Source organism: Limnohabitans sp. (assembly GCF_034680285.1).
Lineage (GTDB): Bacteria > Pseudomonadota > Gammaproteobacteria > Burkholderiales > Burkholderiaceae_C > Limnohabitans_A.
Window position 1 is genome coordinate 1 of the sequence record NZ_JAXITC010000018.1, and the last position, 57,671, is coordinate 57,671.

Genomic DNA, 57,671 nt, shown 5'->3' on the forward strand with positions numbered 1-57,671 from the left:
CAAAGAGATGGTGATGCCTGGTGACAACGTGTCGATCACTGTGAAGTTGATCAACCCCATCGCGATGGAAGAAGGCTTGCGCTTCGCCATTCGCGAAGGTGGCCGCACGGTTGGCGCTGGCGTTGTTGCCAAGATCATCGCCTGAAAATCATCTGTAGGGGTATAGCTCAATTGGCAGAGCGTCGGTCTCCAAAACCGAAGGTTGTAGGTTCGATTCCTACTGCCCCTGCCACCTGAAAAGGTGGATTTCCAAGCCCGCTAGTCCCTAGCGGGCTTCCTTGTCTGATAAGGGTCTTCGATCATCGAGGGCTCAACAAAGGTTTCAAGCCGTATGGCAACGTCTGAAGTTCAAACAGTGAATGCTGCGGGTGACAAGATGCGAGTGGCGCTGGCTGCTGCATTGGTCATTGGTGCGCTCGTGGCCTTTTACATGTTGGCTGGCCGAGGTGGTTGGGTTCAGTGGGCGGGCTTGTTGGTCGGCTTGCTGGCTGCGGTGGCTGTGTTCTTCACTTCTGAGTCGGGTCGTCAATTGATCGCTTTCGGTCGGGATGCCGTGCGGGAAGTCAAGAAGGTGGTCTGGCCTGAGCGGAAAGAAGCCATGCAAATCACGGCTTACGTTTTTGCTTTTGTGGTGGTGATGGCGCTGTTCTTGTGGCTCACCGACAAAACTCTGGAATGGGTTTTCTACGATCTGATTCTTGGGTGGAAAAAATAATGAACGATGCTGTAGTCAACGCCCCCATGGCGGGCTCTTCGACCAATCCAGATCTGAAGTGGTATGTGGTGCATGCTTATTCCGGTATGGAAAAAGCGGTGGAGCGCAACATCATCGAACGCATTGCGCGTTCTGGCATGGAAACCAAATTTGGTCGCATTCTGGTGCCGACCGAAGAGGTGGTTGAGGTCAAAAATGGCCAAAAGCGCACCACCGAGCGCAAGTTTTTCCCCGGCTATGTGCTGGTAGAAATGGTCATGGATGACGAAACTTGGCATTTGGTCAAGCACACCAACAAGGTCACGGGCTTTGTGGGTGGCGCCAAAAACCGACCAGCCCCGATTTCCGAGGCCGATGTCCAGAAAATCGTGAGCCAGATGCAAGAAGGCACGGATAAGCCACGCCACAAGGTTGAATTTGAAGTGGGTGAGTACATCCGCGTCAAAGAAGGCCCGTTCACCGACTTCAATGGTACGGTGGAAGAAGTCAACTACGAGCGCAACAAAATGCGTGTTTCGGTGACCATTTTCGGTCGCGCAACACCTGTCGAGTTGGAGTTCGGACAAGTCGAAAAAACCTGATCGGTTTTTCTCAGTTCTCTGTTTGGCGCTACCCGACTCGGCGTCCAACAATATTTCAGAGTCGTTAACCCCGGGGAGTCCAAAGCCGATTGGTTTTGAGCGTTAAAACCCGCAAGGAGAAAAGCATGGCGAAAAAAATCGTCGGCTTCATCAAGCTGCAAGTGCCAGCTGGTAAAGCCAATCCATCACCACCTATTGGTCCAGCACTGGGTCAACGTGGTTTGAACATCATGGAATTCTGCAAGGCGTTCAACGCCCAGACCCAAGGTGTTGAGCCGGGCCTGCCATTGCCAGTGGTCATCACTGCGTTTGCAGACAAGTCCTTCACCTTCATCATCAAAACGCCGCCAGCGGCCACTTTGATCAAGAAGTCCCTGAAGTTGGACAAGGCTTCGACCAAGCCAGGTCTGGAAAAAGTGGGCAAGATCACTCGCGCGCAGCTGGAAGAAATTGCCAAAACCAAGATGAAAGACCTGACTGCGGCCGATATGGACGCTGCTGTTCGCACCATCGCTGGTACTGCCCGTTCCATGGGCGTGAATGTGGAGGGCGTGTAAATGTCCAAGCTCACTAAAAAACAAAAAGCCCTTGTTGGCAAAGTTGACAGCCTGAAGCTGTACGCTTTGACCGATGCTTTGACCATGGTCAAAGAGTGCGCAACTGCCAAGTTCGACGAGTCCATTGACGTGGCCGTTCAATTGGGCATTGATGCCAAGAAATCTGACCAAGTGGTTCGTGGTGCTGTGGTGCTGCCTAACGGCACCGGTAAGACAGCGCGCGTGGCCGTGTTCGCTCAAGGCGCTAAAGCTGAAGAAGCTCTGGCAGCAGGCGCTGATGTGGTCGGTATGGACGATTTGGCTGCGCGCGTGAAAGCGGGCGACATGCCTTTTGACGTGGTGATTGCTGCTCCTGACGCCATGCGCGTTGTGGGTACATTGGGTCAAATCCTGGGTCCACGTGGCCTGATGCCTAACCCCAAAGTCGGCACTGTGACCCCAGACGTCGCAACAGCTGTGCGCAACGCCAAGGCTGGTCAAGTCCAGTTCCGCGTTGACAAGGCCGGTATCGTTCACGGCACCATCGGCCGTCGCTCATTCGACACCGACAAGTTGCAAGGCAACTTGGCTGCATTAATCGAAGCTTTGGTGAAAGCCAAGCCAGCCACCAGCAAGGGTGTTTACCTGCGCAAAGTGGCCGTTTCCTCGACCATGGGTGTGGGCGTTCGCGTCGACACACAATCCATCGCAGCTTGATGGCGATAAAAATTTGAGTCGGCTGAAAGCTGGCTCAATGTGGTGGGCTGCAGTCCTTGCTAAAGGTCTGCAGGCCATCCAAGACCGTTGGTGCACACATGGCTGTGCTTAATCAACAGACCGACAAGTTCGCTTGAAGGTTTGGGCCAACGCAGATGGCGATCCCGCTGCAGATGGATGAAGATCCTGAACAGTCGGTCGCTGCAAATAGGCGTGTTCTAGGGGCAACCCGAAAACACATATAAAGGAGTAGACCTTGAGTCTGAATCGCAGTGAGAAAGAAGCGGTCATTTCCGAAGTGACCGACCTCGCCGGTAAAGCTCAAACGCTTGTGATGGCGGAATACCGTGGTATCACGGTCGCTGACATGACCAACCTGCGCGTCAAAGCTCGTAGCCTCGGCGTATCGCTGACGGTGTTGAAAAACACCTTGGCTCGCCGTGCTGTGACAGGTACGCAGTTTGAAGTTGTCGCCGACCAGATGACCGGTCCGCTGATCTATGGCTTCTCTGAAGATGCAGTAGCCGCCGCTAAGGTGGTGGCTGACTTCGCGAAAACCAACGACAAGTTGGTCATTCGTGCAGGTGCATTTGCAGGCAAAGCTTTGGACGTGAACGGCGTTAAGCAATTGGCAAACATCCCTTCGAAAGAAGTTTTGTTGGCCCAGTTGTGTGGCTTGTTGATGTCGCCTATGTCGCGTACAGCCGTTGTGCTGGGTGCGTTGGCGGCCAAAAAAGGCGAAGGCGAAGCTGTTGCCGCTTAAGGCCAGCATTCGTGTTTTAACCAATTGTTAGGAAATAAAAATGGCATTCGATAAAGACGCATTTTTGACCGCGCTGGACAGCATGACGGTCATGGAACTCAACGAACTGGTGAAAGCCATCGAAGAGAAGTTTGGTGTGAGCGCTGCCGCTATGGCTGCTCCTGCTGCTGCAGGTGGCGGTGCTGCTGCTGCCGCTGAAGAGAAGACTGACTTCAACGTCATGTTGCTCGAAGCCGGCGCCAACAAAGTGTCCGTGATTAAAGCTGTGCGCGAAATCACAGGTCTGGGCTTGAAAGAAGCCAAAGACTTGGTGGACGGCGCTCCTAAGGCAGTCAAAGAAGGCCTGCCAAAAGCTGACGCTGAAGCCGCTAAGAAGAAGCTGGAAGAAGCCGGCGCCAAGGCCGAACTCAAGTAATTCGGTTTTGTTCCAAGGCTGGAGTGTCCGAAAGGGCCTCCAGCCTTTGGTGCTTGAAGAGCACACCGAAAAGCAGACTCCGTTCAGTCTTCTTTCCAGTGTTTTAACGAAACACCGGAAAGTAGATTGACCTCAGTCTTCTTTCCAGTGTTTTCTGACCCGACTGCAGAAGACCCTTGGTTCGGGTTGCGTGCAATGCGCAATCGTCCGCCAAAGCTGGTAGAGGCCAGCCGCCAAGCCCGTTGTGCGAGTCTAAAACTCGCGCAACACACAGTTCTGAAAGATCAAGCCCGGAGATCTCATGGCCTATTCATACACCGAACGCAAGCGAATTCGCAAAAGTTTCGGCAGCCGCGAAAGCGTGCTCGAAGTTCCTTACCTGCTGCAAATGCAAAAAGACGCTTACACGTCCTTCCTGCAAGCAGGTGTTGTTTCATCCAAACGCACACACGAAGGTCTGCAAGCCGCATTTGAGTCGGCATTCCCGATCGTGTCCCACAATGGTTTTGTGGAGATGAAATTCGTCGAGTACAACTTGGCCAAACCTGCGTTCGATGTGCGCGAATGCCAGACGCGTGGTCTGACCTTCTCGTCGGCTGTGCGCGCGCGCGTGCAGCTCATCATTTACGACCGTGACTCTTCGACTTCACAGAACAAAGTGGTCAAGGAAGTCAAAGAGCAAGAGGTCTACATGGGCGAAGTGCCCCTGATGACCGACAAAGGCTCGTTCATCATCAACGGTACTGAGCGTGTGATCGTGTCTCAGTTGCACCGTTCACCTGGCGTGTTCTTTGAACACGACAAGGGCAAGACCCACAGCTCGGGCAAATTGCTGTTTTCCGCCCGCATCATCCCTTACCGTGGTTCGTGGCTTGATTTCGAATTCGACCCGAAAGACATCCTGTACTTCCGCGTTGACCGTCGTCGCAAGATGCCCGTGTCGATTCTGCTCAAGGCCATTGGCTTGAACCCTGAGTCGATCCTGGCAAACTTCTTCGTCAACGACAACTTCCGTCTGATGGACAGCGGTGCACAAATGGAATTTGTGGCCGAGCGCCTGCGCGGCGAAGTGGCGCGTTTTGACATCACCGACAAGTCCGGCAAAGTGGTTGTGGCCAAAGACAAGCGCATCACCGTGCGTCACACCCGTGAACTCGAGCAATCGGGCACCACACACATCAGCGTGCCAGAAGACTACCTGTTGGGTCGCGTGGTCGCACGCAGCATTGTCGAAGCCGACACCGGTGAGATCATCGCCAAGGCCAACGAAGAGTTGACCGAAGCTTTGCTCAAAAAGTTGCGCACTTCAGGCATTCAAGACTTGCCTTGCATCTATACCAACGAACTCGACCAAGGCGCGTACATTTCGCAAACCCTGCGCATCGACGAAACCGTTGACGAATTCGCTGCACGCGTAGCCATCTACCGCATGATGCGTCCTGGCGAACCGCCAACAGAAGACGCGGTGCAAGCCCTGTTCCAGCGCTTGTTCTACAACCCTGATACGTACGACTTGTCGCGTGTGGGTCGCATGAAGTTCAACGCCCGTGTCGGTCGTCCAGACTCCACAGGCCCCATGGTCTTGACCAACGAAGACATCTTGGCTGTGGTTAAGATTTTGGTGGACTTGCGAAACGGCAATGGCGAAGTCGATGACATCGACCACTTGGGCAACCGCCGCGTGCGTTGCGTGGGCGAATTGGCTGAAAACCAGTACCGCACCGGTTTGGCACGGATCGAAAAAGCCGTGAAAGAGCGTTTGGGCCAAGCTGAGCAAGAGCCGCTCATGCCGCACGACCTGATCAACTCCAAGCCAATCTCTGCTGCGCTCAAAGAATTCTTCGGTGCATCGCAGTTGTCCCAGTTCATGGACCAGACCAACCCGTTGGCTGAGATCACCCACAAGCGCCGTGTTTCGGCCCTTGGCCCAGGTGGTTTGACACGCGAACGTGCAGGCTTTGAAGTGCGAGACGTGCACGTGACCCATTACGGTCGCGTTTGCCCTATCGAGACACCTGAAGGACCAAACATCGGTCTGATCAACTCGCTGGCTTTGTACGCCCGCTTGAACGAGTATGGTTTCATTGAAACCCCATACCGTCGCGTGGTGGACGGCAAAGTGACGATGGACATCGATTACTTGTCCGCCATTGAAGAAGGCAAGTACGTCATTGCCCAGGCCAACGCCACATTGGACAAAGACGGCAAGCTGACCGGTGACTTGGTCTCTGCCCGTGAAAAAGGCGAATCCATCCTGTGCGGTGCCGAGCGCATCCAGTACATGGACGTGTCGCCAGCCCAGATCGTGTCTGTGGCCGCATCTCTGGTTCCATTCTTGGAGCACGATGACGCCAACCGCGCTTTGATGGGTGCCAACATGTCGCGTCAGGCTGTGCCTGTGCTGCGCCCTGAAAAGCCCATGGTTGGTACCGGCATCGAGCGCGTTGCAGCGGTCGACTCGGGCACTGTGGTCACGGCCACTCGCGGCGGTATCGTTGACTATGTCGACGCAACCCGCATCGTGATCCGCGTGAACGACGCTGAAGCTCTGGCCGGTGAAGTGGGTGTGGACATCTACAACCTGATCAAGTACCAGCGTTCCAACCAGAACACCAACATCCATCAGCGCCCCATCGTCAAGCGTGGCGACAAGCTGGCCAAAGGTGACGTGATTGCCGACGGTGCATCGACCGACTTGGGCGAAATCGCCATTGGTCAGAACATGCTGATCGCCTTCATGCCATGGAACGGCTACAACTTCGAAGATTCGATCTTGATCTCTGAGCGTGTCGTGTCAGAAGACCGCTACACCTCGATCCACATCGAAGAACTCGTGGTCATGGCCCGTGACACCAAGCTGGGCGCAGAAGAAATTTCGCGCGACATCCCCAACTTGTCCGAGCAGCAACTGGGCCGTCTGGACGATTCCGGCATCATTTACGTGGGTGCAGAAGTGCAGCCCGGCGACGTGTTGGTTGGCAAGGTCACACCGAAAGGCGAGACCACCCTCACACCTGAAGAAAAACTGTTGCGCGCCATCTTCGGCGAAAAAGCCAGCGATGTGAAAGACACTTCGTTGCGCGTGGATCAGGGCTCGCAAGGCACTGTGATCGACGTGCAGGTCTTCACCCGTGAAGGCATCGTGCGTGACAAGCGTGCCCAACAGATCATTGACGACGAACTCAAGCGTTTCCGCTTGGATCTGAATGACCAGTTGCGCATCGTGGAAGCCGACGCATTTGACCGTATCGAGAAGTTGCTGGTGGGCCGCGTGGCCAACGGCGGCCCTCAAAAGCTGGCCAAAGGCACCAAGCTCGACAAAGCCTACATGGAATCGGTGGAGAAGTTCCACTGGTTCGACATCCGTCCAGCGGAAGACGATGTGGCCATGCAACTCGAGTCCATCAAAAACTCGCTGGAGCAGACCCGCCACAGCTTTGACTTGTCGTTTGAAGAAAAGCGCAAGAAATTGACCCAAGGCGATGAGTTGCCAGCGGGCGTGCTCAAGATGGTCAAGGTCTACTTGGCCGTCAAGCGTCGCTTGCAGCCTGGTGACAAGATGGCCGGTCGCCACGGTAACAAGGGTGTGGTTTCCAAAATCGTTCCCGTCGAAGACATGCCTTACATGGCCGACGGTACACCTGCAGACATCGTGTTGAACCCCTTGGGCGTTCCTTCACGTATGAACGTGGGTCAGGTGCTCGAAGTCCACCTGGGCTGGGCCGGCAAAGGTATCGGTCAGCGCATTGGCAACATGCTGCAAGCCGAAACTCAGCGCATGGAAAAGATTGCCGAATTGCGCAAACTGTTCGAGCAGTTGTACAACAGCATGGGCCGCAAGGAAGATCTGTCGCAACTGAGCGACGACGAGGTGTTGGCCATGGCCGGCAACCTCAAAGAAGGTTTCCCATTCGCAACGCCTGTGTTTGACGGTGCTGCCGAAGAAGAAATCCGCGCGATGCTGCACCTGGCTTACCCAGAAGACCTGGCCAAGGCCAAGGGTCTGACCGCCACACGCACACAAGCCAACCTGTTTGACGGCCGCACAGGCGATGCCTTTGACCGTCCAACCACCATTGGCTACATGCACTTCTTGAAATTGCACCACTTGGTGGACGACAAGATGCACGCCCGCTCGACCGGTCCTTACAGCTTGGTCACGCAGCAGCCGCTGGGTGGTAAGGCGCAGTTCGGTGGTCAGCGTTTCGGTGAGATGGAAGTGTGGGCGCTGGAAGCGTATGGCGCCTCTTACGTCCTGCAAGAGATGCTCACCGTGAAGTCCGACGACGTGCAAGGCCGTACCAAGGTTTACGAAAGCATCGTCAAAGGCGAACACTCCATCGAAGCGGGCATGCCCGAATCGTTCAACGTGCTGGTCAAGGAAATCCGTTCGCTGGGCCTTGACATCGAGCTCGAGCGTTCTTAATTCACAGGCAAAGGATTTAAACCATGAAATCACTACTCGACCTGTTCAAGCAGTTCACGCCCGATGACCACTTCGATGCAATCCGCATCGGCCTGGCATCGCCCGAGAAGATCCGTTCGTGGTCTTTCGGCGAAGTGAAAAAGCCGGAAACCATCAACTACCGCACCTTCAAGCCTGAGCGCGATGGTCTGTTTTGCGCCAAGATTTTTGGCCCCATCAAAGACTACGAATGCTTGTGCGGCAAGTACAAGCGTCTCAAGCACCGCGGCGTGATCTGCGAGAAGTGCGGCGTTGAAGTCACACAAACCAAAGTGCGTCGCGAGCGCATGGGTCACATTGACCTGGCCGCACCTTGCGCCCACATCTGGTTCCTGAAGTCGTTGCCATCGCGTTTGGGCCTGGTGCTCGACATGACGCTGCGCGACATTGAGCGTGTGTTGTACTTTGAAGCCTACGTTGTGACTGATCCCGGCATGACGCCGCTCAAGAAATTCGGCATCATGTCCGAAGACGACTACGACGCCAAAGTCAAAGAGTACGGTGATGAATTCACGGCCAAGATGGGCGCTGAAGGCATTCGCGAATTGCTCGAAGGCATTGACATCGAAAGCGAAATCGAGCGCCTGCGTGGTGACTTGACGGGCTCCGAACTCAAAGTTAAGAAGAACTCCAAGCGCCTCAAAGTTCTGGAAGCCTTCAAGAAGTCGGGCATCAAGCCCGGCTGGATGGTGCTCGAAGTGCTGCCCGTGTTGCCACCGGACTTGCGTCCATTGGTGCCATTGGACGGCGGCCGCTTTGCGACCTCCGACCTGAACGACTTGTACCGCCGTGTCATCAACCGCAACAGCCGTCTGCGCCGTTTGCTGGAATTGAAGGCGCCTGAGATCATTGCGCGCAACGAAAAGCGCATGCTGCAAGAAGCCGTGGACAGCTTGCTGGACAACGGTCGCCGCGGCAAGGCCATGACTGGCGCCAACAAGCGCGCCCTGAAGTCGCTGGCCGACATGATCAAAGGCAAGAGCGGTCGTTTCCGTCAAAACTTGCTGGGTAAGCGCGTCGACTACTCCGGTCGTTCCGTCATTACCGTGGGTCCAACACTCAAACTGCACCAGTGCGGTTTGCCCAAGTTGATGGCCATCGAGTTGTTCAAGCCTTTCATCTTTGCGCGTCTCGAAGCCATGGGCATCGCGACCACCATCAAGGCCGCCAAGAAAGAAGTTGAAGCCGGCACCCCTGTGGTGTGGGACATCTTGGAAGAGGTCATCAAAGAGCACCCCGTGATGCTGAACCGTGCGCCTACGCTGCACCGTTTGGGTATTCAGGCGTTCGAGCCTTTGCTGATCGAAGGCAAAGCCATTCAGTTGCACCCCCTCGTTTGCGCGGCCTTCAACGCCGACTTCGACGGTGACCAGATGGCCGTTCACGTGCCTTTGTCGGTCGAAGCGCAAATGGAAGCCCGCACCTTGATGCTGGCTTCGAACAACATCTTGTTCCCCGCTTCTGGCGAGCCATCGATTGTGCCGTCGCAAGACGTGGTGCTGGGTTTGTATTACGCGACCCGTGACCGCATCAACGCCAAGGGCGAAGGCTTGATCTTCTCCGACATCGGTGAAGTGCAGCGCGCCCTGGACGCCAATGCTGTTGAGCTGACTGCCAAGATCAACGTGCGCATGACCGAGTGGACCAAAGACAAAGCGACGGGTGAATTCACCTCGTCCGTGTCCATGGTGGAAACCACCGTGGGCCGCGCTTTGTTGTCGGAAATCTTGCCCAAGGGCCTGCCTTTCTCCAACCTGAACAAGGCGCTGAAGAAGAAAGAGATTTCCAAGCTGATCAACACGTCTTTCCGTAAGTGCGGTTTGAAAGAGACCGTGGTGTTCGCCGACAAGCTGTTGCAAAACGGCTTCCGCTTGGCCACACGCGCCGGTATCTCGATCGGTATCGACGACATGTTGGTGCCGCCTGAGAAGCCCGCCATCATTGAAGCCGCTGAAAAAGAAGTCAAAGACATCGAGCAGCAATACGTCTCCGGGTTGGTGACTGCTGGCGAGCGCTACAACAAAGTGGTGGACATCTGGGGTAAAGCCGGTGACGTCGTCTCCAAGGTGATGATGGACCAACTCCGCAAAGAGAAGACCATTGACCGCCATGGCAACGAAGTCGATCAGGAATCGTTCAACTCGATTTACATGATGGCCGACTCTGGTGCCCGTGGTTCCGCAGCGCAGATTCGCCAGTTGGCGGGTATGCGTGGTCTGATGGCCAAGCCTGACGGCTCCATCATCGAAACCCCCATCACGGCCAACTTCCGTGAAGGTCTGAACGTGTTGCAGTACTTCATCTCAACACACGGTGCACGTAAAGGTCTGGCCGACACGGCTTTGAAGACCGCTAACTCGGGTTACCTGACCCGTCGTTTGGTCGACGTGACACAAGACTTGGTCGTGACCGAACTCGATTGCGGCACCTCTGACGGTTCGCTGATGCGCGCCATCGTTGAGGGCGGTGAAGTCATCGAATCATTGCGTGACCGTATCTTGGGCCGCACGGTGGCTGAAGATGTGTTGCACCCAGAAAACCGCGCTGTTTTGGCCGAAGCGGGTGTCATGCTCGACGAAGACCTCATCGAGGAACTGGAAATCGCTGGTGTGGACGAAGTCAAAGTGCGCACAGCACTGACTTGCGAAACACGCTTTGGCTTGTGCGCCAAGTGCTATGGCCGCGATTTGGGCCGTGGTGGTCTGGTCAACAACGGTGAAGCTGTTGGTGTGATCGCTGCTCAGTCTATCGGTGAACCCGGTACTCAGCTGACCATGCGTACCTTCCACATTGGTGGTGCGGCTTCGCGTGCGGCTGTGGCCTCCAGCGTGGAAGCCAAGTCCAACGGCACCATCGGCTTCAATGCCACGATGCGCTACGTGACCAACACCAAAGGTGAGTTGGTGGTGATTTCCCGTTCCGGCGAGATCGTCATCACCGAACACGGCCGTGAGCGCGAGCGTCACAAAGTCCCTTACGGTGCCATCTTGTCGATCAAAGCCGACCAGACCATCAAGGCCGGTACTATTCTTGCCAATTGGGATCCATTGACTCGCCCGATCATCACGGAATTCGCCGGTCAGGTGAAGTTCGAGAACGTCGAAGAAGGCTTGACAGTGGCCAAGCAGCTCGACGAAGTGACCGGTTTGTCCACTTTGGTGGTCATTGACCCCAAGCGCCGTGGTGCGGCCAAGGTCATCCGTCCACAGGTGAAGTTGATCGACGCAGCAGGCAAAGAAGTCAAGATCCCCGGCACCGACCATTCGGTGACGATTGGCTTCCAGATTGGCTCGCTGATCCAGGTGCGAGACGGCATGGATGTGGGCCCGGGCGAAGTGCTGGCCCGTATCCCGGTCGAAGGTCAAAAGACCCGAGACATTACCGGCGGTTTGCCCCGTGTGGCCGAACTGTTCGAAGCCCGTACGCCCAAAGACAAAGGGATGCTGGCCGAGATCACCGGTACCGTGTCGTTTGGTAAAGAAACCAAAGGCAAGGTCCGTTTGCAGATCACCGATCCAGAAGGCAAGGTCTGGGATGAACTGATCCCCAAAGAGAAGAACATCTTGGTGCACGAAGGCCAAGTGGTCAACAAGGGCGAAAGCATTGTGGACGGCCCAGCCGACCCACAAGACATCTTGCGTTTGTTGGGCATTGAAGAGCTGGCCCGCTACATCGTGGACGAAGTGCAGGACGTTTACCGCTTGCAAGGCGTGAAGATCAACGACAAGCACATCGAAGTGATTGTTCGTCAGATGTTGCGCCGTGTGGTGGTCGAGAACATTGGTGAGTCCACCTACATCTCGGGTGAGCAAGTCGAACGTTCCGAAATGCTCAACACCAACGATGCACTGCAAGCCGAAGGCAAGATCCCCGCGACATTCAGCAACTTGTTGCTGGGTATCACTAAGGCTTCTTTGTCGACCGACTCGTTCATCTCGGCCGCTTCCTTCCAGGAAACGACCCGTGTGTTGACCGAAGCGGCCATCATGGGCAAGCGCGACGAGCTGCGTGGTCTGAAGGAAAACGTCATCGTGGGTCGTTTGATTCCTGCCGGTACAGGTTTGGCTTATCACAAAGCCCGTGCTGTCAAGGACGCCATGGACGATGCTGAGCGCAAAGCCATTGCCGATGCAGAAGCAGCGGACCTGGCTGGCGAGTCGACGGAAGACACCGTCACCGATGCCGGTGAAGCCGTCTGAGTGATGCGTTCACCCGTCACAAGGTGAACGATGTGAACAGCCCCTGCACCGTTTCGCGGTCAGGGGCTGTTTTTATGGTGAAGGTTCAACAAGGGTGCAAGCATGGAAGCTTTGATCTTTGGCGTGCTGATGGCGATGGCCTTGTTTTGGGCAGTCGGGGCACACAACCGTCTGGTGCGATTGCGCGCCGAAGTGGTTCGCCAGTGGGGCAGTGTCGATGCCGTTTGGTTGCGGTTGCTGGTTCGGCTCCAAGGCGGCATTGCGGCGCGTCAATCGCTGCTCACTTCCTTGGCCGATGCAGAGAGCGAACTCCAAACCCTGCAATCGGCATGTGATGAATTGGTGGAAGCATTGCTTCAGGCCAGGTTGCAGCCTTTGGCGGTAGAGGGGCAAAAGCAAGTGTTGGCACTTCACCAGAAGTTGGTGCTTGAAATTCGCGCATTGCTCCAAAAAGACAATGAGGCGATCAAGCCCGATTTGGAGATCGCTCTGAACCGGATGCGGCAAACATTGCCAGCGGCCTTGATTCCTTACCATGTGGCGGTTGTGGCGTACAACGAAGCCTTGGCCATGCAGCCAGCAGCGTGGCTCGGCAGACGCTTGGGCCTGCAGCCAGCGACCAAAATGGATTTATCGGTGGGCGTGAGCTGACGTCTTTCTGAAGTCAACGATGAAACAAAACGACACCATTCACGCACAAACCATGCAGGGCCAATCGGCCCCACTGTGGCGTTTGCTTCAATCGACGGCCGCTGCCGTGCAGGCTACCCGGCAAGGGCGCTCGCTCACGGCGCAACTGGAGAGCGTTCCCGCGGAACTGAGACCCGGCGTACAAGCCCTGAGTTTTCAGGTGCTCAGACATTTGGGGCGCGCTACGGCTTTGAGGCAATGCTTGGCCAGCAAAACACCGCCGCCCGCCGTCGATGCCTTGCTCTGCAGTGCCTTGGCTTTGTGTTGGAGTGATGCCGAAGCGGTTTACCCCATCCACACTTTGGTCAACCAAGCGGTAGAGGCGGTACGCCAACAGCGGAGCACGCAAGCGCAAAGCGGGTTCGTTAACGCCTGTTTGCGTCGTTTCATGCGTGAGCGCGAAGCGTTGGTAAAACAGACAGATGCAGATGTTCAAGCCCAATGGAACCATCCAGCATGGTGGGTGGAGCGCCTACAGGCAGACCACCCCTTGCATTGGCAGACGCTGCTGGCCCTGGCCCAAACCCCTGCACCGATGACGCTTCGGGTGAACACCCGGCACCAAAGTGTGGCTGAATACAAAAAGAAGCTTGATGATCTGGGTGTGTCCTCTCAAGCCGTGGGCGAACAAGGTTTGCAACTTGGGAAAGCCTTGCCAGTTCACCAGTTGCCGGGATTTTCTGAAGGCCATGTGTCGGTCCAAGACGCCGCTGCACAATTGGCCGCACCTTTGTTGATGCAGGGCCTGGACAACAAAGCCAAATGGCGGATTTTGGATGCCTGTGCCGCACCCGGAGGCAAAACAGGCCATTTGTTGGAGCTTTGCCCCAAGGCCGAAGTCGTGGCCCTGGATGTCGATGCTTCGCGTTGCGAACGCATTCACCAAAACCTGAGGCGATTGGGTGTCCAAGGTCAAGTGATGGCCGCAGATGCGGGGCAGCCTGCGCAATGGTGGAATGGGCAGCTCTTTGATGCCATCTTGCTGGACGCGCCGTGCACGGCATCCGGCATTGTGCGCAGACACCCAGATGTGCGCTGGTTACGCAGGCCCACCGACAGCGGCCAGTTGGCCAAAACCCAAGCCATGCTGCTCAAGGCACTGTGGCCATTGCTCAAGCCTGGTGGTCGCATGCTGTATTGCACTTGCTCTGTTTTCAAAGCCGAGGGCGATGAAACGGTGCAAGCGTTTCTTCAACGCAACACAGAAGCCCAATTACGGCCTTCTCCCGGGCATTTGATACCCGGTCAGCCCCCTGCAGGCTTGCCAGTCGATCACAATCCGTTGGGTGAACACGATGGGTTTTATTACGCACTGCTGGAAAAGCGCCAAGGTTGAACCTCGGCGGTGGGGAGGCTGGGTCCTGGGGGCCTGGCTTTTGCTTGCGTCTGCGGCTTGGGCGCAGAACTCTGTGGCTGAGCTCACAGAGCTTCGTCCCGAGAGGAGGGACGCGGCACTCTATTTGACAGCCCAGCTCAAGCTGGAGCTGGCGCCCGCAGTTGAGGACGCCTTGATCAAAGGCCTGGCTGTCCATTTTGTGGCCGAGGCCGAGGTCATGCGTGACCGCTGGTACTGGTCTGACCGCAAAGTGGGCACGGCCAGCCGTTACTACCGATTGGCCTTCCAGCCGCTGACGCGCCGTTGGCGTTTGAATGTTTCCAATGAGCCGATTTCCAGTGCGGGCCTGGCAGGCAGCATTTCGCAAAGTTTCGAAAATCTACCCGACGCTTTGGCGGTGATCCGACGTCAATCGGGTTGGAGAATCGCCGAAATGACCGATGTGACACCGGATACACGCCAATACATCAACTACAGGTTTTGGCTGGACATGTCTCAATTGCCACGCCCGTTTCAGATTGCTGCAGGCAATCAGACCGAATGGTCTTTGAATGTGGCCAGACAAATCCGCTTGACGGCTGACATGGTGCGCTGAAATGCGGGGCTTCACCAAGCGTTCGGAAAAACAGGCACAGGCGGCCTCTCGGACCAGCCGTTGGCTGTTGGGTTTGGGTTCATTGGCCGTGGTGGTGATTGGCTTGGGTTTGTTGGTCTTGATGACCCAAGCCACGGGCAATCGCGAAAGCTACAACCAAAATTACGAATGGTTGGCTTTGGTCAACGCCGTTGTGGCCAGCGGTTTGCTGGTCACCATCCTGTGGGGAGCGATTCGACTTTTGCTGCGTCTCAAACGCGGTCAATTCGGTGCGCGCTTGCTGGTCAAACTGGCCGGTATTTTTGCTTTGGTGGGCGTGATACCTGGCTTGCTGATTTATGTGGTGTCTTACCAATTTGTATCACGCTCCATCGAAAGTTGGTTCGATGTCAAGGTGGAGGCCGCTTTGGTGGCTGGCCTCAACTTAGGTCGTGCGACCTTGGACACGCTGAGCTCCGACTTGTCCAAGCAAGCGCGTGTGGCCGCCACTCAGTTGAGTGACGTGGCCGATGTGAGTGCCGGCATTGCCCTTGAAAAAATGAGAGAGCAACTCGGTGTCACGGATGCCGTGTTGTGGACCGCCAGTGGCCGCATGGTGGCCAGCGCTGGGCAGTCCAGATTTCAAATCCGCCCCGAGCGCCCACCCACTCAGCAAATCAGAGACGCGAGACAAAAAGGACGCGTGGAGTGGGTCGAGGGGTTTGACGACAGCGCACCAGGTGCAGACAAAGGACGCATCAAGGTATTGGTTTTACTCCCCCAAGCAGGACTCTCTTTTGAAGAAGACCGACGCTTCTTGCAGTTGACGCAAGAACTCCCACCCACCTTGGTCAACAACGCCTTGGAGGTTCAGTCTGCCTATCGTGAGTACCAAGAGAGGGCATTGGCCCGTGATGGCTTGCGACGCATGTACATCGGCACTTTGACGCTCAGTCTTTTCCTGGCCGTTTTGGGTGCCATTTTGTTGGCCGTGTTGCTGGGCAACCAACTGGCGCGTCCTTTGTTGTTGTTGGCTCTGGGCATGCGGCAGGTGGCCTCTGGTGACTTGACGCCCAAGCTCGCCTTGCAAGGCAAAGATGAACTGGGTGGGTTGACCCGATCATTCGCTGACATGACGCAGCAATTGCTCGATGCCCGCACCCATGTGCAGCGCAGTTTGCTCCAACTGGACACTGCGCGTGGCAACTTGCAGACCATCTTGGACAACTTGACGGCTGGCGTCATGGTGCTCGATGCACAGGGCGTGATCCAATCGGCCAACCCTGGGGCGACACGCATTTTGCGTGTGCCTGTGGCCGCGCACCAAGGGCTACCTCTTATCAGCTTGCCGAGCTTGACGTCTTTTGCAAATGGTGTGGCCGAGCAGTTCGCCGTGCTTCGACTGGACAAGGACGCCCATGAACTCGACCATTGGCAAAAGTCGTTTGAAATCCATGCCACAGGACAAGGCTTAACAGAGACGGGAGTCACTTTGTTGGCCCGGGGTGCATTGCTGCCAGACGGCATGCGCCTTTTGGTGTTTGACGACATTTCTGAAATTGTTTCAGCTGAACGTGCCCAAGCTTGGGGTGAAGTGGCCAGGCGATTGGCCCATGAAATCAAAAACCCGTTGACCCCCATTCAGTTGTCGGCAGAGCGCCTGCAACGAAAACTCATCGGCAAACTTGATGCGCAAGACGATGCGGTGCTCCACAAATCGGTCAAAACCATCGTGGACCAAGTGGATGCCATGAAGCGCTTGGTCAATGAGTTTCGTGACTATGCCCGCCTGCCTTCCGCAGAGTTGCAGCCCGTACAGCTCAATGACTTGATTGCCGATTTGATGGTCTTGTATGCCAATGAGCCGACCGATCAAGAGCACCGTGCAGTGGTTGTCACTGAATTGGATCCTGCTTGCCCACCCATCATGGGGGATGCACAGCAACTCAGGCAAGTTATTCACAACCTCTTGCAAAATGCCCAAGACGCCTGCGAGATCAAGGGACTGGTGCCACAAAACGCACGCGTGGGATTGCGAACAGAGTGGAATGAAGCCCGTCGACGAGTCCGTTTGACCGTGACCGATACCGGCCCTGGTTTTGAACCCAATATCCTCAAGCGAGCCTTCGAGCCCTATGTCACCACCAAGGCCAAAGGCACGGGTTTGGGCTTGGCGGTGGTCAAGAAAATTGCCGATGAACATGCGGCCAAAATCGAACTGGGCAACGCCTTGCAAGATGGCGAAATCCAAGGAGCGCAAGTCTCGTTATCATTCGCCTTGGATTCCACGATGGGCCGCGCAAATCAGCCTATTCATTGAACAGAGACAAGACAGACACTATGGCAAATATTTTGGTGGTTGATGACGAGCTGGGCATTCGTGACCTGCTCTCGGAAATCCTGTTTGACGAAGGCCATCAAGTGGAGTTGGCTGAGAATGCTGCGATGGCGCGTGAGGCTCGTCAGCGCATGCGTCCCGACCTCGTGCTGTTGGACATCTGGATGCCCGACACCGACGGTGTGAGCCTCTTGAAAGAGTGGGCTACCACAGGCTTGCTCAACATGCCCGTCATCATGATGAGTGGGCACGCCACCATCGACACCGCGGTTGATGCTGTCAAGATTGGTGCGCAAGCCTTCCTCGAAAAACCCATCACCTTGCAAAAATTGCTGACGGCTGTTGAGCAAGGCTTGGCGCGTGATCAGGTCAAGCAGGCCATCCACGCAGCCTCTGTTTCTCAAGCCGTAGCGGTGGCCTCAAACGCTGTCAGTGGAGAGGCCATAGGCACTGCACTTGAGGTCGCGCAAACCTTTGACCTTGACCGCCCCTTGCGCGAAGCGCGTGATGCATTTGAGAAGGCTTACTTCGAATTCCACTTGGCACATGAATCGGGGTCCATGACCAAAGTAGCGGAAAAGACTGGCCTTGAACGGACCCATCTTTACCGAAAGCTCAAACAATTGGGCGTCGATTTGTCCCGCAGCAAGCGCTTGGGTTGAATTGTGTTGGGGCTTCAAAAAGCGTGGGCAACTCTGCTATAATTTTCATCTTGGCCCGGTAGCTCAGTTGGTAGAGCAGCGGATTGAAAATCCGCGTGTCGATGGTTCGATTCCGTCCCAGGCCACCAAACAAAGCCGTCAGTGTGAAAGCACTGACGGCTTTTCTGTTTGTTCTGTTGAAACAAACACAGCCGCAAAAAAGCCGCTCAAGAGCGGCTTTTTCATGGCAACTGAAAAGATCAGTTGCGCGTGTCGCGGTAGCCGCTGCCGTAGCCGGTGCTGGGCTCTTTGGGCTTGGAGATGTTCACCACGATGGAGCGACCGCTGACGGACATGCCGTTCAGGCCGGTGATGGCGGCTTGTGCTTCTTCGGCGCTGGACATTTCGACAAAGGCGAAACCTTTGGAGCGGCCCGTGTCGCGGTCCATCATGACTTTGGCCGACAAAACGCCGCCAAATTCAGAAAAGTTTTGACGCAAGCTGGCGTCGTCGATGGTGTAAGGCAAGTTGCCCACGTAAATTTTGCTGCTCATGGTTGAGCCTTTCAGAGAGGTGGCGTGCAGGTTTTAAGGAAAACCCTGCATGCAGGAAAAGGTGGTTTCTAAAGAAGATTCCACCGGGAAAAGTGCTTAGCCTGACAGCTAGCGCACATTTGTCGGGGTGATTGAATGGGGTTATTTGAGAGCGCCTTATTCAGTAGGCGCTCAGAGCTGGGGAAAACGCATGTCCTGCAGCTCAACAGGCAATGAGATGGAAGGCTCATCGATTCGGTCAAGAGGGGTAGGTAACCCCTTGTTTCATGCCAAATTCAGCCAACACAATTGTACAAGTCTATTCCTGGCGGGAATATAAGTCAATGTTTTTATTTCTCGGGGTTTTAAAGTCCACATTCAGAGGTCATGCATCACACCATCTTGCACCTCCAGTGCGCCGCTGCGGGCCAGTTCAGCGAGCATCATGTCAAGCCAAGTGGACAGTTCATGGTCCTGACCAAAGCGCTGGTGCAGGTCATTCAAATAGGGCACTTGCAATGCCCAGGCGCAAAACTCGGTTTTCGAGATGCGCCCCCATTCCAAGAGCTTGAACTTGAGCAAGACTTTGGTGCCGTAACGTGCGTGTCGCTCGGGGTTTTGGGCAAAGGCATCGAGTTTGCTGCGGGCCAAGGCCAAAGCAGGGGCGAGATCCGTGAAGACAGCGCCATGTCCCGGAATGACGATGTCTGGATCGAGTCGTTCAATCAAATCCAGGGTTTGGCCCACCTCGTCAAAAGCATCGATGCCGACCAATTCAGGGAACACCACGCCAAAGCCGTTTTGCCACAGTGCATCGGCGGACATCAGCAGGCGGTGTTCAGGGGCAAACAAAATCACCGAATGCGGATCGTGGCCCGGCGCGGCGTGCACTTCCCAGTCCATGTTTCCCCAGCGGTGACTCTCGCCCGGTTGCAGCAAGCCCGTGAAGGTGAATGCTGGGCAACTTTGACCTGTGGGCTTGTAGCTGAGCGCGTCATCACGCCATGCTTGGATGTCTGGTGCCAAGCCCGGAGGAATCCAGGTTTGCAGGGTTGGATACCGCGCTTGCAGCGCTTGGTTGCCGCCGCAATGGTCGCTGTGCAGGTGCGTGTTGGCCAATTGGTCCAGTGCGCGACCCTGCAAAGCATGCTCGACCAAAGCCAGTGTTTGGGCTTGGTGGCTGACATAGCCGCTGTCCACCAAGGTGGCGCAGTTCTCATCGAGCATCAGCACGTTGTTGGCAGACAGCCAGCCGCGCTCAAAAACAGTCACGCCCGCAGGCAAGGTGATGGGGGCGCTCATGTGTTCCGGGCTTTGGGCCTTATTTCTGGCTGCGCAGTTCTCGGCGCAAGATTTTGCCGACGTTGGATTTGGGCAACTCGTCGCGGAACTCGATGTATTTGGGCCGCTTGTACCCCGTGAGGTTCTCATGGCAGAAGCGGGACACGGCCTCTTCGGTCAGCATCGGATCGTTGCGCACCACAAACACCTTGATGGTTTCGCCTTGCATGCTGTCGGCAATGCCAATCACAGCGCACTCCACCACGCCGGGGCAAGTAGAGATGACGTTCTCCAACTCGCTCGGGAATACATTGAAACCACTCACGATGATCATGTCTTTCTTGCGGTCCACGATCCGGGTGAAGCCCTCCGAGTCCATGATGCCCACATCGCCTGTTCTCATGAACCCGTCGGCGGTGAACGTTTTGGCATTTTCTTCGGGCTGGTTGTAGTAGCCCCACATCACGTTGGGACCCCGAATGCAAATCTCACCCGAGCTGCCCACGGGCAAGCTTTGCCCATCGTCGTCCTTGATCGCGATGTCGATGCTGGGCAGAGGCAAGCCAATGTTGCCGCTGAAGTGTTTTTGGGTGACCGGGTTGTTGGTGCCAATGGCGCAGGTCTCGCTCATGCCCCAACCTTCGATCATGGCGCTGCCCGTGGCCGCCTGCCAATTTTTGGCGGTGCCTTCAGAGGCTGCCATGCCACCGGCTTGGGTGAGCATGAGGGTAGAGAAGTCAATCGTCTTGAACATCGGGTGCTGCATCAAGGCGTTGAACAAAGTGTTGACACCGGGCAGCATGTGAAAGGGGCGCTGCTTGAGCACTTCGATGAACTTGCCAAAGTCGCGCGGGTTCGGTACCAAGGTCAAGTGCGAGCCCTGGCGAATGGCCAGCAAACACAGCGTCAGAGCGAAGATGTGGTACAGCGGCAAGGCTGCGATGCTGTTGATCTTGCGCAGATCGCCCACGCTGGACAAGGCCGGGGTGAACCACCCTTCCGCTTGCAGCATGGCCGCCACAATGTTGCGGTGCGTCAAAACGGCGCCTTTGGACAAACCGGTGGTGCCGCCTGTGTACTGTAAAAAAGCGGTGTCATCCAGGGTTTGGACCGAGGGTTTCAGGTTCAGTTGTCGACCTTGGGCGATGACTTTCTTGAACGGAATGACTTGGCGTCCGCCTGTCAGCGGCAATTCGAATTCGGGCACCATTTTGGCGAGGTGGCGCACAGCGAATGTCATCCAGCGGCCGTACCAAGCGCCCAGCAAGTCGCCAATGGAGGCCAGCACCACATGCTGAACCGCCGTGTCCTCGATCACCTCTTGCAAGGTGGCGGCGAAGTTTTCCAAAATGACAATGGCACAGGCCCCGGAGTCCTTCAGCTGGTGCTTCAACTCCCGCGCAGTGTAGAGCGGGTTCACGTTCACGCAGGTGTAGCCGGCTCGCAAGATGGCCGCCATGGTCACGGCAAATTGCGGCAGGTTGGGCAACATGATGGCCACCCGGCTGCCGGGTTCCAATCCTTGGTTTTGAAGCCAAGCGCCTAAGGCTTTCGAGAGTTCATCCAGCTCTTTGTAGCTCATCCACCGGTCCATGCAGACCGAGAACGGGGTGTCCCCATGTGCACGAAAAGCCGACTCCATCATGTCGGTCAGACTGCTGTATTGGTTCGGGTCAATCTCGTGCGGGACGCCGGGGGGGTAATTCTTGAGCCAAATACGTTCCATCGTCGAATCTCCTTGATCCGACGATTGTGGCCACTTGTACGGCAAGGTGTGATCGGGCAAGTCCTGAGTGATGACCAAAAAGGTCTCAAAGGCGACAAATAACCGGTACTGACAAAGCCAGGCCATTGCGTGCAAAATAAGGGCAAACCCTTAACCGTAATGAACTCAAAACCATCTGCTCCCCCAGGATTTTGGCGCCAACTTCGGCAGCGCTGGGGTGACGTCGTGAGCGCTTGGCAGTCCGCCACTTCAGGCGCCGCGAGGGGGGCAAGCGGTTGGATTCCGATCCGCTCCCTGTCGCCTCGCCACAAACCGCGCATCCTGTCCCATTTGCTGTCTCTCAAGCCCGAGGACCGTTACTTGCGTTTTGGTTATCCCGCCACCGATGAGCAGATCGAGCGTTATGTAACGGGTTTGAAATTTGACAGGGATGAGATTTTTGGCGTTTTCAACCGCCGACTCGCTTTGGTGGCCATGGCCCATTTGGCGTATTCCGTCGATCCGCAGTGGGCCACTTGCGCCGAATTCGGTGTTTCTGTCTCCTCTCATCAAAGGAGCCGAGGATTGGGCGTTCGATTGTTCAACCATGCGGTGATGCACGCGCGAAACCAAGGGGTGAGCCTGTTGTTCATTCACGCCCTCAGTGAAAACGTGGCCATGCTCAAAATTGCCCGCCGTGCGGGTGCCAACGTGCAGCGGGATGGCAGCGAGAGCGAGGCCTATCTGTCTTTGCCCGAAGCCACTTTGGACAGCCAATTGAGCGGATTGATGCAGGAGCAGATGGCCGAACTGGATTACCAGCTGAAAAGCCAGGCTCAGCAGTTCCGGGCGTGGTTGGCCACAGTGCAAGAAATCCGCCAAGGCGTGCGCGATGCGCGCCATGGTTTGCACAAACCCTGAAACTCAAAGGGTTGGATGCTGTTTGACCCCTGCGGTTGGGCGCCCTGTCATGTTTTGTCATTTGAATCCGCTATCCTAGAGGCTTCGCTATAACCGCATGTCCTGCAACTCTGACTGTGTCCGACCCCCACCCTGCGCGCTTTGTTGAGCGCGAAGACAAAAGAAGTTTTCTGCAAAAACTGGCCGAGTTCATCCACCCCGGCCCCGACTCCACCGATGAGTTGATCGAAACCTTGGCTGAAGCCGAGGACAACCAGATCATCAACGCTGAGAGTCGCCTGATGTTGGAGGGTGTGATCCGAATGGCCGACATGACCGCAGGCGATGTGATGGTGGCAGCCCCCCGGATGGATTTGTTGAACATCGAAGACCCGTTGGATCAGTTTCTGCACCAGGTCATTGAAACGGCGCATTCGCGCTTTCCGGTTTTTGAGGGCGACAGAGAAAACATCATTGGCATATTGCTGGCCAAGGACCTGCTGAAATTGCAGCGAGCCCCAGAATTGAACATCCGTGCCTTGCTGCGCCCGGCGGTGTTTGTGCCAGAAAGCAAGGGCCTCAACGACCTCTTGCGCCAATTTCGCGACAACCGCAACCATTTGGCCATCGTCATCGACGAGTTTGGCCGTACGGCAGGTTTGATCACGATCGAGGATGTGCTGGAACAAATCGTGGGCGAGATCGAAGATGAATTCGACATTGCCGACGACGAGGGCGATATTTTTGGCCTGCCCGATCGCAGCTTCCGAGTCAGTGGTGATACGTCGCTGGAGCGGGTGAGCGAGGCTTTCGGTGTGAACCTGCAAGACGCCCGCGAGGACAGCGAAGGCCCCGATTTCGACACGATTGGCGGTTTGATCGCCCACGAAATGGGGCATGTCCCTCGGCGAGGTGAAAAATACGTTTTGGCAGGACTGCAGTTTGTGGTTCTGCACACCCGAGCTGGCGCGGTGCGCTGGTTCAAGGTGTCACCTGTCACCCCCCAAGAGCCTCAAGCATGAGCATCGGCCGCGATTTACCACGCGGCCTGCAACTTTTGTGGCCTGCTCTGGCGGGCATCATTCAGGCGGCATCGATGGCCATGCCGGGCAGTGGCCAGGCACACGGTTGGTTGCAGATCTTGAGCATGACCTTGCTGGCCTCGGGTTTGGCCAAAATCGCTCGACCTGGCTTTCGAACACGTTCTGCGCATCGGCAAGCCGCGTGGTTTGGCGGCGTGTTTGCCGCTGCATGGCTGGCGGGAAGTTTTTGGTGGCTGTACGTGTCCATGCACGATGTCGGCGGATTGCCCGCTCCCTTGGCGGCGTTGGCCGTGATGGCTTTGGCCTCTGCTTTGGCTTTGTATTACGCCGCTGCCTGCGCTGTCTGGGTGAATTTGGCGCAAGGGCTTGTGGGTTCGCGCCCAGGTACTGCCAGTGCGCTGTTTGCTGCCTTGTGGACTTTGGCGGAGCTGATGCGGGGGCGTTGGCTGACCGGTTTCCCTTGGGCGGCAGGTGGTTATGCGCATGTCGATGGCATCTTGTCCGTTTGGGCGACTTGGGTTGGGGTGTATGGCATGGGCGCATTGGCCGCATGGTTGGCCATGCGGCTGGCCTTGTCTGGCTGGCGCTTGCGCACTTTGAAGCCGCTGATCGGTCTGGGTGTTTTGTCTTGGGGGCTGCAGGCTTGGGGGCCTGTTTTCACCACCTCGGCGGGCGAAAGTCGGGTCGAGTTGCTGCAAGCCAACATCTCTCAAACGGCCAAATTTGACGGCGCCAGTGGCATTCGGGATGCGCTGCAGTGGTACGACGCGCAGCTTCGCGCCAGCCAGCAGCCGCTGGTGGTTGCCCCCGAAACGGCAATTCCCTTGCTGCCGCAACATTTGCCTGAAGCCTATTGGTCAGGACTGCAGCAGCATTTCGCCCGCTCAGACCGGGCCATGGCACTGGTCGGGGCCCCCTTGGGCAGCTTGGCAGAGGGATACACCAACTCGGTTTTAGCCTTGGGGTCTGGCGACAGGGCTTCTTATCGCTACGACAAGTCACATTTGGTGCCTTTTGGTGAGTTCATCCCGCCCAGTTTTGGCTGGTTCATCCGCATGATGAACATCCCACTGGGGGACTTCAAATCGGGTGACTGGGACCAACCTTCTGTGGTTTGGCAAGGCCAGCGCCTCGCCCCGAACGTCTGTTACGAAGACTTATTTGGCGAAGAGCTGGCTCGTCGTTTCAAAGATCCCGCCACTGCGCCCACGGCCTTGGTGAATGTGAGCAACATCGCCTGGTTCGGCAACACGCTGGCCGTCGACCAGCACCTGAACATCTCGCGCATGCGGGCCATGGAGCTGGGGCGCCCCATGTTGCGGGCCACCAATACGGGGGCCACGGCCATCATCGACCATGCCGGAAAAGTGACCGCGCAGCTGCCACGCTTTACCCGAGGCAGCTTGGTGGGGTCGTACGAGGGGCGCAATGGCCTCACGCCCTTCGCCGTGTGGGCGTCGGCATGGGGGCTTGGGCCCTTGTGGGCCTTGTGTAGTGCTGTGGTGGCATTGGCGCTTTGGCGGCGGCAAAGGCCGTAAAATCAAAGGTTCGCGCAATGCTTGCGCGCCCTCTAACTTTGGCCAGCTCGCTGCTGGCTTCGCTCAGGCCATGTTGACCTTCCAGCAAATCATTTTGAAATTGCAGCAGTACTGGGATGCCCAGGGCTGTGCCTTGCTCCAGCCCTACGACATGGAAGTCGGTGCGGGCACCAGCCACACCGCCACGTTTTTGCGCGCCATCGGCCCCGAGCCATGGAAAGCCGCCTACGTGCAGCCCAGCCGCCGCCCCAAGGATGGCCGCTATGGCGAAAACCCGAACCGCCTGCAGCACTACTACCAGTTTCAGGTCGTTTTGAAGCCCGCACCCAGCAACATCCTGGAGCTGTACCTCGGCTCGCTCGAAGCGCTGGGCTTTGATCTGAAGAAAAACGACATCCGCTTCGTCGAAGACGATTGGGAAAACCCCACGCTCGGTGCTTGGGGACTGGGCTGGGAAGTCTGGCTCAACGGCATGGAAGTCACGCAGTTCACCTACTTCCAACAAGTGGGCGGCATCGACTGTAAACCGATCACGGGCGAGATCACCTACGGCCTGGAGCGCTTGGCCATGTACCTGCAAGGTGTGGACAACGTCTACAACCTGCAATGGACCGACGGTTTGACCTACGGCGATGTGTACAAGCAAAACGAAGTCGAGCAGTCGACTTACAACTTCGAGCACAGCGACGCCGAGTTCTTGTTCACCGCCTTTGGCGCGCACGAAAAGCAAGCTCAGCACCTCATGGGCGCGCAGCTGGCGCTGCCCGCGTACGAGCAAGTGCTCAAGGCCGCGCACATTTTCAACTTGCTGGACGCGCGCGGCGCGATCAGTGTGACCGAACGCGCCGCCTACATTGGCCGCATCCGCAACCTGGCCCGCAGCGTTGCCCAGAGTTATTACGAAAGCCGCGAACGTCTGGACTTCCCGATGGCCCCGCGTGAATGGGTTGCTCAAATGCCCAAGAAAGCCGCGTGAGGGAGAACGACATGACGACACAAAACCTGCTGGTAGAACTGTTTGTGGAAGAGCTCCCGCCCAAGGCGCTCAATAAGTTGGGTGCTGCTTTTTCGGGCGTGCTGGCCGAACAACTCAAGGCGCAAGGCCTGGCTCCGGCCGACGCGGTGGTGACGGCGTTCGCCTCGCCTCGCCGTCTGGCTGCCCATGTGAACGGCGTGCTGGCGCAGGCCGCCGACAAGGCTGTACAGCAAAAGCTGATGCCTGTGGCTGTGGGCTTGGACGCAGCGGGCAATGCGACACCCGCACTGCTCAAAAAACTGCAAGCCTTGGGCGCAGACGTGAGCGACCCGGCTGCGGCCGTGGCCGCGCTCAAGCGCCAGCCCGACGGCAAGGCAGAAGCGCTGTTCTACGACAGCTTGGTCAAAGGGGCCTCATTGCAAGCAGGTCTTCAAAAAGCGCTGGATGAAGCGCTGGCCAAGTTGCCAATTCCCAAAGTCATGCAGTACCAGCTGGAAACCGACTGCGAATTGCCCGGCTGGAGCAGTGTGAACTTTGTGCGCCCTGCGCACAGCCTGATCGCCCTGCACGGCAGCGCCGTGGTGCCCATCAAGGCGCTGGGGCTGACCGCGGGCAACAGCACCCAAGGCCACCGCTTTGAGGCCAAGGTCTCGCCCGTGGTTTTGTCGCACGCCGACCAATACGACGAAGTGCTCAAGCGCGACGGCTCGGTCATCGCCAGCTTTGCCGAACGCCGTGCAGAAATCGTGCGCCAGCTGAATGCCGCAGCTGCCAAGGCGGGCAGCGGTGCTCGCCCCATCGAAGACGACGCCTTGTTGGACGAAGTGACCGCGCTGGTCGAGCGTCCGAACGTGCTGACTTGCCAGTTCGAGACCGAGTTCTTGGGCGTGCCGCAAGAGTGCCTGATCCTCACGATGAAGGCCAACCAGAAATATTTCCCCTTGATCGATGCATCGGGCAAGCTGACCAACCGCTTCTTGGTGGTGAGCAACATCACCCCCGACGACGCGTCGTTTGTGATCGGCGGCAACGAGCGCGTGGTGCGCCCGCGCTTGGCCGATGCCAAATTCTTCTTCGACCAAGACCGCAAGAAGACACTCGAATCGCGTGTCGAAGGCCTGTCCAAAGTCGTTTACCACAACAAGCTCGGCACACAAGGTGAACGCATGGCGCGTGTCTGCGCCATCGCCAAAGCCATCGGCCAGCAAGTGGGTGGCGATCTTCTGGCCAAGCAAGCCGAGCAGGCCGCACGCCTGGCCAAGACCGATTTGCTGACCGACATGGTGGGCGAATTCCCTGAGCTGCAAGGCATCATGGGCGGTTATTACGCCCGCCACGATGGCCTGAGCAGTGATGTGGCCGAGGCCATCGAAGACCACTACAAACCGCGCTTTGCCGGTGACGATCTGCCACGCAACAACGTGGGCTTGGTGGTGGCGCTGGCCGACAAATTGGAAACCCTGGTCGGTATGTTCGGCATTGGCAATGTGCCGACAGGCGACAAAGACCCATTTGCGCTGCGCCGCCACGCCTTGGGTGTGATCCGTATGCTCATTGAACAAGATGTGGCCTTGGGATTGCCCCAGTTGTTGGCTTTGTCCTCCCCGGTCTTCGGCGACAAGATCACAGGTGGCCCTGAAGCTTTGATCGATTTCATTTACGACCGTTTGGCCGGCAACCTGCGCGAGCAAGCTTTCAGCGCGCAAGAAGTCGACGCCGTCATGGCCCTGCGCCCTGCACGTTTGAGTCAAGTTAGCCAGTTCCTACAAGCTGTGCGGGCCTTTGCTGCTTTGCCTGAAAGCCCAGCCTTGGCTGCCGCCAACAAGCGCATTGGCAATATTTTGAAGAAGGCGGGCGAGGTGGACGCGCATGTGAACGTCGCGCTGTTGCATGAAGAGGCCGAGAAAAACCTGTATGCCGTCATGCAAAAAATTGTCCCGGAGTCCGAGGCACAGTTCAATGCGGGCGATTACACCGCCAGCTTGCAAACCCTGGCGGCCTTGCGCGCACCCGTCGATGCTTTCTTTGATGACGTGATGGTCAATGCCGAAGAAATGGACCTGCGCCTGAACCGCCAAGGCTTGCTCAAGAGTCTGCATGTGGCCATGAACCGCGTGGCCGACTTGTCTCGTTTGGCGGCTTGACCCCTACAGCACCCAGTCTCACTGATCACTTCCTCTTATGAACGCCCACCTGAAACTCGTCATCCTGGACCGGGATGGCACGATCAATCGGGCCAGCGAGGAGTTCGTCAAGTCGCCAGAAGAGTGGCACCCTTTGCCGGGTGCGCTGGAAGCGATCAGTCGGCTTAACCATGCGGGCTTTCATGTGGTGTTGGCCACCAACCAGTCGGGTTTGGGCCGGGGGTTGTTTGACATGGCCGCCCTCAACGCCGTCCATGCACACATGCTCAAGGCCTTGGCCACTTTGGGAGGGCGTATCGATGCGATTTTTTATTGCCCCCACGCTGCTGAAGAGGGCTGCAGTTGCCGCAAACCTGCGCCGGGTTTGTTGCAGCAGATTGAAGAGCGCTATGGTCTGAGTCTGATCGGTGTGCCCTATGTTGGCGACAGCCTGCGCGACATGCTGGCCGCCCAGGCGGCCGGCTGTGCGCCCCATTTGGTGCTTTCCGGTCGACATGCGATGGTCGACCCTGTCAGTTTGCCGCCGGAGTTTCCGGTCAATACCCGCGTCCATGCGGATTTGATGGCTTTTGCAGATCACCTGCTGGCCGCTGCAGAGTCAACTGAAATCCCATCTCGATCACCCAACCCCTAGGCCAAAACCCGCATGAATTTTCTTCGCTCACTTGCCCATGTGCTCTGGATGGCCATCACGGTGGTGCCTTGGGCGCTGTTTGTGGTGGTGGTCTCTTACGTGGTCAGCAGCACACGCCTGTATTGGATGTGTGTGGGTTGGCTGCGTTTGGCGGTGAACAGTGGCACTTGGATTTTGGGCATCGAAAACCGCATTCAGGGCATGGAAAACTTGCCCCAAGGCAGCAAGGACCCAGCGGTTTTGCTGGTCAAGCACCAGTCAACCTGGGAAACCTTTGTCATGCCCGTGATCATGCCGCACCCGCTGGCCTACGTGTTCAAAAAAGAACTCCTCAGGGTGCCCTTTTTTGGGTGGGCCATGGGCCGCATGGACATGATCCACATTGATCGCAAGCAGCGCTCACGGGCTTTTGCCAAGGTCGTCCAACAAGGCCGCCGCCTCATGGAAGAAGGCGTTTGGGTGATCATGTTTCCCGAGGGCACGCGCATTCCGCGTGGTCAAAAAGGTGAATACAAAAGCGGTGGCGCCCGTTTGGCCATCGCTGCGGGTGTGCCTGTGATTCCAATAGCCGTAACCTCGGCGCGTTGCTGGCCGACCAAGGCCTTCGTCAAAACACCGGGGGTGGTGGACATTTCCATTGGCCGCGCCATCTCCAGTGAAGGCCGCAGCGCCGATGAACTCATGTTGGAAGTCGAGACCTGGATCGAATCGGAAATGCACCGACTCGATCCCGAGGCTTATCCTGAGGCTTATCCTGAGGCTTATCCCGACGTCGTCGGCCATTGAATTGGAGTGAGGCGAACCATGCGCGCGCCTTTGCAGTTTGTGTTGGATTTCTTCACGGGTGGTGACCCCGTCCTACCGAACCAGCCCAAGCCTTCCATCTTGCCGCCTGAACCGCCCACTTCACCGGGCAAACCCCCGTCCACAAGCGTTGACGAATTCTCGGGCAAGGACCTGCCCTTGGCGACAGGCTTCACCCATCCTGCCGCCAATCGCCATGCGCAACTGCAGGGCGTTGTGGTGTCTTTTCGTTTTGAACGCTCGCGCCGCAAAAGCATTGGTTTCATGGTGGGTGCTGATGGATTGGTGGTCCGCGCGCCCAATTGGGTCACCTTGCGAGAAGTGGACGCTGCTGTCCAGGAAAAAGGCGCTTGGATTGTGGCCAAGTTGCAGCAGTTCAAAGATCGGCAAACCGAGCAATTTCAAAAAGCCATTGAGTGGCGGCACGGGGCCGATGTGCCGTTTTTGGGGCGCACATTGCAACTGTGCGTGCTGGAGCGCGGCGTGGGGCGCGTGCTTGGGCAAGACCTGCCGGCCGATCAAATTTTGCCTGTGGCTGTGCCGCCAGGTGCCTCGGTGACTCAGGTGCGTGACGCTGCGCAGGTGTGGCTCAAAAAGCAGGCCAAAACCTTGTTTGAAGAGCGACTGCACCACTTTGCGCCACTGCTCGGGGTGCGTTGGTTGAAACTCAGCCTGTCAAGCGCCAGCACCCGTTGGGGCAGTGCGCGTCATGATGGGCACATCCGATTGAACTGGCGCCTCATTCACCTGCCCATCAGCCAAATTGACTATGTGGTGGTGCACGAGTTGGCACACTTGCGAGAAATGAACCACAGCCCCCGCTTTTGGGAAACGGTCGGCGAGGTCATGCCTGACTATGCGCAGCGTCGGCAAGCGCTGCGCCAGGCCCCGGTAGATTTGAAAGAAGACTGAGCCGTCGATTCACACAGGCGGGCTGGTGGTGAAGCGGTAGACGCCATCGGCATCGCGTGTACGCTGCATCCGACCCGAGAGCCACAACAAATTCAAGTGCGCCACAGCCTCGCCCAAAGCAAAGGTGGTTTGGTGCACATCCAGCGGACGCTTGAACAACACGGGCAGCAGTTCGTAGGCGTTGCAAGCTTGCGCAGTGCAGGCTTGCAACAACTCGGACAAGCGGTCCGCGTGGTGTGATTGCAGTTGGGCAATTCGGGTGGCAGCGCCCCGAAACGGACGCCCGTGCGAGGGCAGCACCAAGGTGTCATCGGGCAAATCCACCATGCGCTCGAGTGAGTCAAGGAACCACTTGAGCGGGTTGCCGTCGGGCTCCATGGCGTAGACACTGATGTTGGTGGAGATGGAGGGCAGCAGCATGTCGCCACTGATGAGCAGTTGGTTTTCGGCGTCGTGCAGGGCCATGTGTTCAGGTGAGTGGCCGTAACCACCGAGGCACGTCCAAAGGCGATCGCCAATGTGCACATGTGCGCCTGCCATCAGACGGACATAGGCGCTTGGAATCTTGGGCACCATGCTCGGGTAGTAGCCCATGCGGGCTTGGATGACGGCGAGGTCTTCGGCCTTGCGCCAGCCGTGGGCCTCAAAGAATGCGACCGTGCTGGAGCCACCAAAATTGGACAAACGGCTGCAGGCGAGCAGTGCCGACTGGTATTCACTGGTGCTCATCCACAGGGGAGCTTGCCAGCGCTCGCACAGCCAATGGGCCAGCCCCATGTGGTCGGGGTGCATGTGGGTCACCAGCACACGCAAGATCGGTAAACCCTGCAGCATTTGTTGCTCCACCTGTTGCCAGGCTTCGCGGGTCACTGGGTTGTCGATGCCGCAGTCCACCACCGTCCAGCCTTCTTGCTGAACGCCCGCTTGTGAAGGGTGAGGCATGCAGTCTCGCAGCAGCCACAGGTTGATGTGGTTCAGTGCAAAGGGCAGGCCCACACGCAACCAAAAAATGCCAGGCGCAACTTCGGTGGCTGAACCCGAGGCGGGCAGCTGTTCGCCCAGAGGGTAGTTCAGCGTGGGGTGGGTGGTCTCCACTTGGGGCGTGGCCATGGCATTGGGCAAGGTGGACATGCGGCGTGTGGATTGGGTTAGCATTCGGAAGGTTGACGTTGACGTTAACGTCAAACACACATTGAATTCTAGGGTGCGGCTTGTTGCGAGGCTGTCTCCCTTGCGCAAGCGGTTGAGGAGCCCAAGCCATGGCGAACATGTTCACGATCAGCGATTTGGCCCAGGAATTTGACCTGACCACCCGAGCCATCCGTTTTTACGAAGACATGGGCTTGCTCGAGCCCGAGCGTTCGGGTCCAGGTGGGCGCAACCGTGTGTACTCGGCCAGAGACCGCACCCGTTTGAAGCTCACCTTGCGCGCCAAGCGCTTGGGCTTGTCACTGAATGAAGCCAAGGGCCTGATCGACATGTACGACAGCCCAAGGGACACCGTGCCGCAACTCAAGAAATTTTTGGTGGTGCTGGCCGAGCACCGCCAGCAATTGGAGTCGCAATTGGCCGACTTGGAGGCCACGCTGGACGAAGTCAAAACCCATGAAAAAGAAACCCGAAGTTTGCTGACCAAGGCCAGCAAGGCGAACCCAGTGGTTTGATCCTCATCGGTAAAGACCCGACGATTTGATTGACGTTGACGTAAACGTCAATTAAAGTCAGGGTTTGTATTCAACCATGGGATATGACGTGAGCCTTGCCAGTTCTTCTGCCGTTTCACCGCCGACACCCCATGAACGGGTGGCGAGCAGTCTGGCGCGCCAGGGCATGATGAACCACTTGGGTGTGCAATTGGTATCGGCCACGGTGGGCCGCGTCGAGTTGTCCCTGCCTTATGGGGACAAGGTCACCCAGCAACAAGGTGGTTTTCATGGCGGTGCCATTGGTGCGCTGGCCGACATCGCAGGTGGATACGCCGCGTTGACGGTGGCGCCAGAAGGCATGGAAGTCGTCACCATTGAATACAAAATCAACTTTTTGAACAGTTTGCAGGGCGGTCAAATTCACGCCATCGGGCAAGTGACCAAGGCGGGCAAGCGGGTGATCGTGTGTTCGGCTGAGGTCGTGCACATCGCGAGCGATGGTCAACAAACCCCTTGCGCTGTGATGCAGCAAACTTTGACGGCGGTGCCGCAAACCTATTGAGTCAGCGGCTTTGCCCGCCATCCCATATTTTTCCTTGAGCTGGAGCCTTCCTAATGAACAACTTGCCCGGTCTGAACTTCCAACTCGGTGAAGACATTGACGCCCTGCGAGACGCAGTGCGTGAGTTTGCCCAAGCCGAAATCGCCCCTCGCGCCGCCGAGATCGATCGCGATGATCAGTTTCCCATGGACCTGTGGCGCAAGATGGGCGATCTGGGCGTGCTGGGCATCACGGTGGGTGAGGAGTACGGCGGCGCGAACATGGGCTACCTGGCACACATGATCGCCATGGAAGAAATCTCCCGTGCCAGCGCCTCGGTGGGTCTGAGCTACGGTGCCCACTCCAACCTGTGCGTCAACCAGATCAAGCGCAACGGCACGCCCGAGCAGCGCGCCAAATACCTGCCCAAGTTGATTTCCGGTGAGCATGTGGGCGCCCTGGCCATGAGCGAACCCGGCGCGGGTTCGGACGTGTTGAGCATGAAACTCAAGGCGGAAGACAAAGGCGGCTATTTCCTGCTCAACGGCTCCAAGATGTGGATCACCAACGGGCCTGATGCCGACACCCTGGTGGTGTATGCCAAGAGCGAGCCCGAGCTGGGCGCTCGCGGCGTCACGGCCTTTTTGATCGAGAAGGGCATGAAGGGTTTCAGCATCGCCCAAAAGCTCGACAAGCTGGGCATGCGCGGCAGCCACACGGGCGAGTTGGTGTTCAACAACGTCGAAGTGCCCGAGTCCAATATCCTCGGCGGCCTGAACAACGGCGCCAAGGTGCTGATGAGCGGCCTGGACTACGAGCGCGCCGTGCTCACGGGTGGCCCGCTGGGCATCATGCAGTCCGTCATGGACAACGTGATCCCCTACATCCACGACCGCAAGCAGTTCGGCCAGAGCATTGGCGAGTTCCAACTCATCCAGGGCAAAGTGGCCGACATGTACACCGTGCTGCAAGCCGGTCGCAGCTTCGCCTATACCGTGGCCAAAAACCTCGACCTGCTGGGCACCGAGCATGTGCGCCAGGTGCGCAAAGACTGCGCATCCGTCATTTTGTGGACCGCTGAGAAAGCCACCTGGATGGCGGGCGAGGGCGTGCAGATTTTTGGTGGTAACGGCTACATCAACGAATACCCGCTGGGCCGCTTGTGGCGTGACGCCAAGCTGTACGAGATCGGTGCGGGCACGAGCGAGATCCGCCGCATGCTGATTGGTCGCGAATTGTTCTCCGAAACCGCCTGAGGACTTTGCTGCACTGCCACAATCGACGCATGAGCCAATCACTTCAGCATCTCTTTGACAACAACCGCGCTTGGGCGCAGAGCATGGTCCAGCAGGACCCTGCGTATTTCTCACGCCTGGCCAACCAGCAAAACCCCAAATATTTGTGGATTGGCTGCTCCGACAGCCGCGTGCCCGCTAACCAGATCACTGGCCTGGATCCGGGCGAAGTGTTTGTGCACCGCAATGTGGCCAACGTGGTGGTGCACTCAGACCTGAATGCGCTGTCGGTCATCCAGTACGCGGTCGATGCCCTCAAGGTCGAGCACATCATGGTCGTGGGTCACTACGGCTGCGGCGGTGTTTTGGCTGCCACGCGTGGCATGCGCGTGGGTTTGGCCGACAACTGGCTGCGTCATGTGCAGGACGTGCGCTTGCGCCACCGACAGCGCCTGAATCATTTGCCGCAAGAAGAACTTGAATCGGTCATGTGCGAGATGAACGTGATCGAGCAGGTCGGCAACGTCGCCCTGTCCAACGTCATGCAAGACGCCTGGAGCCGTGGCCAAAAAGTCACGGTGCACGGCTGGATTTATGGTCTGGACAACGGCTTGGTCAAAGACTTGGGTGTGACCATGAGCGGTGCCCATGAAGTGGTGGACGTCTTCCGCAACGCATTCAAACGCTACCCCCGTGGTGGCGTTCTTCCTGCCGCGTGACCCTGTGGGGTGGCGCGGCGACTGTTAATTCAATTGGAGAGAACCATGTCCGACCCCATCGTCATCGTCAGCGCTGCCCGCACCCCCATGGGCAGTTTTCAGGGCGACTTTTCCTCACTGGCTGCCCACGACTTGGGCGGTGTCGCCATCAAGGCCGCTGTCGAGCGTGCTGGCATCAGCCCTGAACTCGTCACCGAAGTGCTGTTTGGCAACTGCCTGATGGCCGGCCAGGGTCAGGCCCCGGCGCGTCAAGCGGGCTTCAAAGGCGGTTTGCCCAAGAGCGCAGGCGCGGTCACCTTGTCCAAAATGTGCGGCTCAGGCATGCGCGCGGCCATGTTCGCACACGACATGCTGGTGGCGGGCACGCACGACGTCCTGGTGGCCGGGGGCATGGAGAGCATGACCAACGCGCCCTATTTGATGCTCAAAGGCCGTGGTGGTTACCGCATGGGCCATGACAAAATTTTCGACCACATGATGCTCGACGGCCTGGAAGACGCCTACGAAGCCGGCCGCAGCATGGGCACTTTTGGCGAAGACTGCGCCGCCAAATACAAGTTCACCCGTGAGCAGCAAGATGCCTTCGCCATGGCCAGCGTCCAACGCGCACAAAACGCCATCCAGAACGGTGGCTTTGCCAAGGAAATCGCACCCGTGACGGTCAAGACCCGAGCGGGCGAAGTCGTGGTCTCTATCGACGAAGGCCCTGGCAAGATCAAGATCGACAAAATTCCCACACTCAAACCCGCCTTCAAGAAAGAGGGTGGCACCATCACCGCTGCGGCCAGCTCGTCCATCAACGACGGCGCGGCCGCCATGGTGCTGATGCGCGAAAGCACAGCCACCAAGCTCGGTTGCAAGCCCCTGGCCCGCATCGTGAGCCACGCTACCCACGCGCAAGAGCCCGAGTGGTTCGCCACCGCCCCCGTGGGCGCCAGCCAGAAGGCTTTGGCCAAAGCCGGATGGAAGGTCGAAGACGTCGACCTGTGGGAGGTCAACGAAGCCTTTGCCGTCGTGCCCATGGCGCTCATGACCGAGCTGAATGTGCCGCACGACAAGGTCAACGTGAACGGCGGCGCTTGCGCATTGGGCCACCCCATTGGCGCATCGGGTGCCCGCATCATGGTCACGCTGATCCACGCACTGCAAGCCCGTGGCCTGAAAAAAGGCCTGGCCACGTTGTGCATTGGCGGCGGCGAAGGCACGGCAGTGGCGTTGGAATTGGTCTAAATATCGTCTGTAGGAGCCGCGCCCTCGCGGCGATGAATCACCCGACTATTCGCGACGAGGGCGTCGCTCCTACAAAACACAACACCATGACCACCGTTCTTCTTATTGGCGCGTCCCGCGGCATCGGCTTGGAGCTGGCGCGCCAGTACACCGCCGACGGATGGCGCGTGATCGCCACCGCCCGTTCTGACGAAGGACTTGCAAGCCTCAAAGCCTTGGGCGCGCAAACCCTGCGCTTGGATGTGGCCAACCCGGCCAGCAACTCGGGACTGTCCTGGCAGCTCGACGGCGAGAAGATTGATCTCGCCATTTATGTGGCCGGGGCCATGGACCGCGCCAGTGCCAGCACGCCGCCCACCTGCGACAGTTTTGACGCTGTCATGCACACCAACGTGATGGGCGCGATGCAGGTCATTCCCCAGATCGCGCCCATGGTGCAAGAAACGCATGGCGTGATCGCCTGCATCAGCTCCATCATGGGCAGCATGCAAGAGACCACCAGTGGCAACGCCGCGCTGTACCGCGTGAGCAAGGCGGCGCTCAACATGGTGGTCCGTTGCACCCAGGCTGAGCAGCCGGACATCACCGTGCTGGCCATCCACCCCGGTTGGGTGCAGACCGACATGGGCGGTGCACAAGCGCCCCTGACGCCCGAACAAAGCGCGAGCAGCCTGCGCCAGACCCTGAACCACGTCCTTGAACAGCGCGACCCGAAACACCGAGGCGCATTTTTGAACCACGACGGCCAGAGCCTGCCGTGGTGAATCGATAAAGAAAGACAGACATGCTGCTGACCCCCGACCAGGAAATGATCCGTGAAGCCGTGCGCGACTTTGCACAACGCGAACTCTGGCCTCATGCCGCGGAGTGGGACAAAAAACACCACTTTCCCAAAGACGTGCACAAGGGCCTGGCCGAATTGGGTGCGTATGGCATTTGTGTGCCCGAAGAACTGGGCGGCGCGGGCCTGGACTATGTGACGCTGGCGCTGGTGCTCGAAGAAATCGCGGCCGGTGACGGCGGCACCAGCACCGTCATCAGCGTGACCAACTGCCCGGTCAACGCCATCTTGATGATGTACGGCAACGCCGCGCAAAAAGCGCAGTGGCTCACGCCCCTGGCCCAGGGTCAGATGCTCGGCGCGTTCTGCCTGACCGAGCCCCATGTGGGCTCGGACGCATCGGCTTTGCGCACCACCGCTGTGAAAGACGGCAACGACTACGTCATCAATGGCGTCAAGCAGTTCATCACCAGCGGCCAAAACGGTGATGTGGCCATCGTGATCGCTGTGACCGACAAGGGCGCAGGCAAGAAAGGCTTGAGCGCCTTCATTGTGCCCACCCGCACGCTCGGCTACACGGTCGCGCGCCTCGAAGACAAACTGGGCCAGCACAGCAGCGACACCGCGCAGATCAACTTTGACAATTGCCGCGTCCCCGCCGAAAACCTGATCGGCCAAGAGGGCGAGGGCTACAAAATTGCCCTGTCGTCTTTGGAGGGGGGGCGCATTGGCATCGCCGCGCAAAGTCTGGGCATGGCCCGCAGCGCGCTCGATGTGGCCATCGACTACGCCAAGCAGCGTGAGAGCTTTGGCACCGCCATCTTCAACCACCAGGCCGTGGGTTTCCGTTTGGCCGACTGCGCCACCCAACTCGAAGCGGCGCGCCAGTTAATCTGGCACGCGGCCAGCTTGCGCGACGCGGGTCGCCCTTGCCTGAAAGAGGCCGCCATGGCTAAGCTGTTCGCCAGCGAAGTGGCCGAGAAAGTCTGCTCGGCCGCCATCCAGACCCTGGGTGGCTACGGCTATGTGAGTGACTTCCCAGTCGAGCGCATCTACCGCGATGTGCGCGTGTGCCAGATCTACGAAGGCACCAGCGACGTACAAAAAATCATCATCCAGCGCGCCTTGTGATGACGGTGTGTCCCTGTGGTCGAACCACAGACAAAGCTCTTCCCTTAAGTCTGGTCGCCTGCTGTGGTCCCTACCATGCAGGTCAGCCTGCACCCGACGCCGAACGCCTCATGCGTTCGCGTTACAGCGCTTTTGTGCAAGGCGATGTGTCTTATCTGTTGGCCACTTGGCACAGCACCCAGCGACCTGCCGAGTTGACGCTCGAGACGGGTGGCAAGTGGTTGGGCTTGGAAATCAAGCAGCACCGCGTCACGGGCGCTGACACCGCCGAGGTCGAATTTGTGGCGCGCTTTCGGGTGGGCGGCAAAGCGGTTCGCCAGCACGAACGCAGTCGCTTTGTGCGCGAAGACGGACTCTGGTTTTATGTGGACGGCGATGTGCTTTGATCGGGCACCTCGTACAACTCCAGCGGTAACCCATCTGGATCAGCAAAGAAGATAAATCGCTGTCCGGTGTACTCGTCGGTCCGCATGTCCTCGACGGTAATGCCTTGGACTGTCAGGTGGTTGGCCCAAGCTTGCACATCGACCACCGCAAAGGCCAGATGCCGCAAGCCTTGTGCTTCAGGGTAACTCAGGCGAGCTGGTGCGCCCTTGAAGGAAAATAATTCGACTTGACCGCCATCGGGCAGTGCCAAGTCCAGCTTCCAAGAGTCGCGTGCTTCTCGGAAGTTTTCGGCCAGTACCTTGAGGCCAAGCACCTCGGTGTAAAAAACTTTGGAGCGCGCGTAGTCCGAACAGATGATGGCCGCGTGGTGGATGCGAAGCAGGGGTTTCATGGGTAATTCCATAAGTCAGTGTCCTGAGTGTGCCTTCAAGCGCAGCCTTTATGATCCAGTCCATGAACTTTGAAGCCATTTTGTTTGACTGCGACGGCGTGCTGGTCGACAGCGAAGCCATCACCTGCGGCGTGCTGCGCGACCTGTTTGAAGAACAAGGTTGGCGCATGACGCTGGCCGAGTGCATGCAGCGCTTCGTGGGCCACACCGTCAAAAGCCAGCGCGACACGATTGAGGCGCACACCGGTCAGCCGCTTACCGATGTGTGGCTGGAACAGTTTTATGCCCAGCGCAACGAGCGCTTGACGCAGAGCATCACCGCCATCGAAGGTGTGCACGAGGCCGTGGCGCATCTGCACGACCACTGCAAAGGCCGCATTGCCGTGGCCTCAGGGGCAGACCGTTTCAAGATCGAGATGATGCTCAAGCAAGTGGGCCTGATCGACTTTTTTGAAGGCCGCATTTTCAGTGGCCATGAAATGCCGCGCAGCAAGCCGCACCCCGATGTGTACTTGGCCGCTGCCGCCCATTTGCAGATCGACCCGGCGCGTTGCTTGGTGGTGGAAGACACCACGGTGGGCATCACGGCAGGCGTTGCTGCAGGTGCCACCGTGTGGGCCTATGCCGCGCCGCCGGCAGACCATGCGCCGCTCTTGCAGGCAGGCGCTCAGCGGGTGTTCACCGGTATGCATGAGCTGCGGTTGGCTTGAGTCTGGCATAGGCTGGTGCCTCTCAAGGGGCCTTGGCCATCCTGAACTCTTCGGGCGTTTGCCCCGTCCACGCCTTGAACGCCCGCATGAAGCTCTTCTCGTTCTGAAACCCCACTTCGCCGGCGATTTGTTTGATGGGGCGCTGCGTGCGCAGCAGCAAGTCGGTGGCCAGGTCTCGGCGCACCTCGTCTTTGAGCTGCTGCAGGCTGGCGCCTTCTTCTTTGAGTTGTCGGTGCAGGGTGCGGGCCGACAGGTTGAGCCAGGCCGCCAAGTCTTCGGCGTTGCGGCTGTGTTCGGGGTGTTGAGCCAGGGTCTGCCGCACTTTTTCCACCAACATGCGGTCGCGCCGGTAGGGTCGCACGGTGAGCAGCAGGGCGCGTTGCAGCATGCGTTGCAGGGCGGCTTCGTCTCGGCGCACCGGCAGGCTCAGGTAACCCGCATCAAACTGCAGACTGTGTGCGGGCGCTTTGAACTGGGTGGGTCCGTCAAACAACACGCGGTAACTGTCGGCATGGGGCGGCGGGTCAAAGCGCAGCGTGGTTTGCAGCAAAGGAATGCGCGAATCCGTCAGCCAGCAGGCCACGCCCAAAGCATTGCGCAGCACGGACACCACGGCAAACTCCTGCAAAGCGCCCAAGTCGCGTCGCTCAGTCAACTGCAGGCTGGCCACGCCTTGTGTCTCGCTAACCTGCAGGTGGACATCGTCGGTCAATAGGCCGTGGTGGCGGCACCAGCGGGCCAGCGCCACGCCCAGTGTGGGTGCTGTCAGGGATGCGCGCACCAGCATCCCGTAGCTGCCCCAAGGCAGGCGACGGCTGAACCAGCCCAGGGCCTCGTCGTCCAACTCACGCATGGCGGTGGCCGAAAGCCATTCCATTTGCAAGGCAGTGATGCGCGCATCGGTCTGGTTCAAGAGGTCTGGCGCAATTTGTGCCGCTTGCAGAGCGGGTAGGGGGTCCAAGTCACGGAGGGTGAAAGCGTTGGCAATGGCGCGAACGAATGCCATGGGTGTCTCAGATCGCAAGGAGATGCCAGGGCGATTTGCCAATGAATGGCCAGAGCTGGGGAGGGTACTGGCGGCGTCTTTCATGGTGGTGCAAATTGTGGCACGATTTGCAACCCATTTGACACGCTCAAATGCTGCTGCAGGCATTAAGCTGGCCAGCATTAAACGTTCTATGCGCCCGGGTTTGGCCCGCTGGCGCCACCCCCTAGGAAGCACCATGACCGTTTTGCATTCCCAATTGAACCCGCGTTCCGCCGATTTTCAGCACAACGCTGCCGCCATGCGTGGCCTGGTCGATGACCTGCGTGCCCACCTCGAGCGTGTGGCCCAAGGCGGTGGCGAGGCCCCCCGCGCCAAGCACACCGCCCGGGGCAAGCTGCTGCCGCGCGACCGCGTGCAGATGCTGCTCGACCCCGGTACGCCCTTTCTCGAAGTCGCGCCGCTGGCAGCTTTGAACATGTACAACAACGACGCACCCAGCTCGGGCGTGATCGTGGGCATTGGCCGCGTGAGCGGGGTGGACTGCATGATCGTGTGCAACGACGCCACGGTGAAGGGCGGCACCTACTACCCCATGACGGTGAAAAAGCATTTGCGCGCACAAGAGATCGCGCAGCAAAACCACCTGCCTTGTATTTATCTGGTGGACTCGGGTGGTGCGAACTTGCCCAACCAAGACGAGGTCTTCCCCGACCGCGACCACTTTGGCCGCATCTTCTTCAACCAGGCCAACATGAGCGCACTGGGCATTGCACAGATCGCAGTGGTCATGGGCTCTTGCACGGCGGGCGGCGCCTATGTGCCCGCCATGAGCGACGAAACCATCATCGTCAAGAACCAGGGCACCATCTTTTTGGGCGGCCCGCCGCTGGTCAAGGCCGCCACGGGCGAGGTGGTGAGTGCCGAAGATTTGGGCGGTGGTGATGTGCACACGCGCCTGTCGGGCGTGGCCGACCACCTTGCGCAAAACGACGTGCATGCGCTGGCGCTGGCGCGTCAGGCCGTGAAAAACCTGAATGCGCAAAAGGCCCCCAACATCGCCACACACACGCCCGTGCCCCCGAAGTTCGACGCGCAAGAGCTGTATGGCGTGATCCCTACGGACACGCGCAAGCCTTTTGACGTGCGCGAAATCATCGCCCGCATCGTCGACGGCTCGGAGTTCGACGAATTCAAATCGCGCTTTGGCACCACCTTGATCTGCGGCTTCGCCCGCATCGAAGGCATGCCCGTGGGCATCATCGCAAACAACGGCATCTTGTTCAGTGAGTCGGCGCTCAAAGGTGCGCACTTCATCGAGCTGTGCTGCCAGCGCAAGATTCCGCTGGTCTTCTTGCAAAACATCACCGGCTTCATGGTGGGCCGCAAATACGAAAATGAAGGCATCGCCCGCAACGGCGCCAAGATGGTCACGGCCGTGGCCACGGCTGCAGTGCCCAAATTCACCATCATCATTGGCGGCAGCTTTGGCGCGGGCAACTACGGCATGTGCGGCCGAGCTTACAGCCCCCGCTTCTTGTGGATGTGGCCCAACGCCCGCATCTCCGTCATGGGTGGCGAGCAGGCGGCCAGCGTCTTGGCGACCGTCAAGCGCGATGGCATCGAGGGCAAGGGCGGCCAGTGGAGCATGGAAGAAGAAGAAGCCTTCAAGGCCCCGATCAAGCAGCAATACGAGGACCAGGGGCACCCTTACTACGCCACCGCCCGCATCTGGGACGACGGCATCATCGACCCGGCCGACACGCGCCGTGTTCTGGCGTTGGGTTTGAGTGCATCGCTGAACGCCCCAATACCCGAGACGAAATTTGGCCTTTTCCGCATGTGATGGGGATGACTTTTTCATTCATACACTTTGAGAGGGCTGGACACATGGACACACCGAACAACGCCTCCATTTGGCACCGCCACTTCGGTGGCATGGCCCGCTACCATGTATGGGCCACCCACCGCCTGCTCGAAGCGGTCTGGCGCGTTTCCGCCGAAGACTACCAACGCGACGTGGGCTTGTTCTTCAAGAGCATCCACGGCACGCTGAACCACATGCTGGTGGCCGAGCACCTGCTGTGGTATCCGCGTTTTGCCAAAGGCGCATCCCCCGTGCTGGCGCTGAACACCGAGGTTGAACCCCACCGAGAGCGCCTGGCGCAGGCGCTCAAGGGCGGATCGGCCAACTGGACACCCCTGATCGCCAGCTGGACTGCCGAGCGTTTTGACGGCCAACTGGACTACCGGACCAGCAAGGGCGAACCCCTGTCCTTGCCGTTTGCAGCCACCTTGGCGCATGTGTTCAACCACGCCACCCACCACCGTGGCCAGATCACGGCGGCACTGACGGCCATGGGCCAGCCTTGCCCAGAACTCGACATGGTTTATTTCCTTTTGGCAGAACAGGCGCCCAAAGCATGACAACAGCACTGAAAATTGCGACCCAAGGCGGCGTGCACACCATCTCGCTGTCGCGCCCCGATGTGCGCAATGCCTTCAACGACGAAGTCATTGCCGAGCTGAAAAACGCTTTCCTGGAGGTGGCCCAAGCCAGCGCAGTGCGCTGTGTGGTCTTGGCCGCCGAGGGGCCTGCTTTTTGCGCTGGCGCAGACCTGAACTGGATGCGCCGCATGGCCGACTACACCCGGCAAGAAAACCTGGCCGATGCGGGTGAGTTGGCAGCCATGCTGCGTGCAATTTATGAATGCCCCCAGCCGACCATTGCCCGTGTTCAGGGCGATGTGTACGCCGGTGGCATGGGCTTGGTGGCGGCGTGTGACATGGCGGTGAGTGTGGACACGGCGAACTATTGCCTGAGCGAGGTCAAGCTCGGCCTGATCCCAGCGACCATCAGCCCCTATGTGATCCGCGCCATGGGGGCGCGTGCGGCGCACCGTTACTTTTTGACCGCCGAACGCTTTGCTGCCGCCGAGGCGCACCGCATCGGTCTGGTGCACGAGGTGGTGAGCGCCGATGCGCTGGACGCCAAAGTGGCCGAGTTGACGCAGGCCTTGGTGAGCGCCAGCCCCAACGCCGTGCGTGCCTGCAAAAAGCTGGTGCAGGACGTGGCCGAACGCGACATCAACGACGCGCTGGTGGCGCAAACGGTGTCGGGCATTGCCGACATCCGCGCCAGCGCCGAAGGCAAAGAGGGCGTGCAGTCCTTTTTGCAAAAAAGAAAACCCAACTGGTTGGTTTGAGGAAAAAACATGTTCAAAAAAATTCTGATCGCCAACCGTGGCGAAATTGCCTGCCGCGTGGCGGCCACCGCCCGCCGAATGGGCATCCAGACTGTGGCCGTTTATTCAGATGCCGATGCTGGGGCCAAGCATGTGCAAGCCTGCGACGAAGCGGTGCATGTGGGCGGCTCAGCACCCAAAGACAGCTACCTGCGCTGGGAACGCATTTTGCAAGCCGCCAAAGACACAGGGGCCGAAGCGGTGCACCCCGGTTATGGTTTTTTGAGCGAGAACGAAGACTTTGCAAAAGCTTGTGCCGCCGCTGGCTTGGTGTTCATCGGCCCGCCTGCCTCGGCCATTTTGGCGATGGGCCTCAAGGCAGAGTCCAAGCGCTTGATGGAGTCGGCTGGTGTGCCCCTGGTACCCGGTTACCACGGGGCTGACCAAGACCCGGCGCTGCTGCAGCGTGAGGCCGACCGCATCGGCTACCCCGCGCTCATCAAAGCCAGTGCAGGCGGTGGCGGCAAAGGCATGCGCGTGGTCGAGACGTCTGAAGACTTTGCCGCTGCCCTGGCCTCTTGCAAGCGCGAAGCCATCAACAGCTTTGGCAGCGATGCTGTCCTGATCGAAAAGTACGTGCAGCGCCCGCGCCACATCGAAATCCAGGTCTTTGGCGACACACAAGGCAACTGCGTGTATTTGTTCGAGCGTGACTGCTCGGTGCAGCGCCGCCACCAAAAAGTCCTGGAAGAAGCCCCGGCTCCTGGCATGACCGAGGCCCTGCGTGCGCAAATGGGTGCGGCTGCTGTGGCCGCAGCCAAGGCGGTGAACTATGTGGGTGCGGGCACGGTGGAATTCATCGTCGAGCAAACGGCGTACGATCAGCCCGAGTCCATGAAGTTCTTCTTCATGGAGATGAACACCCGCCTACAGGTGGAGCACCCGGTGACCGAGGCCATCACTGGCCTTGATCTGGTCGAATGGCAGTTGCGCGTGGCCTCAGGCGAGCCTCTGCCTTTGCGGCAGGACCAGTTGCGCATCCAGGGCCATGCCATCGAGGCGCGCATCTGCGCCGAGAACCCCGACAACAACTTTTTGCCCGCCACGGGCACCTTGCAGGTGTATCGCAAGCCGCAAGCCAGTAACTTTGAAAGAAGCACGGTGCGCATTGACGATGGCGTGCGCGAGGGCGACACCATCAGCCCGTTTTACGACTCCATGGTCGCCAAGCTCATCGTGCATGGCGACACCCGCGAGCAAGCGCTGGCCCGGCTGGACACCGCTTTGGCGCAAACCCACATCGTGGGCCTGAACACCAATGTGCAGTTCTTGCGCCATGTGGTGCGCAGCGAAGCCTTTGCCACCGCCAAGCTCGACACCGCACTGATCCAGCGCGAAGCCGCTGTGCTGTTCAAACAAGAAACCGTGGGCTTGCCTGCCTCTGTGGCCGCCGTGGTGGCGCATACCCTGCACGCCGAGAAAGCCCTGCAGGGCCCAGACCCCTTCAGCCGCCGCGATGGCTGGCAGTCGCACGGCTTGGCGCAGCGCCGCTTTGAATTTGTCTGGCAAGACCAGCCGCGCTCGGCCCGTCTGAACTACCTGCACGACGGCGCTTTGAGCCTGTCGCTCGAAGGCGAAAATGCTGTTTCTGGCGTATTGACATTTAGCGACGACGGCGCAGGCCTGTGGGTGCAGTGGGGCGGTACCGCCCGCTGCTTCAGCCATCTCGACTGGCAAGGCGAAACCGCGCACATCTTTACGCCCCAAGGCGCGACCCGCATCAACGTGCTCGACCCATTGGCGCACGCTGGCGAAGCGGCGCAAGAAGGCGGACGCCTCACGGCCCCCATGCCCGGCAAGGTGGTGTCGTTTGCCGTCAAGGCGGGTGACAAGGTCAAAGCCGGGCAGGCCTTGGCGGTGATGGAAGCCATGAAGATGGAGCACACCATCAGTGCGCCCAAAGACGGCGTGGTGGCCGAGTTGCTCTACGCCCCGGGCGATCAAGTCGCCGACGGGGCAGAGTTACTCAAGTTGGGCTGACAAAATCGGACCATGAACATCACCATTTGCTTCGACAAGCTCGACCCAGCCCCTTGGGTACAGGGCCTGCAACAAGCCTTCCCAGAGGCCTCGGTGTCCGCCTGGGCACCCGGCGCACCCCCCGCAGACCACGCCATCGTCTGGGCCCCGCCCCAGCAGTTCATCGATGAGCAGCTTGGTTTGCAAACGCTTTTCAACATCGGCGCAGGTGTGGATGCCTTGCTTCAGCTGAAACTGCCGCCGAGCCTCAAGGTGGTACGTCTCGACGATGCCGGCATGTCCGTGCAAATGGCTGAATACGTGTGCCATGCAGTCATTCGGCACTTCCGCGAGTTCGATGGCTACGATGCTGACACGCAAGCGGGCAAATGGTCTTACCGCAAGCCACGCAATCGCGCAGACTTAGCCGTCGGTGTGATGGGCTTGGGTGTATTGGGCGAGCGGGTGGCCAAGGCGCTGCAGGTCTTTGAATTCTCCGTCAACGGCTACAGCCGCAGCCCCAAAGACCTGCCTGGTGTTCGCTGCTTCAGCGGGACGCAGAGCTTGCCAGATTTCCTGCAGTCCACACGCGTGCTGGTCAACCTGATGCCGCTCACGACCGAGACCGAAAACATCCTGAACAAAGACACGCTCTCGCAGCTGCAACAAGGCGGCTATGTGATCAACGTGGCCCGTGGCAAGCACTTGGTCGAAGATGACTTGATCACCCTCATCGACCAGGGCCACCTCGCAGGTGCCACACTCGACGTGTTCCGCACCGAGCCGCTGCCCGCTGGGCACCCGTTCTGGCAACACCCGAAAATCACCGTCACGCCGCACACTTCGGCACGTACCTTGCGCGAAGAAAGCATTGCCCAAATCGTCGGCAAAATGCAGGCTTTGCAGCGCGGGGCGTCGATCAATGGCGTCGTCGATCCACAGCGTGGTTATTGAAAGTCTATATATATGTCACTGCCTTCACGCGTTCAACTCATCGACGTCGGCCCCCGTGACGGTTTGCAAAACGAAAAGCAGCCGGTGCCTGCCGCCGTCAAAATCGAATTGGTCCATCGCCTTCAGGCTGCTGGCTTGACCGAGATCGAGGTCACCAGCTTCGTCAGCCCCAAGTGGGTGCCGCAGATGGCCGACAACGCGGAAGTGATGGCGGGCATTCAGCGGCAAGCTGGCGTGCGCTATTCGGTGCTCACGCCCAATATGGTGGGATACCAGGCCTCCATCGCGTCGCGCCCCGACGAAATCGTGGTCTTTGGTGCCGCCAGTCAGGCCTTCAGCCAAAAGAACATCAACTGCTCGATCGAAGAAAGCATGGAGCGCTTTGCACCCGTGGTGCAAGCGGCCTTGGCTGCGGGTATTGCAGTGCGTGGAGCCATGAGCTGCACCGTGGGCTGCCCTTATGAGGGTGAAGTCTCACCTGCCAGCGTGGCCCACTTGGCGGGTTTGATGAAGCAGATCGGCGTGCAGCGTGTGGACGTGGCCGACACCATCGGCACGGGCACACCGCGCAAGGTGCAAAAGGCCATTGAAGCCACGTTGCAACATTTCGACATCGACCACATCTGCGGCCACTTTCACGACACCTATGGTCAGGCGCTGGCCAATACGCTGGCGGCGTTGCAAATGGGCGTGTGGAATTTCCAGTCTTCCGTTGCAGGTTTGGGTGGCTGCCCCTATGCCAAAGGCGCGACGGGCAATGTGGCCACTGAAGACGTGGTCTACATGCTGCACGGCATGGGCATTGCCACGGGCATTGACCTGGACAAACTGGTCGATGCTGGCGCCTTCATCAGTGACTTTTTGGGCCGTAAACCCAACTCCAATGTGGCCAAGGCCATCCTCAACAAGCGTGCGGGTTGAGTGATGTGTGGCGCTGAACTCCATGCTCTGCCTGATGGCGTCCAGCGTGTGGCCAGTTTTTTGCAGGCTGCCAACCACACGCACTCACCGCTCATGCTCGATGGCGCAGCCCGTACCGCACAAGAGGCCGCAGACGGTCTGGGTGTGCTGCTGGGACAGATCGCCAAGAGCGTGATCTTCAAACGCAAGGAAGACGGCGTGGCCGTGTTGGTGGTCACCTCGGGCGACCGACGTGTGGACGAAAAGAAGGTCTCTGCCCTGGTGGGTAAAGTCGGGCGCGCAGACGCTGATTTTGTGAAGGCGCAAACCGGTTTTGCCATTGGTGGCGTTTCGCCCGTGGCGCACCTGAACCCATCGGTCACCTTGTTGGACCAAGACCTGTGGCGTTTTGAGGTGGTTTGGGCGGCTGCTGGACATCCTCATGCCGTGTTCCAATTGGAACCTGAAGACCTGAAACGGTTGACCAGCGCGCCTGTAGCTGACGTGGCGCAAACACAGCCCCAATTCCCGAGTGAGACCCCATGAACGACTATTACTGGGACAAATTGGCCGAGCGTGCCGAGGCGTATCTGGCCAGGCCCTCACCACCTGAGCCGAATTCGGTGCCATCCCCTTGCATGTCGCTGTGTTTGATGCACCCCAGTGCCGCTTGGTGTGAGGGTTGTTTGCGGACCCTGCCTGAAATTGGCGGTTGGAGCCGAGCCACGGTGCAAGAACAGCACGAAGTGTGGGTCCAGATTCCCGAGCGCTTGAAAAATCGCCGAGAGCTTGAAAAATCCAAACGCTGAAGCCTGCGCACTTTCACCATGAAAACCATCCACTTTTACTTGGACTTCATATCGCCCTACGCTTGGTTGGCCTTTGATGCTTTGCCAAAGGCGCTTGAGGGCATCAGCTATCGGGTGGTGCACAAACCCTTGTTGTTTGCGGCCTTGCTCAAGCACCATGGCCAATTGGGTCCTGCAGAGATGCCCAGCAAACGGGACTGGACTTATCGCCAAGTCTTGTGGTTGGCCAAGCAACAGGGCACCGATTTGCAGTTGCCCGCCTCACACCCGTTCAACCCGCTGGGTTTGCTGCGCTTGGCCAGTGCGTGCGACGCCGAAGGTCAGCCCAACCGGTTTGTGTGCGAAAAAATCTTCAGGCATGTGTGGTGCACGGGCCTTGATGCGGCAGACCCCGAACGACTGGCCCGCTTGCATGCGGAGCTGTCACCTGTTTTGCCGCCCGATGGCGACCAGGTGAAAAAAGCCTTGCAAACACACAGCCAAGAAGCGATTGGCGCAGGCGTGTTTGGCGTGCCCAGTTTCGTGGTGGATGACAAAGTGTTTTGGGGTCAAGACGCATTGCCCATTCTGCGGGCTTATTTGAAAGGCGATGCGTGGTTTGACGGGCCAGATTGGCAAGCCCCTGATCGGTGTGCAGTCGGGATCAAGCGCTCCAGCTGATGCGCGATTTAAGGCGCTTTCGGGTTATCGGGATCTGTGGCTGAGACCTCCGCTTCCCAGCGGTTCACCAGCCAAGCGTACACCACCACAATCGCCAAAAAGACCAGCAGCGAACCTTGTGCGCTGAGCCAGAAGTGAAGCGGCCACCCGCCGACCTTGAATGACAAGTCGCGTGCAAAAAATGGCAGCACAAAATTCACGCAGACCCAGATACCCAAAAGCACCGCAGTCAACACCCGTTTGCGATAACGAAGTCGGTCTGGCATGTCATGCACCGATGCGTTGTGCGGCATCCTCGGCGATCCACTGCGCCGCTTTTTCCGCAATCATGAGCGTGGGGCTGTTGGTGTTGCCGCTGGTGATGGTGGGCATGACGCCTGCATCGACCACGCGCAAGCCCGCGATGCCTCGCACCTGCAAACGGCCATTCACAACCGCCATCGGGTCGTCGTCGCGCCCCATGCGGGTGGTGCCCACCGGGTGGAAGATGGTGCTGGCGATGTCCCCCGCCAGCTTGGCCAGTTCTTCGTCGGTTTGGTATTGCACACCAGGCTTGAACTCTTCAGGCTGGAAGGATTTCATCGCGTCTTGCGACATGATGCGGCGCGTCACACGCAGGCTGTCGGCGGCTACCTTGCGGTCTTCGGCTGTGGCCAGGTAATTGGGGGCAATGGCCGGTGCATCTTCAAAGCGGGGGCTGGTGATGTTCACCGTTCCTCGGCTGCTTGGGTTGAGGTTGCACACACTGGCCGTGATGGCTGGGAAGCTGTGCAGCGGCTCGCCAAAAGCATCCAAGCTCAGTGGCTGAACGTGGTACTCCAGGTTGGCGTGCGCCTGCGATGGATCGCTCTTGGTGAAGGCGCCCAACTGGCTGGGGGCCATGCTCATGGGGCCTGAGCGTTTGAAGGCGTATTCCATGCCAATCATGGCCTTGCCCCACAGGCTGTTGGCCAAGGTGTTGAGGGTTTTGGCCCCTTTGACTTTGTATACCGAGCGGATTTGCAAATGGTCTTGCAGGTTGGCGCCCACGCCGGGCAAGTCATGCTTCACTTCGACGCCAACACCTTGCAGCAAGGCCGCAGGGCCAATGCCGGAGAGTTGCAAAATCTGCGTCGAGCCAATGCTGCCCGCGCTCAAAATCAGCTCTTGTGTGGCTTTGACTTCGACCATCTCCAGCCCCGTCCAAACCTGTGCGCCCGTGCAACGCTTTTCGCCGTTGGCTTGGGTTTCAATGATCAGTTTGGAAACCTGCGCTTTGTTCCACAGCTCAAAGTTGGCGCGGGCGTAACAGGTGGGGCGTAAAAACGCTTTGGCCGTGTTCCAGCGCCAACCGCTGCGTTGGTTCACATCAAAGTAAGCCACGCCTTCGTTGTTGCCCCGGTTGAAGTCGTCGGTGGCCGGGATGCCCGCCTGCTGTGCGGCTTGAGAAAACGCATCCAGCACGTCCCAACGCAGGCGCTGTTTTTCGATGCGCCATTCGCCGCCCGTGTTGCGCCCACGCAAGGTGTGCAGGTAGCCGCCCTTGGGCAAATCGGTGGGGGCCAGCAACCCTGACTTAGCGCCTTTGGCCCCGTGAAACTCGTTGGCGCCGTTGTAATGGTCTTCGTGCAGCTTGAAGTACGGCAGGGCCTGGTCCCAGCGCCACGCGTCGTTGCCGGTGATCTGCGCCCATTGGTCGTAATCGCGCGACTGGCCGCGCATGTAAATCATGCCGTTGATGCTGGAGCAACCGCCCAACACCTTGCCACGCGGGTAGCGCAAGCTGCGCCCGTTCAGGCCATCGGTGGGTTCGGTTTGGTACATCCAATCCGTGCGTGGGTTGCCAATGCAATAAAGGTAACCCACCGGAATGTGGATCCAGTGGTAGTCGTCTTTTTTACCCGCCTCGATCAACAGCACGCGCTTGCTGGCATCGGCACTCAGGCGGTTGGCCAGCAGGCATCCAGCGGTGCCGCCGCCAACAATGATGTAGTCAAAAGTGTTTTCGTTCATGGGTCGTTGGGTGTGGGCTGCGTGGTTCTGGGCGATGACGGTGAACTGTAAAGGATCAGGCCACCGATGGAATGGGGGCAAAACGCAGGCTTGCCCGCATTCAGCCGCCATGAGGTGGGGGTTCGGCAATAAATGATTCCGGGGGATTACCCTCGGTCTCCGTCCATTTTCTGCAATGTGAAATGAATACCAAGGGTTAACGCGTGGTTTGTAAGTGTTTGTTGGTTGCTTGTCAGACAGGGGCAAGTGCAAGCACCAAGAATCGCGCCAAGTTTCCGTGTCGGAGACTCTTTTTTGGAGACAGCTCTATGGCTACAACTGAACCCCGTCCGATGTCGGCGGAAGAGAAGAAGGTGATTTTTGCCTCTTCTCTGGGTACCGTTTTTGAATGGTATGACTTTTACCTGTACGGCTCGTTGGCCGCGATCATTGCCAAGCAATTCTTCAGCGGCTTGGACGAAGGCTCTGCTTTCATCTTCGCTTTGCTGGCGTTTGCTGCTGGTTTCATCGTGCGTCCTTTCGGCGCGATCTTCTTCGGCCGCTTGGGCGACATGATTGGCCGCAAGTACACCTTCTTGGTCACCATCCTGATCATGGGTGCATCGACCTTCATCGTGGGCATCTTGCCTAACTACGCCAGCATTGGCGTGGCCGCTCCCGTCATCCTGATCTGCCTGCGCTTGTTGCAAGGTTTGGCTTTGGGTGGTGAGTACGGTGGTGCTGCTACTTATGTGGCCGAGCACGCCCCTCACGGCAAGCGTGGTGCTTACACCGCCTGGATCCAGACCACAGCCACTTTGGGCTTGTTCTTGTCCTTGATGGTGATTTTGGGCACCCGTACCATCATCGGTGAAGAAGCCTTCGCCGACTGGGGCTGGCGCGTGCCGTTCATCGTCTCGATCATCATGTTGATCATCTCGGTCTACATCCGTTTGAGCATGAACGAATCGCCTGCTTTCGTGAAAATGAAAGCCGAAGGCAAGACCTCCAAGGCCCCTCTGTCCGAGTCTTTCGGCCAGTGGAAAAACCTGAAGATCGTGATCTTGGCCCTGATCGGTCTGACTGCTGGTCAAGCTGTGGTTTGGTACTCCGGTCAGTTCTACGCTTTGTTCTTCTTGACACAAGCGTTGAAAGTGGACGGCGCCACCGCCAACATCATGGTCGCAATCTCCTTGATCATCGGCACACCTTTCTTCATCGTGTTCGGCGCACTGTCTGACAAGATTGGTCGCAAGCCGATCATCTTGGCCGGTTGCTTGTTGGCCGCTTTGACTTACTTCCCCGTGTTCAAGGCCTTGACCAAGGCTGCTAACCCAGACTTGTACGCTGCCCAAGCCGCTTCGCAAGTGGTGGTTGTTGCTGATCCAGCCGAGTGCTCGTTCCAGTTCAACCCCACAGGCACCAAGAAGTTCACTTCTTCTTGCGACGTCGCCAAGCAACGTTTGGCTGGCGCATCGGTGAGCTACTCCAACGAAGTTGCACCTGCTGGCACACCTGCCATCATCAAGGTGGGCGAGACTGTTGTGAACGTGAAGTACTCGGCTGAAGACGTCGCCGCTGCCAAGGCCAAGGCCGAGGAAAAGCTGGCTGCTCTGAACGCTGCTGAACCCAAAGATGCCAAGGCCATCGAAGCTGCCACCAAGTCTGTCAAAGACCTGAGCAACGAGAAGACCGCTGGTGCCACTTTGTTGGCTTCCAACCTGGGCGCTGCTCTGAAGGCTGCGAACTACCCAGTCAAAGCCGACATGGCCAAGTTCGACAAAGTCACCGTCATCATCATCCTCTCCTACTTGGTGCTGTTGGTGACCATGGTGTACGGCCCGATCGCCGCCATGCTGGTTGAGATGTTCCCCACCCGTATCCGTTACACATCGATGTCCTTGCCTTACCACATCGGTAACGGCTGGTTCGGTGGTTTGCTGCCCACCACCGCCTTCGCGATCGTGGCTCAGACCGGTAATATGTACAACGGCTTGTGGTACCCCATCATCATCGCCGGTGCAACCGTCGTGATTGGTGGCTTGTTCATCAAAGAAACCAAAGACGTCGATATCTACGCTGACGACTGATCTTTCTTGTAAGCAACCCGGGGTGACTCGGGTGCTAAATTCAAGGCCTTCCCTCTGTGGAGGGCCTTCTTTATTTTGGAGATGAATGATGTGGAAACTCGTTGTTGGATTCGTGATCTTTGCTGGCTTGGCTTTGTATGTCATCAGCAAAGGCGGTGACAGCCTGGACATGAGCGGCGAAAAGCATGGCGCAGACGCCGTGCACGTCGAGCCCGCCAAGGCAGACGCTTCTGCACCTGCAGCCCCCGCTGCTGCACCGGCTTCTGACGCCAGCGCTGCCAAGTAATCGACCCTCTGAGCGCTTGACCCCGGTCAAGCGCCTCAAATCAAAGCCACGCCTGTGCGTGGCTTTTCTTTTGCCCGCGCATGTTGTCATGTTCTGCGCCCTAGAATGTTTGGCCTTCACCCCATAAAGCCCGTCCATGTCCCAAGGTCTCATCCGCATCCGTGGTGCCCGTCAGCACAACCTCAAAAACATCGATCTGGACATCCGCACGGGTGAGTTGACCGTGGTCACCGGGCCCAGCGGCTCAGGCAAGTCGAGCCTGGTGTTCGACACCCTCTACGCCGAAGGCCAGCGCCGCTATGTAGAGACCTTCAGCGCCTACGCCCGACAGTTTCTGGACCGCATGGACAAACCAGCCGTGGACAAGGTCGAAGGCGTGCCCCCGGCCATTGCGATTGACCAGACCAACCCGGTGCGCAGCTCACGCTCCACCGTGGGCACCATGACCGAGCTGAACGACCACCTCAAGTTGTTGTTCGCCCGTTTGGGCCAGTTGTTCGACAAAGACACCGCGCAGCCGGTGCGCCACGACAACCCCGACACGATTTACGCCGAACTGGCCCAGCGTGCCGCGCAAGCGGGCGATCCGCGCCTGTACCTGACCTTTCCCGTCGAGTTGCCCGCCAACACCAGCGCCGAGCAGGTCGAGCAATGGTTGTCGGCCAGTGGCTTCACCAAGGTGCAGGCCGAACGCGAAGTGGCCACCCTCACCGGCCCCCGCAAAGTGCTGGACGTGATCGCCGACCGCTTTCGCATCGGCACTGCCGAAAAAGCCCGTGTGGTCGAAGCCATCGAAGTGGCCTTGAAACGCGGCGGCCGCCTGAATGTCTATGTGGAGAAATCGGGGTCAGATCCCAATTTCTCCGCTGCTTCCGCCCCTGAGCCCGCCTTTGACATCTGGCGCTTTTCGACAGGCCTGCATTGCCCAGACAGCGATTTGCGTTACACCGACCCGATCCCGTCGATGTTCTCGTTCAACTCCGCCGTGGGCGCGTGCGAGACTTGCCGGGGTTTTGGCCGGGTGATCGGCGTGGACTACGGCCTGGTCATTCCCAACCCCAAACTCACGCTGCGGGCCGGGGCCATCAAGACGCTGCAAACCCCCGCATGGCAAGAAAACCAAGACGACTTGATGCGCCACGCCGAGGCCGCAGGCATTCCGCGCGACACGGCCTGGGACAGGCTGACCCAAGCTCAGCAAGATTGGGTGATCAACGGTTCACCCGAGTGGAAGGGCCGCTGGAACCACCAGTGGTATGGCGTGAAGCGCTTTTTTGAGTACCTGGAGAGCAAGGCCTACAAGATGCACATCCGCGTGCTCTTGTCCAAGTACCGCAGTTACACCGAGTGCCCGACGTGCCAAGGGGCGCGATTGAAGACCGAGAGTTTGCTCTGGCGCATTGGCAGCCATTCGGATGCCGATGGGGTCTTGCCCGTAGAAAAACGTTTCATGCCTGCGGGCGTGAAGTGGACCCGTGCTCAGTTGGAGGCGCTGCCGGGTTTGAGCCTGCACGACATGATGATCATGCCGCTTGATCGGTTGCGATTGTTCTTTGACCGGGTGTCGGCTTCGGGATTTGCGTCTGTGGCTGCAGAGGAGGCTCCGGCCGGGGATGGGCTGGGCTCCTCATACGGCGGGGGTACGCCAAAATCGTCGCCCAGCCCATCCCCGGCCGAAGCCGTAGGGGTGGGTGCAGGCCGAACCTCCGAAGAACCAGGACAAGGCCCAAGCGCCGAACAAAAAGCACTGCAACTGCTCCTCGAAGAAATCACCACCCGCCTAAAATACCTGTGTGACGTGGGCATTGGTTACCTCACCCTCGACCGACAAAGCCGGACGCTCAGCGGCGGCGAAGTGCAGCGCATCAACCTCACCACCGCCTTGGGCACCAGCCTTGTCAACACCTTGTTCGTGCTGGACGAACCCAGCATCGGCCTGCACCCGCGTGACATGCACCGCATCACCTTGGCCATGCACCGCCTGCGTGACGCGGGCAACACGCTGGTCGTGGTCGAGCACGACCCGGCCGTCATGATGGCCGCCGACCGCATGATCGACATGGGGCCGGGTCCCGGTGAGCGCGGCGGGCAAATTGTGTTTGACGGCAGTACTGCCGACCTGCGCAACGCCGACACGCTCACGGGTGCTTATCTGGGTGGGCGCAAACAAGTGGGCCTGGGCTTCAAGCGCATGGTGAGCGACAGCACGCCGCGTTTGATTTTGGAAGGCGCACGCGAACATAACTTGCAAAACATCAGCGTGGACTTTCCGCTGCAGCGCCTGGTCACCATCACCGGCGTGAGCGGTTCGGGCAAGTCGAGCTTGATTCAAGACGTGCTGGCACCGGCGCTGATGCGCCACTTTGGCAAAGCGACCGAAACCCCCGGCGCACACGACCGCCTGCTGGGCGCCGACCACCTGAGCGATGTGGTGTTTGTGGACCAGTCGCCGATCGGCAAAACCGCACGTTCCAACCCCGTGAGTTATGTGGGCGCGTGGGACGCGATCCGCGAGATATTTGCTACTGCGCCGCTGTCGCGTCAACGTGGCTACACGGCTAGCAAGTTCAGCTTCAACGGTGGCGATGGGCGTTGCCCTACTTGCGGCGGTTCGGGCTTTGAGCATGTCGAGATGCAGTTTTTGAGCGACGTGTATCTGCGCTGCCCCGACTGTGATGGCAAACGTTACCGCCCCGAGATTCTGGAGATCACCGTCGAACGCCAAGCCCTGGGCCAGGCGCAGCCGCGCCACCTGAACGTGGCCGATGTTTTGAACCTCACGGTGAGTGAAGCTGCCGCCTTGTTCGCGCAAGATCGCGACGTGATCCGCGCCCTGCAGCCCATCGTCGATGTGGGCCTGGAGTATGTGAAGCTGGGCCAGCCTGTGCCCACCTTGTCGGGCGGTGAGGCGCAGCGTCTCAAGCTCGCGGGCTTTTTGGCCGAGGCTGCCAAAAGCGCCTCCAAGAGCCGTCAGAGCCTGGCCCGCAAAGGTACGCTCTTTTTGTTTGACGAGCCGACCACGGGTTTGCACTTTGACGACATCGCCAAGCTCATGCGGGCTTTGCGCAAGCTGCTTGAAGCGGGGCATTCGCTCATCGTCATCGAACACAACCTGGACGTGATCCGCGCCAGCGATTGGCTGATCGATCTGGGGCCAGAGGGCGGTTATGCCGGGGGCTTGATCGTGGCCGAGGGCACGCCCGAAGATGTGCGCCAACATGCGACTTCGCACACTGGGCTGGCGTTGCGTGAGTACGCCGAGTCGATGGGGGAGGTGTTCGGTGTTGCTGAGCGTTTGGGTTCCTATGGGGGCGAGGCTGCGGTGTCAGCGGGTTCCTCATACGGCGGGGGTACGCCAAAATCGTCACCCTCTGACACCGCAGCCTCGCTGGCGAGCGTTCGAGGCGGGGTGGGTGCTCATTCACTGGCGCCGGTTGCTCGGCGCGCTCCTGTGTTGAACAACAACATCCAGATCGTCAACGCCAAAGAGCACAACCTCAAAAACCTGAGCGTCAACATCCCGCGTGGCAGCTTCAACGTGGTCACCGGTGTGAGTGGGTCTGGCAAATCCACGTTGGCGTTTGACATCCTGTTCAACGAAGGCCAGCGCCGTTATTTGGAAAGCCTGAACGCCTACGCCCGAAGCATCGTCCAGCCTGCAGGCCGCCCCGAGGTGGATGCGGTGTACGGCATCCCGCCTACTGTGGCCATTGAGCAGCGGCTGTCGCGCGGTGGCCGCAAATCCACCGTGGGCACGACCACCGAGGTCTGGCATTTCTTGCGCTTGCTTTATGTGAAGCTGGGCATTCAGCATTGCGTGCACGACAACACCCCCGTGCAGCCCCAAACGCCTGACAGCATCATCGCGCAGCTGATGACGCAGTTCCGTGGGCAGCACATCGGTTTGTTGGCCCCGCTGGTCAACAACCGCAAAGGCGTGTACACCGAGTTGGCCGACTGGGCGCGGCCGCGTGGCTACACCCACTTGCGCGTCGATGGCGACTTTTTGCCCACACAAGGTTTTCCGCGCATCGACCGATTCAAAGAGCACAACATTGAACTGCCCGTGGCCAGCCTCGATGTGCTGCCTACCAACGAAACCGCCCTGCGCCAAGCCTTGACCAAAACACTGGAGCACGGCAAAGGCGTGGTGCATGTGCTGAGCGATCTGGACGGCTTGCGCGAAGCCATGTTCAGCGGCGAATCTACCGCTCGCATTGGCCAACACCGCGTGTTCTCCACATTGCGGGCTTGCCCGGCCTGCGACACCTCGTACGCCGAACTCGATCCGCGTTTGTTCTCGTACAACAGCAAACACGGTTGGTGCCCCGACTGCGTGGGCACCGGCGTCAAGCTCAGCAAGGACGAGCGCAAAGTGTTTGACGACTCGGTGCAAGACGACAAGGACAAAGGCCGCGAGAAAACCTTTGCCGAACCCGAGATCGAAGACTTGGCCAACGTGGCCTGCCCCAGCTGCGAAGGCACCCGCCTGAACGCCACGGCGCGAGCCGTGCGCTTGGGCTCAGCACCTGGCCAGGGCTGGCGCATCACCGACATCGCCAGTTTGTCGGTGACCGACGTGCGCCATTGGGTAGACAAGT

General features: G+C 58.6%; 50 protein-coding genes, 2 tRNA genes and 1 pseudogene (1 of these 53 running past the window's edge). 45 read left to right on the forward strand and 8 right to left on the reverse strand.

What is annotated here, in order from left to right:
- The 16 genes and pseudogenes from SWE17_RS13865 to SWE17_RS13940 form a co-directional block, all read left to right on the forward strand.
- Positions 1-145: pseudogene (locus SWE17_RS13865) on the forward strand (elongation factor Tu); the annotation flags it as partial.
- Between the two features lie 11 nt (positions 146-156).
- A tRNA-Trp gene (locus SWE17_RS13870) sits at positions 157-232 on the forward strand.
- Positions 233-331: 99 nt separating this feature from the next.
- The gene (gene secE / locus SWE17_RS13875) at positions 332-715 is read left to right on the forward strand and encodes a preprotein translocase subunit SecE (RefSeq protein ID WP_100120363.1); all 384 of its coding nucleotides are present in this window, start codon (positions 332-334) and stop codon (positions 713-715) included.
- Entirely contained in the window at positions 715-1,296 is a 582-nt protein-coding gene (nusG, locus tag SWE17_RS13880) for a transcription termination/antitermination protein NusG (protein WP_019430861.1), read from the forward strand. The genes secE and nusG overlap by 1 nt, the downstream gene beginning before the upstream one ends.
- Before the next feature lie 125 nt (positions 1,297-1,421).
- A complete protein-coding gene (gene rplK / locus SWE17_RS13885) occupies positions 1,422-1,853 on the forward strand; it encodes a 50S ribosomal protein L11 (RefSeq protein ID WP_100120361.1) in 432 nt (143 codons plus the stop codon).
- A complete protein-coding gene (rplA, locus tag SWE17_RS13890) occupies positions 1,854-2,549 on the forward strand; it encodes a 50S ribosomal protein L1 (RefSeq protein ID WP_295523567.1) in 696 nt (231 codons plus the stop codon). It abuts the gene before it with no gap.
- Positions 2,550-2,805: 256 nt separating this feature from the next.
- Entirely contained in the window at positions 2,806-3,312 is a 507-nt protein-coding gene (gene rplJ, locus SWE17_RS13895; protein WP_100120359.1) for a 50S ribosomal protein L10, read from the forward strand.
- 40 nt (positions 3,313-3,352) lie between these two features.
- Positions 3,353-3,727 (forward strand): 50S ribosomal protein L7/L12, encoded by a 375-nt coding sequence (rplL, locus tag SWE17_RS13900; protein WP_100120358.1) that lies wholly within the window; start codon positions 3,353-3,355, stop codon positions 3,725-3,727.
- A 301-nt stretch (positions 3,728-4,028) separates the two neighbouring features.
- Positions 4,029-8,153: a DNA-directed RNA polymerase subunit beta gene (gene rpoB / locus SWE17_RS13905; protein ID WP_322993674.1), complete on the forward strand. Its 4,125-nt coding sequence runs from the start codon at positions 4,029-4,031 to the stop codon at positions 8,151-8,153.
- 23 nt (positions 8,154-8,176) lie between these two features.
- Positions 8,177-12,391 (forward strand): DNA-directed RNA polymerase subunit beta', encoded by a 4,215-nt coding sequence (gene rpoC, locus SWE17_RS13910; RefSeq protein ID WP_322993675.1) that lies wholly within the window; start codon positions 8,177-8,179, stop codon positions 12,389-12,391.
- A gap of 102 nt (positions 12,392-12,493) precedes the next feature.
- Positions 12,494-13,042: a hypothetical protein gene (locus SWE17_RS13915; protein ID WP_322993676.1), complete on the forward strand. Its 549-nt coding sequence runs from the start codon at positions 12,494-12,496 to the stop codon at positions 13,040-13,042.
- A gap of 19 nt (positions 13,043-13,061) precedes the next feature.
- Positions 13,062-14,417, forward strand: a complete 1,356-nt coding sequence (rsmB, locus tag SWE17_RS13920) for a 16S rRNA (cytosine(967)-C(5))-methyltransferase RsmB (protein ID WP_322993677.1) — start codon at positions 13,062-13,064, stop codon at positions 14,415-14,417.
- On the forward strand, positions 14,377-15,012 hold the full coding sequence (locus SWE17_RS13925; RefSeq protein ID WP_322993678.1) for a DUF4390 domain-containing protein: 636 nt from the start codon (positions 14,377-14,379) through the stop codon (positions 15,010-15,012). Before rsmB ends, SWE17_RS13925 begins: the two co-directional genes overlap by 41 nt.
- Position 15,013: 1 nt before the next feature.
- The gene (locus SWE17_RS13930) at positions 15,014-17,311 is read left to right on the forward strand and encodes a sensor histidine kinase (RefSeq protein WP_322993679.1); all 2,298 of its coding nucleotides are present in this window, start codon (positions 15,014-15,016) and stop codon (positions 17,309-17,311) included.
- Positions 17,312-17,331: 20 nt separating this feature from the next.
- Entirely contained in the window at positions 17,332-17,991 is a 660-nt protein-coding gene (locus SWE17_RS13935) for a response regulator (RefSeq protein WP_322993680.1), read from the forward strand.
- A 52-nt stretch (positions 17,992-18,043) separates the two neighbouring features.
- Positions 18,044-18,119: transfer RNA gene (locus SWE17_RS13940), tRNA-Phe, on the forward strand.
- A gap of 111 nt (positions 18,120-18,230) precedes the next feature.
- Here SWE17_RS13940 and SWE17_RS13945 read toward each other — a convergent pair.
- The 3 genes from SWE17_RS13945 to SWE17_RS13955 all read right to left on the reverse strand — a co-directional run bounded on the left by SWE17_RS13945 (position 18,231) and on the right by SWE17_RS13955 (position 21,510).
- Positions 18,231-18,524, reverse strand: coding sequence for an RNA recognition motif domain-containing protein (locus SWE17_RS13945; RefSeq protein WP_019425964.1), 294 nt, complete (start codon positions 18,522-18,524; stop codon positions 18,231-18,233).
- Between the two features lie 357 nt (positions 18,525-18,881).
- Complete coding sequence (locus SWE17_RS13950) at positions 18,882-19,805, reverse strand: MBL fold metallo-hydrolase (RefSeq protein WP_322993681.1); 924 nt, start codon at positions 19,803-19,805, stop codon at positions 18,882-18,884.
- Positions 19,806-19,824: 19 nt separating this feature from the next.
- On the reverse strand, positions 19,825-21,510 hold the full coding sequence (locus tag SWE17_RS13955; protein ID WP_322993682.1) for an AMP-binding protein: 1,686 nt from the start codon (positions 21,508-21,510) through the stop codon (positions 19,825-19,827).
- 225 nt (positions 21,511-21,735) lie between these two features.
- On the opposite strand from SWE17_RS13955, the gene SWE17_RS13960 reads away from it, so the two are divergent.
- The 8 genes from SWE17_RS13960 (at position 21,736) to SWE17_RS13995 (ending at position 30,440) form a co-directional block, all read left to right on the forward strand.
- Complete coding sequence (locus SWE17_RS13960; RefSeq protein WP_322993683.1) at positions 21,736-22,410, forward strand: GNAT family N-acetyltransferase; 675 nt, start codon at positions 21,736-21,738, stop codon at positions 22,408-22,410.
- Between the two features lie 116 nt (positions 22,411-22,526).
- Positions 22,527-23,411 (forward strand): HlyC/CorC family transporter, encoded by an 885-nt coding sequence (locus tag SWE17_RS13965; RefSeq protein ID WP_322993684.1) that lies wholly within the window; start codon positions 22,527-22,529, stop codon positions 23,409-23,411.
- Complete coding sequence (lnt, locus tag SWE17_RS13970; RefSeq protein WP_322993685.1) at positions 23,408-24,970, forward strand: apolipoprotein N-acyltransferase; 1,563 nt, start codon at positions 23,408-23,410, stop codon at positions 24,968-24,970. Before SWE17_RS13965 ends, lnt begins: the two co-directional genes overlap by 4 nt.
- A gap of 70 nt (positions 24,971-25,040) precedes the next feature.
- The gene (glyQ, locus tag SWE17_RS13975) at positions 25,041-25,946 is read left to right on the forward strand and encodes a glycine--tRNA ligase subunit alpha (protein WP_322993686.1); all 906 of its coding nucleotides are present in this window, start codon (positions 25,041-25,043) and stop codon (positions 25,944-25,946) included.
- Positions 25,947-25,957: 11 nt separating this feature from the next.
- Positions 25,958-28,090 (forward strand): glycine--tRNA ligase subunit beta, encoded by a 2,133-nt coding sequence (glyS, locus tag SWE17_RS13980; protein WP_322993687.1) that lies wholly within the window; start codon positions 25,958-25,960, stop codon positions 28,088-28,090.
- A 37-nt stretch (positions 28,091-28,127) separates the two neighbouring features.
- Positions 28,128-28,724, forward strand: coding sequence for a D-glycero-beta-D-manno-heptose 1,7-bisphosphate 7-phosphatase (gene gmhB, locus SWE17_RS13985; protein ID WP_322993688.1), 597 nt, complete (start codon positions 28,128-28,130; stop codon positions 28,722-28,724).
- Between the two features lie 12 nt (positions 28,725-28,736).
- Positions 28,737-29,510, forward strand: a complete 774-nt coding sequence (locus SWE17_RS13990; RefSeq protein WP_322993689.1) for a lysophospholipid acyltransferase family protein — start codon at positions 28,737-28,739, stop codon at positions 29,508-29,510.
- An 18-nt stretch (positions 29,511-29,528) separates the two neighbouring features.
- Positions 29,529-30,440, forward strand: a complete 912-nt coding sequence (locus SWE17_RS13995; RefSeq protein ID WP_322993690.1) for a SprT family zinc-dependent metalloprotease — start codon at positions 29,529-29,531, stop codon at positions 30,438-30,440.
- A 9-nt stretch (positions 30,441-30,449) separates the two neighbouring features.
- On the opposite strand, the gene SWE17_RS14000 is transcribed toward SWE17_RS13995, so the two are convergent.
- The gene (locus SWE17_RS14000) at positions 30,450-31,571 is read right to left on the reverse strand and encodes an MBL fold metallo-hydrolase (RefSeq protein ID WP_322993691.1); all 1,122 of its coding nucleotides are present in this window, start codon (positions 31,569-31,571) and stop codon (positions 30,450-30,452) included.
- A 128-nt stretch (positions 31,572-31,699) separates the two neighbouring features.
- On the opposite strand from SWE17_RS14000, the gene SWE17_RS14005 reads away from it, so the two are divergent.
- The 8 genes from SWE17_RS14005 (at position 31,700) to SWE17_RS14040 (ending at position 38,109) form a co-directional block, all read left to right on the forward strand.
- Positions 31,700-32,104 carry a MerR family DNA-binding transcriptional regulator gene (locus SWE17_RS14005; RefSeq protein ID WP_322993692.1) on the forward strand — a complete coding sequence of 135 codons (405 nt, stop codon included), beginning with the start codon at positions 31,700-31,702 and terminating at the stop codon, positions 32,102-32,104.
- Between the two features lie 88 nt (positions 32,105-32,192).
- A complete protein-coding gene (locus SWE17_RS14010) occupies positions 32,193-32,648 on the forward strand; it encodes a PaaI family thioesterase (protein WP_416235018.1) in 456 nt (151 codons plus the stop codon).
- A 53-nt stretch (positions 32,649-32,701) separates the two neighbouring features.
- Positions 32,702-33,883 carry an isovaleryl-CoA dehydrogenase gene (locus SWE17_RS14015; protein ID WP_322993693.1) on the forward strand — a complete coding sequence of 394 codons (1,182 nt, stop codon included), beginning with the start codon at positions 32,702-32,704 and terminating at the stop codon, positions 33,881-33,883.
- 29 nt (positions 33,884-33,912) lie between these two features.
- Positions 33,913-34,581, forward strand: a complete 669-nt coding sequence (can, locus tag SWE17_RS14020) for a carbonate dehydratase (RefSeq protein WP_322993694.1) — start codon at positions 33,913-33,915, stop codon at positions 34,579-34,581.
- 45 nt (positions 34,582-34,626) lie between these two features.
- On the forward strand, positions 34,627-35,811 hold the full coding sequence (locus SWE17_RS14025; RefSeq protein WP_322993695.1) for an acetyl-CoA C-acyltransferase: 1,185 nt from the start codon (positions 34,627-34,629) through the stop codon (positions 35,809-35,811).
- An 86-nt stretch (positions 35,812-35,897) separates the two neighbouring features.
- Positions 35,898-36,575 carry an SDR family oxidoreductase gene (locus SWE17_RS14030; protein WP_322993696.1) on the forward strand — a complete coding sequence of 226 codons (678 nt, stop codon included), beginning with the start codon at positions 35,898-35,900 and terminating at the stop codon, positions 36,573-36,575.
- Positions 36,576-36,595: 20 nt separating this feature from the next.
- The gene (locus SWE17_RS14035) at positions 36,596-37,723 is read left to right on the forward strand and encodes an acyl-CoA dehydrogenase family protein (RefSeq protein WP_322993697.1); all 1,128 of its coding nucleotides are present in this window, start codon (positions 36,596-36,598) and stop codon (positions 37,721-37,723) included.
- Complete coding sequence (locus SWE17_RS14040) at positions 37,723-38,109, forward strand: YchJ family protein (RefSeq protein ID WP_322993698.1); 387 nt, start codon at positions 37,723-37,725, stop codon at positions 38,107-38,109. The genes SWE17_RS14035 and SWE17_RS14040 overlap by 1 nt, the downstream gene beginning before the upstream one ends.
- Here SWE17_RS14040 and SWE17_RS14045 read toward each other — a convergent pair.
- Complete coding sequence (locus SWE17_RS14045) at positions 38,085-38,501, reverse strand: VOC family protein (RefSeq protein WP_322993699.1); 417 nt, start codon at positions 38,499-38,501, stop codon at positions 38,085-38,087. The two genes, SWE17_RS14040 and SWE17_RS14045, sit on opposite strands and share 25 nt — an antisense overlap.
- Positions 38,502-38,563: 62 nt before the next feature.
- Here SWE17_RS14045 and SWE17_RS14050 point away from each other — a divergent pair, with 62 nt between their 5' ends.
- Positions 38,564-39,211, forward strand: coding sequence for an HAD family phosphatase (locus tag SWE17_RS14050; RefSeq protein ID WP_322993700.1), 648 nt, complete (start codon positions 38,564-38,566; stop codon positions 39,209-39,211).
- A gap of 22 nt (positions 39,212-39,233) precedes the next feature.
- Here SWE17_RS14050 and SWE17_RS14055 read toward each other — a convergent pair whose 3' ends face one another.
- Positions 39,234-40,217, reverse strand: coding sequence for an AraC family transcriptional regulator (locus tag SWE17_RS14055; RefSeq protein WP_322993701.1), 984 nt, complete (start codon positions 40,215-40,217; stop codon positions 39,234-39,236).
- A gap of 217 nt (positions 40,218-40,434) precedes the next feature.
- Between SWE17_RS14055 and SWE17_RS14060 the strand changes: the two genes are divergently transcribed.
- From SWE17_RS14060 to SWE17_RS14100, 9 genes are read left to right on the forward strand one after another with little or no spacing between them, the layout of a single operon-like run.
- Positions 40,435-42,042 carry a carboxyl transferase domain-containing protein gene (locus tag SWE17_RS14060; protein ID WP_322993702.1) on the forward strand — a complete coding sequence of 536 codons (1,608 nt, stop codon included), beginning with the start codon at positions 40,435-40,437 and terminating at the stop codon, positions 42,040-42,042.
- A gap of 44 nt (positions 42,043-42,086) precedes the next feature.
- Positions 42,087-42,623: a DinB family protein gene (locus SWE17_RS14065; protein WP_322993703.1), complete on the forward strand. Its 537-nt coding sequence runs from the start codon at positions 42,087-42,089 to the stop codon at positions 42,621-42,623.
- Positions 42,620-43,402 carry an enoyl-CoA hydratase/isomerase family protein gene (locus SWE17_RS14070; protein WP_322993704.1) on the forward strand — a complete coding sequence of 261 codons (783 nt, stop codon included), beginning with the start codon at positions 42,620-42,622 and terminating at the stop codon, positions 43,400-43,402. Before SWE17_RS14065 ends, SWE17_RS14070 begins: the two co-directional genes overlap by 4 nt.
- 9 nt (positions 43,403-43,411) lie before the next feature.
- Positions 43,412-45,421 carry an acetyl/propionyl/methylcrotonyl-CoA carboxylase subunit alpha gene (locus SWE17_RS14075; RefSeq protein WP_322993705.1) on the forward strand — a complete coding sequence of 670 codons (2,010 nt, stop codon included), beginning with the start codon at positions 43,412-43,414 and terminating at the stop codon, positions 45,419-45,421.
- Positions 45,422-45,433: 12 nt separating this feature from the next.
- Positions 45,434-46,354, forward strand: coding sequence for a glyoxylate/hydroxypyruvate reductase A (locus SWE17_RS14080; RefSeq protein ID WP_322993706.1), 921 nt, complete (start codon positions 45,434-45,436; stop codon positions 46,352-46,354).
- A 12-nt stretch (positions 46,355-46,366) separates the two neighbouring features.
- Entirely contained in the window at positions 46,367-47,275 is a 909-nt protein-coding gene (locus tag SWE17_RS14085) for a hydroxymethylglutaryl-CoA lyase (RefSeq protein WP_322993707.1), read from the forward strand.
- Positions 47,276-47,278: 3 nt separating this feature from the next.
- Positions 47,279-47,800, forward strand: coding sequence for a YbaK/EbsC family protein (locus SWE17_RS14090; RefSeq protein ID WP_322993708.1), 522 nt, complete (start codon positions 47,279-47,281; stop codon positions 47,798-47,800).
- Positions 47,797-48,063 (forward strand): DUF1289 domain-containing protein, encoded by a 267-nt coding sequence (locus SWE17_RS14095; RefSeq protein WP_322993709.1) that lies wholly within the window; start codon positions 47,797-47,799, stop codon positions 48,061-48,063. The genes SWE17_RS14090 and SWE17_RS14095 overlap by 4 nt, the downstream gene beginning before the upstream one ends.
- An 18-nt stretch (positions 48,064-48,081) precedes the next feature.
- The gene (locus SWE17_RS14100) at positions 48,082-48,723 is read left to right on the forward strand and encodes a 2-hydroxychromene-2-carboxylate isomerase (RefSeq protein WP_322993710.1); all 642 of its coding nucleotides are present in this window, start codon (positions 48,082-48,084) and stop codon (positions 48,721-48,723) included.
- An 8-nt stretch (positions 48,724-48,731) separates the two neighbouring features.
- On the opposite strand, the gene SWE17_RS14105 is transcribed toward SWE17_RS14100, so the two are convergent.
- Both SWE17_RS14105 and SWE17_RS14110 read right to left on the reverse strand, forming a co-directional pair.
- Positions 48,732-48,989 carry a sodium/substrate symporter small subunit gene (locus SWE17_RS14105; RefSeq protein WP_322993711.1) on the reverse strand — a complete coding sequence of 86 codons (258 nt, stop codon included), beginning with the start codon at positions 48,987-48,989 and terminating at the stop codon, positions 48,732-48,734.
- Between the two features lies 1 nt (position 48,990).
- The gene (locus SWE17_RS14110) at positions 48,991-50,715 is read right to left on the reverse strand and encodes a GMC family oxidoreductase (protein WP_322993712.1); all 1,725 of its coding nucleotides are present in this window, start codon (positions 50,713-50,715) and stop codon (positions 48,991-48,993) included.
- 308 nt (positions 50,716-51,023) lie between these two features.
- Between SWE17_RS14110 and SWE17_RS14115 the strand changes: the two genes are divergently transcribed.
- From SWE17_RS14115 to SWE17_RS14125, 3 genes are all read left to right on the forward strand, one after another.
- Positions 51,024-52,784, forward strand: coding sequence for an MFS transporter (locus SWE17_RS14115; RefSeq protein WP_322993713.1), 1,761 nt, complete (start codon positions 51,024-51,026; stop codon positions 52,782-52,784).
- A gap of 88 nt (positions 52,785-52,872) precedes the next feature.
- Entirely contained in the window at positions 52,873-53,070 is a 198-nt protein-coding gene (locus SWE17_RS14120; RefSeq protein ID WP_322993714.1) for a hypothetical protein, read from the forward strand.
- 136 nt (positions 53,071-53,206) lie between these two features.
- Positions 53,207-57,671: the 5' portion of an excinuclease ABC subunit A gene (locus SWE17_RS14125; RefSeq protein WP_322993715.1), read on the forward strand. The gene runs 1,649 nt beyond the window's last position; the window shows 4,465 of its 6,114 coding nt (coding positions 1-4,465); its start codon is at positions 53,207-53,209; the stop codon falls past the right edge of the window.

Coding starts and splice junctions, on each gene's coding strand:
- secE (WP_100120363.1), top strand. CDS start 332: ATGGCAACGTCTGAAGTTCAAACAGTGAATGCTGCGGGTGACAAGATG.
- nusG (WP_019430861.1), top strand. CDS start 715: ATGAACGATGCTGTAGTCAACGCCCCCATGGCGGGCTCTTCGACCAAT.
- rplK (WP_100120361.1), top strand. CDS start 1,422: ATGGCGAAAAAAATCGTCGGCTTCATCAAGCTGCAAGTGCCAGCTGGT.
- rplA (WP_295523567.1), top strand. CDS start 1,854: ATGTCCAAGCTCACTAAAAAACAAAAAGCCCTTGTTGGCAAAGTTGAC.
- rplL (WP_100120358.1), top strand. CDS start 3,353: ATGGCATTCGATAAAGACGCATTTTTGACCGCGCTGGACAGCATGACG.
- rpoB (WP_322993674.1), top strand. CDS start 4,029: ATGGCCTATTCATACACCGAACGCAAGCGAATTCGCAAAAGTTTCGGC.
- rpoC (WP_322993675.1), top strand. CDS start 8,177: ATGAAATCACTACTCGACCTGTTCAAGCAGTTCACGCCCGATGACCAC.
- SWE17_RS13915 (WP_322993676.1), top strand. CDS start 12,494: ATGGAAGCTTTGATCTTTGGCGTGCTGATGGCGATGGCCTTGTTTTGG.
- rsmB (WP_322993677.1), top strand. CDS start 13,062: ATGAAACAAAACGACACCATTCACGCACAAACCATGCAGGGCCAATCG.
- SWE17_RS13925 (WP_322993678.1), top strand. CDS start 14,377: ATGGGTTTTATTACGCACTGCTGGAAAAGCGCCAAGGTTGAACCTCGG.
- SWE17_RS13930 (WP_322993679.1), top strand. CDS start 15,014: ATGCGGGGCTTCACCAAGCGTTCGGAAAAACAGGCACAGGCGGCCTCT.
- SWE17_RS13935 (WP_322993680.1), top strand. CDS start 17,332: ATGGCAAATATTTTGGTGGTTGATGACGAGCTGGGCATTCGTGACCTG.
- SWE17_RS13945 (WP_019425964.1), bottom strand. CDS start 18,524: ATGAGCAGCAAAATTTACGTGGGCAACTTGCCTTACACCATCGACGAC.
- SWE17_RS13950 (WP_322993681.1), bottom strand. CDS start 19,805: ATGAGCGCCCCCATCACCTTGCCTGCGGGCGTGACTGTTTTTGAGCGC.
- SWE17_RS13955 (WP_322993682.1), bottom strand. CDS start 21,510: ATGGAACGTATTTGGCTCAAGAATTACCCCCCCGGCGTCCCGCACGAG.
- lnt (WP_322993685.1), top strand. CDS start 23,408: ATGAGCATCGGCCGCGATTTACCACGCGGCCTGCAACTTTTGTGGCCT.
- glyQ (WP_322993686.1), top strand. CDS start 25,041: ATGTTGACCTTCCAGCAAATCATTTTGAAATTGCAGCAGTACTGGGAT.
- glyS (WP_322993687.1), top strand. CDS start 25,958: ATGACGACACAAAACCTGCTGGTAGAACTGTTTGTGGAAGAGCTCCCG.
- gmhB (WP_322993688.1), top strand. CDS start 28,128: ATGAACGCCCACCTGAAACTCGTCATCCTGGACCGGGATGGCACGATC.
- SWE17_RS13990 (WP_322993689.1), top strand. CDS start 28,737: ATGAATTTTCTTCGCTCACTTGCCCATGTGCTCTGGATGGCCATCACG.
- SWE17_RS13995 (WP_322993690.1), top strand. CDS start 29,529: ATGCGCGCGCCTTTGCAGTTTGTGTTGGATTTCTTCACGGGTGGTGAC.
- SWE17_RS14000 (WP_322993691.1), bottom strand. CDS start 31,571: ATGTCCACCTTGCCCAATGCCATGGCCACGCCCCAAGTGGAGACCACC.
- SWE17_RS14005 (WP_322993692.1), top strand. CDS start 31,700: ATGGCGAACATGTTCACGATCAGCGATTTGGCCCAGGAATTTGACCTG.
- SWE17_RS14015 (WP_322993693.1), top strand. CDS start 32,702: ATGAACAACTTGCCCGGTCTGAACTTCCAACTCGGTGAAGACATTGAC.
- can (WP_322993694.1), top strand. CDS start 33,913: ATGAGCCAATCACTTCAGCATCTCTTTGACAACAACCGCGCTTGGGCG.
- SWE17_RS14025 (WP_322993695.1), top strand. CDS start 34,627: ATGTCCGACCCCATCGTCATCGTCAGCGCTGCCCGCACCCCCATGGGC.
- SWE17_RS14030 (WP_322993696.1), top strand. CDS start 35,898: ATGACCACCGTTCTTCTTATTGGCGCGTCCCGCGGCATCGGCTTGGAG.
- SWE17_RS14035 (WP_322993697.1), top strand. CDS start 36,596: ATGCTGCTGACCCCCGACCAGGAAATGATCCGTGAAGCCGTGCGCGAC.
- SWE17_RS14040 (WP_322993698.1), top strand. CDS start 37,723: ATGACGGTGTGTCCCTGTGGTCGAACCACAGACAAAGCTCTTCCCTTA.
- SWE17_RS14045 (WP_322993699.1), bottom strand. CDS start 38,501: ATGAAACCCCTGCTTCGCATCCACCACGCGGCCATCATCTGTTCGGAC.
- SWE17_RS14050 (WP_322993700.1), top strand. CDS start 38,564: ATGAACTTTGAAGCCATTTTGTTTGACTGCGACGGCGTGCTGGTCGAC.
- SWE17_RS14055 (WP_322993701.1), bottom strand. CDS start 40,217: ATGGCATTCGTTCGCGCCATTGCCAACGCTTTCACCCTCCGTGACTTG.
- SWE17_RS14060 (WP_322993702.1), top strand. CDS start 40,435: ATGACCGTTTTGCATTCCCAATTGAACCCGCGTTCCGCCGATTTTCAG.
- SWE17_RS14065 (WP_322993703.1), top strand. CDS start 42,087: ATGGACACACCGAACAACGCCTCCATTTGGCACCGCCACTTCGGTGGC.
- SWE17_RS14070 (WP_322993704.1), top strand. CDS start 42,620: ATGACAACAGCACTGAAAATTGCGACCCAAGGCGGCGTGCACACCATC.
- SWE17_RS14075 (WP_322993705.1), top strand. CDS start 43,412: ATGTTCAAAAAAATTCTGATCGCCAACCGTGGCGAAATTGCCTGCCGC.
- SWE17_RS14080 (WP_322993706.1), top strand. CDS start 45,434: ATGAACATCACCATTTGCTTCGACAAGCTCGACCCAGCCCCTTGGGTA.
- SWE17_RS14085 (WP_322993707.1), top strand. CDS start 46,367: ATGTCACTGCCTTCACGCGTTCAACTCATCGACGTCGGCCCCCGTGAC.
- SWE17_RS14090 (WP_322993708.1), top strand. CDS start 47,279: ATGTGTGGCGCTGAACTCCATGCTCTGCCTGATGGCGTCCAGCGTGTG.
- SWE17_RS14095 (WP_322993709.1), top strand. CDS start 47,797: ATGAACGACTATTACTGGGACAAATTGGCCGAGCGTGCCGAGGCGTAT.
- SWE17_RS14100 (WP_322993710.1), top strand. CDS start 48,082: ATGAAAACCATCCACTTTTACTTGGACTTCATATCGCCCTACGCTTGG.
- SWE17_RS14105 (WP_322993711.1), bottom strand. CDS start 48,989: ATGCCAGACCGACTTCGTTATCGCAAACGGGTGTTGACTGCGGTGCTT.
- SWE17_RS14110 (WP_322993712.1), bottom strand. CDS start 50,715: ATGAACGAAAACACTTTTGACTACATCATTGTTGGCGGCGGCACCGCT.
- SWE17_RS14115 (WP_322993713.1), top strand. CDS start 51,024: ATGGCTACAACTGAACCCCGTCCGATGTCGGCGGAAGAGAAGAAGGTG.
- SWE17_RS14120 (WP_322993714.1), top strand. CDS start 52,873: ATGTGGAAACTCGTTGTTGGATTCGTGATCTTTGCTGGCTTGGCTTTG.